Source organism: Fundicoccus sp. Sow4_H7, from assembly GCF_052115865.1.
Lineage (GTDB): Bacteria > Bacillota > Bacilli > Lactobacillales > Aerococcaceae > Fundicoccus_A.
In genome coordinates this window covers 1-57,671 of the sequence record NZ_JBQKME010000009.1, presented here as the reverse complement: position 1 = coordinate 57,671, position 57,671 = coordinate 1, and the positions used below count along the sequence as shown (strand labels likewise).

53 protein-coding genes, 1 pseudogene and 1 other annotated feature (1 of these 55 running past the window's edge) are annotated in these 57,671 nt (G+C 39.5%); of the genes and pseudogenes, 15 read left to right on the top strand and 39 right to left on the bottom strand.

All coding sequences use genetic code 11. The features are described from left to right. From ACTQ54_RS09320 to tsaB, 15 genes are all read right to left on the bottom strand, one after another. Window positions 1–47: the start of an efflux RND transporter periplasmic adaptor subunit gene (locus ACTQ54_RS09320; protein ID WP_441756233.1), read on the bottom strand. 1,348 nt of this gene lie to the left of the window's left edge; only the first 47 of its 1,395 coding nucleotides appear in the window; the start codon lies at window positions 45–47; the stop codon falls past the left edge of the window. A gap of 229 nt (window positions 48–276) precedes the next feature. Continuing rightward, window positions 277–921 (bottom strand): V-type ATP synthase subunit D, encoded by a 645-nt coding sequence (locus ACTQ54_RS09315; RefSeq protein WP_441756231.1) that lies wholly within the window; start codon window positions 919–921, stop codon window positions 277–279. Further along, on the bottom strand, window positions 921–2,303 hold the full coding sequence (locus ACTQ54_RS09310; protein ID WP_441756229.1) for a V-type ATP synthase subunit B: 1,383 nt from the start codon (window positions 2,301–2,303) through the stop codon (window positions 921–923). Before ACTQ54_RS09310 ends, ACTQ54_RS09315 begins: the two co-directional genes overlap by 1 nt. After that, the gene (locus ACTQ54_RS09305; RefSeq protein ID WP_441756227.1) at window positions 2,303–4,084 is read right to left on the bottom strand and encodes a V-type ATP synthase subunit A; all 1,782 of its coding nucleotides are present in this window, start codon (window positions 4,082–4,084) and stop codon (window positions 2,303–2,305) included. The genes ACTQ54_RS09310 and ACTQ54_RS09305 overlap by 1 nt, the downstream gene beginning before the upstream one ends. Before the next feature lie 11 nt (window positions 4,085–4,095). Beyond that, a complete protein-coding gene (locus ACTQ54_RS09300) occupies window positions 4,096–4,407 on the bottom strand; it encodes a V-type ATP synthase subunit F (RefSeq protein ID WP_441756225.1) in 312 nt (103 codons plus the stop codon). Next, entirely contained in the window at window positions 4,397–5,401 is a 1,005-nt protein-coding gene (locus ACTQ54_RS09295; protein ID WP_441756223.1) for a V-type ATPase subunit, read from the bottom strand. Before ACTQ54_RS09295 ends, ACTQ54_RS09300 begins: the two co-directional genes overlap by 11 nt. Window positions 5,402–5,412: 11 nt before the next feature. Next, on the bottom strand, window positions 5,413–5,994 hold the full coding sequence (locus tag ACTQ54_RS09290) for a hypothetical protein (RefSeq protein ID WP_441756222.1): 582 nt from the start codon (window positions 5,992–5,994) through the stop codon (window positions 5,413–5,415). A gap of 44 nt (window positions 5,995–6,038) precedes the next feature. Further along, entirely contained in the window at window positions 6,039–6,515 is a 477-nt protein-coding gene (locus ACTQ54_RS09285; protein WP_441756220.1) for a V-type ATP synthase subunit K, read from the bottom strand. A 32-nt stretch (window positions 6,516–6,547) separates the two neighbouring features. Beyond that, window positions 6,548–8,521 carry a V-type ATP synthase subunit I gene (locus ACTQ54_RS09280; protein WP_441756218.1) on the bottom strand — a complete coding sequence of 658 codons (1,974 nt, stop codon included), beginning with the start codon at window positions 8,519–8,521 and terminating at the stop codon, window positions 6,548–6,550. After that, entirely contained in the window at window positions 8,472–8,834 is a 363-nt protein-coding gene (locus ACTQ54_RS09275) for a hypothetical protein (RefSeq protein ID WP_441756216.1), read from the bottom strand. Before ACTQ54_RS09275 ends, ACTQ54_RS09280 begins: the two co-directional genes overlap by 50 nt. A 160-nt stretch (window positions 8,835–8,994) precedes the next feature. Beyond that, window positions 8,995–9,042: a sequence feature (sodium ion sensor (DUF1646 type); this cis-regulatory element may regulate processes involved in with the transportation of sodium ions), on the bottom strand. A 304-nt stretch (window positions 9,043–9,346) separates the two neighbouring features. Further along, the gene (locus tag ACTQ54_RS09270; RefSeq protein WP_441756214.1) at window positions 9,347–10,417 is read right to left on the bottom strand and encodes an acyltransferase; all 1,071 of its coding nucleotides are present in this window, start codon (window positions 10,415–10,417) and stop codon (window positions 9,347–9,349) included. A 26-nt stretch (window positions 10,418–10,443) separates the two neighbouring features. Then, entirely contained in the window at window positions 10,444–11,454 is a 1,011-nt protein-coding gene (gene tsaD, locus ACTQ54_RS09265; protein ID WP_441756212.1) for a tRNA (adenosine(37)-N6)-threonylcarbamoyltransferase complex transferase subunit TsaD, read from the bottom strand. Beyond that, window positions 11,451–11,942: a ribosomal protein S18-alanine N-acetyltransferase gene (gene rimI, locus ACTQ54_RS09260; protein ID WP_441756210.1), complete on the bottom strand. Its 492-nt coding sequence runs from the start codon at window positions 11,940–11,942 to the stop codon at window positions 11,451–11,453. Before rimI (ACTQ54_RS09260) ends, tsaD begins: the two co-directional genes overlap by 4 nt. After that, window positions 11,935–12,603, bottom strand: coding sequence for a ribosomal protein S18-alanine N-acetyltransferase (rimI, locus tag ACTQ54_RS09255; RefSeq protein WP_441756208.1), 669 nt, complete (start codon window positions 12,601–12,603; stop codon window positions 11,935–11,937). The genes rimI (ACTQ54_RS09260) and rimI (ACTQ54_RS09255) overlap by 8 nt, the downstream gene beginning before the upstream one ends. Then, the gene (gene tsaB / locus ACTQ54_RS09250; RefSeq protein WP_441756207.1) at window positions 12,575–13,351 is read right to left on the bottom strand and encodes a tRNA (adenosine(37)-N6)-threonylcarbamoyltransferase complex dimerization subunit type 1 TsaB; all 777 of its coding nucleotides are present in this window, start codon (window positions 13,349–13,351) and stop codon (window positions 12,575–12,577) included. The genes rimI (ACTQ54_RS09255) and tsaB overlap by 29 nt, the downstream gene beginning before the upstream one ends. 199 nt (window positions 13,352–13,550) lie before the next feature. Here tsaB and ACTQ54_RS09245 point away from each other — a divergent pair, with 199 nt between their 5' ends. Both ACTQ54_RS09245 and ACTQ54_RS09240 read left to right on the top strand, forming a co-directional pair. Continuing rightward, the gene (locus tag ACTQ54_RS09245) at window positions 13,551–14,741 is read left to right on the top strand and encodes a galactokinase (RefSeq protein ID WP_441756205.1); all 1,191 of its coding nucleotides are present in this window, start codon (window positions 13,551–13,553) and stop codon (window positions 14,739–14,741) included. 36 nt (window positions 14,742–14,777) lie between these two features. Beyond that, window positions 14,778–15,752, top strand: a complete 975-nt coding sequence (locus ACTQ54_RS09240) for a YeiH family protein (protein WP_441756203.1) — start codon at window positions 14,778–14,780, stop codon at window positions 15,750–15,752. A gap of 551 nt (window positions 15,753–16,303) precedes the next feature. Here ACTQ54_RS09240 and ACTQ54_RS09235 read toward each other — a convergent pair. Both ACTQ54_RS09235 and proS read right to left on the bottom strand, forming a co-directional pair. After that, a complete protein-coding gene (locus ACTQ54_RS09235) occupies window positions 16,304–16,822 on the bottom strand; it encodes an acyl-CoA thioesterase (RefSeq protein ID WP_441756201.1) in 519 nt (172 codons plus the stop codon). Between the two features lie 26 nt (window positions 16,823–16,848). After that, window positions 16,849–18,288 carry a proline--tRNA ligase gene (gene proS / locus ACTQ54_RS09230; protein ID WP_441756199.1) on the bottom strand — a complete coding sequence of 480 codons (1,440 nt, stop codon included), beginning with the start codon at window positions 18,286–18,288 and terminating at the stop codon, window positions 16,849–16,851. A 412-nt stretch (window positions 18,289–18,700) separates the two neighbouring features. Here proS and ACTQ54_RS09225 point away from each other — a divergent pair, with 412 nt between their 5' ends. Next, on the top strand, window positions 18,701–19,144 hold the full coding sequence (locus ACTQ54_RS09225; protein WP_441756197.1) for a universal stress protein: 444 nt from the start codon (window positions 18,701–18,703) through the stop codon (window positions 19,142–19,144). 64 nt (window positions 19,145–19,208) lie between these two features. Here the strand turns inward: ACTQ54_RS09225 and lepB are convergent, their stop codons facing one another. Continuing rightward, window positions 19,209–19,802: a signal peptidase I gene (gene lepB, locus ACTQ54_RS09220; protein WP_441756195.1), complete on the bottom strand. Its 594-nt coding sequence runs from the start codon at window positions 19,800–19,802 to the stop codon at window positions 19,209–19,211. 91 nt (window positions 19,803–19,893) lie between these two features. Continuing rightward, complete coding sequence (locus ACTQ54_RS09215; RefSeq protein WP_441756193.1) at window positions 19,894–20,385, bottom strand: LURP-one-related/scramblase family protein; 492 nt, start codon at window positions 20,383–20,385, stop codon at window positions 19,894–19,896. 110 nt (window positions 20,386–20,495) lie between these two features. Here ACTQ54_RS09215 and ACTQ54_RS09210 point away from each other — a divergent pair. Next, window positions 20,496–21,053, top strand: a pseudogene (locus ACTQ54_RS09210) (DUF924 family protein). Between the two features lie 822 nt (window positions 21,054–21,875). Here ACTQ54_RS09210 and ACTQ54_RS09205 read toward each other — a convergent pair. From ACTQ54_RS09205 to gloB, 4 genes are all read right to left on the bottom strand, one after another. Beyond that, the gene (locus ACTQ54_RS09205; RefSeq protein WP_441756191.1) at window positions 21,876–22,595 is read right to left on the bottom strand and encodes a PspA/IM30 family protein; all 720 of its coding nucleotides are present in this window, start codon (window positions 22,593–22,595) and stop codon (window positions 21,876–21,878) included. A gap of 42 nt (window positions 22,596–22,637) precedes the next feature. Next, window positions 22,638–23,738 carry a hypothetical protein gene (locus ACTQ54_RS09200; protein WP_441756189.1) on the bottom strand — a complete coding sequence of 367 codons (1,101 nt, stop codon included), beginning with the start codon at window positions 23,736–23,738 and terminating at the stop codon, window positions 22,638–22,640. A 204-nt stretch (window positions 23,739–23,942) separates the two neighbouring features. Next, a complete protein-coding gene (locus tag ACTQ54_RS09195; RefSeq protein ID WP_441756187.1) occupies window positions 23,943–24,809 on the bottom strand; it encodes a DMT family transporter in 867 nt (288 codons plus the stop codon). Window positions 24,810–25,814: 1,005 nt separating this feature from the next. Further along, window positions 25,815–26,516: a hydroxyacylglutathione hydrolase gene (gene gloB / locus ACTQ54_RS09190; RefSeq protein WP_441756186.1), complete on the bottom strand. Its 702-nt coding sequence runs from the start codon at window positions 26,514–26,516 to the stop codon at window positions 25,815–25,817. A gap of 153 nt (window positions 26,517–26,669) precedes the next feature. Here gloB and brnQ point away from each other — a divergent pair, with 153 nt between their 5' ends. The 5 genes from brnQ (at window position 26,670) to ACTQ54_RS09165 (ending at window position 32,637) form a co-directional block, all read left to right on the top strand. Next, a complete protein-coding gene (brnQ, locus tag ACTQ54_RS09185) occupies window positions 26,670–28,001 on the top strand; it encodes a branched-chain amino acid transport system II carrier protein (protein WP_441756184.1) in 1,332 nt (443 codons plus the stop codon). A 64-nt stretch (window positions 28,002–28,065) separates the two neighbouring features. Continuing rightward, window positions 28,066–28,746: a hypothetical protein gene (locus ACTQ54_RS09180; protein ID WP_441756182.1), complete on the top strand. Its 681-nt coding sequence runs from the start codon at window positions 28,066–28,068 to the stop codon at window positions 28,744–28,746. A 250-nt stretch (window positions 28,747–28,996) separates the two neighbouring features. Further along, on the top strand, window positions 28,997–30,922 hold the full coding sequence (locus tag ACTQ54_RS09175) for a DUF438 domain-containing protein (protein ID WP_441756180.1): 1,926 nt from the start codon (window positions 28,997–28,999) through the stop codon (window positions 30,920–30,922). Between the two features lie 342 nt (window positions 30,923–31,264). Next, a complete protein-coding gene (locus tag ACTQ54_RS09170) occupies window positions 31,265–32,179 on the top strand; it encodes a glycerophosphodiester phosphodiesterase (RefSeq protein WP_441756178.1) in 915 nt (304 codons plus the stop codon). Then, window positions 32,176–32,637, top strand: coding sequence for a SixA phosphatase family protein (locus ACTQ54_RS09165; RefSeq protein ID WP_441756177.1), 462 nt, complete (start codon window positions 32,176–32,178; stop codon window positions 32,635–32,637). Before ACTQ54_RS09170 ends, ACTQ54_RS09165 begins: the two co-directional genes overlap by 4 nt. Window positions 32,638–32,695: 58 nt before the next feature. On the opposite strand, the gene ACTQ54_RS09160 is transcribed toward ACTQ54_RS09165, so the two are convergent. Next, window positions 32,696–33,211 carry a hypothetical protein gene (locus ACTQ54_RS09160; RefSeq protein ID WP_441756175.1) on the bottom strand — a complete coding sequence of 172 codons (516 nt, stop codon included), beginning with the start codon at window positions 33,209–33,211 and terminating at the stop codon, window positions 32,696–32,698. A 39-nt stretch (window positions 33,212–33,250) separates the two neighbouring features. Here ACTQ54_RS09160 and ACTQ54_RS09155 point away from each other — a divergent pair, with 39 nt between their 5' ends. From ACTQ54_RS09155 to ftsH, 3 genes are all read left to right on the top strand, one after another. Beyond that, window positions 33,251–33,793, top strand: a complete 543-nt coding sequence (locus ACTQ54_RS09155) for a TetR/AcrR family transcriptional regulator (RefSeq protein WP_441756173.1) — start codon at window positions 33,251–33,253, stop codon at window positions 33,791–33,793. Between the two features lie 131 nt (window positions 33,794–33,924). Next, entirely contained in the window at window positions 33,925–34,293 is a 369-nt protein-coding gene (locus ACTQ54_RS09150) for a hypothetical protein (RefSeq protein ID WP_441756172.1), read from the top strand. 15 nt (window positions 34,294–34,308) lie between these two features. Further along, window positions 34,309–36,144: an ATP-dependent zinc metalloprotease FtsH gene (ftsH, locus tag ACTQ54_RS09145; protein ID WP_441756170.1), complete on the top strand. Its 1,836-nt coding sequence runs from the start codon at window positions 34,309–34,311 to the stop codon at window positions 36,142–36,144. A gap of 468 nt (window positions 36,145–36,612) precedes the next feature. On the opposite strand, the gene ACTQ54_RS09140 is transcribed toward ftsH, so the two are convergent. Next, window positions 36,613–37,575, bottom strand: coding sequence for an aromatic acid exporter family protein (locus tag ACTQ54_RS09140; RefSeq protein WP_441756168.1), 963 nt, complete (start codon window positions 37,573–37,575; stop codon window positions 36,613–36,615). Window positions 37,576–37,713: 138 nt separating this feature from the next. On the opposite strand from ACTQ54_RS09140, the gene ACTQ54_RS09135 reads away from it, so the two are divergent. Further along, a complete protein-coding gene (locus ACTQ54_RS09135; protein WP_441756166.1) occupies window positions 37,714–38,217 on the top strand; it encodes a hypothetical protein in 504 nt (167 codons plus the stop codon). A 211-nt stretch (window positions 38,218–38,428) separates the two neighbouring features. On the opposite strand, the gene ACTQ54_RS09130 is transcribed toward ACTQ54_RS09135, so the two are convergent. The 3 genes from ACTQ54_RS09130 to ACTQ54_RS09120 all read right to left on the bottom strand — a co-directional run bounded on the left by ACTQ54_RS09130 (window position 38,429) and on the right by ACTQ54_RS09120 (window position 41,327). Then, window positions 38,429–39,793, bottom strand: a complete 1,365-nt coding sequence (locus tag ACTQ54_RS09130; protein WP_441756164.1) for a DUF5808 domain-containing protein — start codon at window positions 39,791–39,793, stop codon at window positions 38,429–38,431. After that, window positions 39,790–40,173 carry a GntR family transcriptional regulator gene (locus ACTQ54_RS09125; protein WP_441756162.1) on the bottom strand — a complete coding sequence of 128 codons (384 nt, stop codon included), beginning with the start codon at window positions 40,171–40,173 and terminating at the stop codon, window positions 39,790–39,792. Before ACTQ54_RS09125 ends, ACTQ54_RS09130 begins: the two co-directional genes overlap by 4 nt. A gap of 602 nt (window positions 40,174–40,775) precedes the next feature. After that, window positions 40,776–41,327 (bottom strand): flavodoxin domain-containing protein, encoded by a 552-nt coding sequence (locus tag ACTQ54_RS09120; RefSeq protein ID WP_441756160.1) that lies wholly within the window; start codon window positions 41,325–41,327, stop codon window positions 40,776–40,778. Window positions 41,328–41,479: 152 nt separating this feature from the next. Between ACTQ54_RS09120 and ACTQ54_RS09115 the strand changes: the two genes are divergently transcribed. Both ACTQ54_RS09115 and fabV read left to right on the top strand, forming a co-directional pair. Then, the gene (locus tag ACTQ54_RS09115; protein ID WP_441756158.1) at window positions 41,480–42,130 is read left to right on the top strand and encodes a phosphatase PAP2 family protein; all 651 of its coding nucleotides are present in this window, start codon (window positions 41,480–41,482) and stop codon (window positions 42,128–42,130) included. A gap of 70 nt (window positions 42,131–42,200) precedes the next feature. Beyond that, window positions 42,201–43,394, top strand: coding sequence for an enoyl-ACP reductase FabV (gene fabV, locus ACTQ54_RS09110; RefSeq protein WP_441756156.1), 1,194 nt, complete (start codon window positions 42,201–42,203; stop codon window positions 43,392–43,394). A 193-nt stretch (window positions 43,395–43,587) separates the two neighbouring features. Here the strand turns inward: fabV and ACTQ54_RS09105 are convergent, their stop codons facing one another. From ACTQ54_RS09105 to dptG, 11 genes are all read right to left on the bottom strand, one after another. Next, entirely contained in the window at window positions 43,588–44,343 is a 756-nt protein-coding gene (locus tag ACTQ54_RS09105) for a formate/nitrite transporter family protein (RefSeq protein WP_441756155.1), read from the bottom strand. Window positions 44,344–44,368: 25 nt separating this feature from the next. Beyond that, complete coding sequence (locus tag ACTQ54_RS09100) at window positions 44,369–45,217, bottom strand: bifunctional 5,10-methylenetetrahydrofolate dehydrogenase/5,10-methenyltetrahydrofolate cyclohydrolase (RefSeq protein WP_441756153.1); 849 nt, start codon at window positions 45,215–45,217, stop codon at window positions 44,369–44,371. An 18-nt stretch (window positions 45,218–45,235) separates the two neighbouring features. Continuing rightward, window positions 45,236–45,835, bottom strand: a complete 600-nt coding sequence (locus ACTQ54_RS09095; RefSeq protein WP_441756151.1) for a cyclodeaminase/cyclohydrolase family protein — start codon at window positions 45,833–45,835, stop codon at window positions 45,236–45,238. Between the two features lie 30 nt (window positions 45,836–45,865). Further along, complete coding sequence (locus ACTQ54_RS09090; RefSeq protein WP_441756149.1) at window positions 45,866–46,426, bottom strand: 5-formyltetrahydrofolate cyclo-ligase; 561 nt, start codon at window positions 46,424–46,426, stop codon at window positions 45,866–45,868. Then, window positions 46,426–48,099, bottom strand: coding sequence for a formate--tetrahydrofolate ligase (locus ACTQ54_RS09085; protein WP_441756148.1), 1,674 nt, complete (start codon window positions 48,097–48,099; stop codon window positions 46,426–46,428). Before ACTQ54_RS09085 ends, ACTQ54_RS09090 begins: the two co-directional genes overlap by 1 nt. Before the next feature lie 143 nt (window positions 48,100–48,242). Further along, window positions 48,243–48,386: a hypothetical protein gene (locus tag ACTQ54_RS09080; RefSeq protein WP_441756146.1), complete on the bottom strand. Its 144-nt coding sequence runs from the start codon at window positions 48,384–48,386 to the stop codon at window positions 48,243–48,245. Window positions 48,387–48,504: 118 nt separating this feature from the next. After that, window positions 48,505–48,885: a DUF6933 domain-containing protein gene (locus tag ACTQ54_RS09075; protein ID WP_441756301.1), complete on the bottom strand. Its 381-nt coding sequence runs from the start codon at window positions 48,883–48,885 to the stop codon at window positions 48,505–48,507. Window positions 48,886–49,163: 278 nt separating this feature from the next. Beyond that, window positions 49,164–49,592, bottom strand: a complete 429-nt coding sequence (locus ACTQ54_RS09070; protein ID WP_441756145.1) for a GNAT family N-acetyltransferase — start codon at window positions 49,590–49,592, stop codon at window positions 49,164–49,166. Window positions 49,593–49,879: 287 nt separating this feature from the next. After that, the gene (locus tag ACTQ54_RS09065; RefSeq protein WP_441756144.1) at window positions 49,880–50,389 is read right to left on the bottom strand and encodes a hypothetical protein; all 510 of its coding nucleotides are present in this window, start codon (window positions 50,387–50,389) and stop codon (window positions 49,880–49,882) included. 324 nt (window positions 50,390–50,713) lie between these two features. Next, entirely contained in the window at window positions 50,714–56,056 is a 5,343-nt protein-coding gene (locus ACTQ54_RS09060; RefSeq protein ID WP_441756142.1) for a helicase HerA domain-containing protein, read from the bottom strand. Next, window positions 56,037–57,368, bottom strand: coding sequence for a DNA phosphorothioation-dependent restriction protein DptG (gene dptG / locus ACTQ54_RS09055; RefSeq protein WP_441756140.1), 1,332 nt, complete (start codon window positions 57,366–57,368; stop codon window positions 56,037–56,039). Before dptG ends, ACTQ54_RS09060 begins: the two co-directional genes overlap by 20 nt. Window positions 57,369–57,671: the final 303 nt, after the last annotated feature.

The window sequence follows — 57,671 nt, the reverse complement described above, 5'->3', positions numbered from 1 at the left end:
ACTAATAAACCCACTAAAATTCCAATTAAATAATGTCTTTTCTTCATGCAACACCTAATTTCTCAAAGATTGAACTCAACGCCTTATAGTTATTATTAATAATACTTTATTTATAGCTAATTCACTATCAAAAATCAAAAATTTCAAATAATTTAATACAATTCATTCTTATTGTAAAATAAATATCCCTGCTTTTATACGAACACTTTTTGTTAGTTTAATCGCAGTGATATTTATTATGAAAAAACCTGCAGGATGACCTACAGGCTTTTCAACTTAAATGATATCTTCCGAGTCGAGCTCTTTGATTTTGATTAAACGAGAAGTGGTTGCACGGGCACTTTCCTCGAGTTTCATGCGAATAAAGTAAATGGTGTCTTCCAAATCAGGAATGGTACGATATTCTAGGGCGTTAACGCGACGTCTGGTTCTTTCGATTTCAGCCGCCATTAGCTGACAGGTTTTCTCAAGCTCGGCAAACTCTAAGAGTTTCGGCATAATAGCAACGAGTTCCTCGAAAGCAACATCAAGTTCGGCATTTGAATTTAAATAACTATAACTTAAATCGACTTTTTGATCCGATGCTTGGCTATAGTTGAAATGCATTCTCGGCACGCGAATACTTAAAATATTTCGATAATCGATATCCAAAGACACGCTTTGGGCAGGTATTGCCATGATTTCTTCAATAAATTTTTCATCAATCAACGATTTTGCGATGGAAAAATTTTGCATGGCATGCCCAAGTAAACCAATCACTTCTTTTCTTAGTTCGTTGGTTTGGCGCACCTTAATAATAAATTCCTTCATAAGACCGTCTTGCTTATCTTTTAACAGTTTATGACCTCGAACGGACAGCTTCAATTGCGATTTTAATCGCGCCAGTTCCATCCGGGTAGGCTTAACATTTAATACCGCCATTAAGCATCACTCGTTTCGGGATAATATTTATCCAACATTTCTTTACGAATACGGGTTAATTCCGTTCTTGGTAAGATTTTCAGTAGTTCCCAAGCTAAATCAATCGATTCATCAATGGTCCGGTTGGTCCGAGACCCTTGGTTGACATAGCGCTTTTCAAACTGATTGGTGAACTTTAAATAAAGTTTATCTATTTCCGTTAGAGCAGCATCTCCTAAAACGGCAGATAATTCTTTCGCTTCCTTACCTTGGGCATAAGCATAAAACATTTGGTTCATAGTCGCCGCATGGTCTTCACGCGTTTTCCCATCACCAATTCCGTTATCTTTCAACCGTGATAAGGACGGCATAACATCTATCGGTGGTTGAATCCCTTGGTTAAATAGCTCACGGGATAGTAAAATTTGACCTTCGGTAATATAACCGGTTAAGTCAGGAATTGGGTGAGTAATATCATCTTCCGGCATGGTTAAAATTGGAATTTGTGTAATTGAACCTTCAACGCCACGAATTCGCCCAGCTCTTTCGTAAATGGTTGATAAATTCGTATAAAGATAACCAGGGTAACCACGACGTCCCGGAATCTCACGACGAGCAGCTGAAACTTCCCGCAAAGCATTCGCATAGTTCGTCATATCGGTCATAATAACCAAGACATGCATGCCCTTTTCAAAAGCAAGATATTCCGCAGCAGTCAAAGCAATTTTCGGAGTCGCAATCCGCTCAATCGCCGGATCATTAGCCAAATTAATAAATACCACTGACCGATCAATTGCCCCTGTTTCTGTAAAGTCTTTAATAAAGAACTCCGCATCATCAAAGGTAATCCCAATGGCCGCAAAAACAACCGCAAATTTATCATTGGATTTTAAAACCGTTGCTTGGCGAGCAATTTGAGCCGCTAATTCTTGGTGAGGCAAGCCTGAACCAGAAAACATCGGTAATTTTTGCCCACGCACTAAAGTATTTAAATGGTCAATGGTTGAAATTCCGGTTTGGATAAATTCATCCGGATACTCACGGGCAATCGGGTTAATGGCACGACCATTAATATCTAAAGTCGCTTCAGGGATAATTTCAGGTCCTCCATCACTGATGCGACCCATCCCGTCAAAACGACGTCCAATCATATCTTCCGATACATCCAAAGTTAGCGGATGACCTGTAAAACGAGCCTTGGTATCACGTGTGACAATCCCTGATGAACCTTCAAACAATTGCACGACAGCGACGTCGCCATTCACTTCCAGAACTTGTCCGCGACGGCGTTCGCCAGTTTGCAATTCAATATCGACTAACTCATCAAATTTGACCCCTTCAACACCTGTGACCGTCATCAGTGGATCTACAATATCTTTAACAGTTGTATATTCTTTACGCATTATTGATAGACCTCCTTACCAATGACATATTTAATTTGACTTTCAATTTCAGATAAAATGGATTCAAATTCTTCCGTATTTTCTTCCGAAATATATTTCATCCGGCCAATTCTCTCGCGTAGAGTCGCTGTCTCTTTAACAATATCATCAAAATATGTCCCTAAATCAAGTGCTTCTTTTGCTTTAGCTTCAAAAGTTAAAATAACATTTAACATATCATATTGTTTTTTCAATGATGTATAAGTATCCACATCATCATAAGCATTTTGTTGTAAGTAACTTTCGCGAATCATGCTACTAATAAGTAAAGTTAATCGATCGGTTTCTGGCAAAGACTCAATCCCTACTAAACGCACAATTTCTTGTAGTTCAGCTTCTTCTTGTAATAAATTGCGGGTATGGTTAACCATTGAATGCCAATCGATATCTAACGTTTTTCCAATATAATTATTAATTGTATTCGATTCTAAAGAGTATGATGACAACCAGTTAATGGCTGGGAAGTGACGTCTTTGTGACAAGGCACTATCCAGTCCCCAGAAAACTTTCACAACACTTAAAGTGTTTTGAGTTACAGGTTCAGAGGTATCTCCACCTGGAGGTGAAACTGCTCCAATAGCTGTAACAGACCCTTCTCTTTGGTCAGCACTGCCGGATAAAGTATGAACACGGCCAGCTCTTTCGTAATAATCAGCCAAACGGCTTCCTAAATAAGCTGGGTAACCTTCATCTCCTGGCATTTCTTCCAGTCGACCTGAAATTTCACGCAAGGCTTCCGCCCAACGTGAAGTGGAATCGGCCATAATCGCTACGGAATAACCCATATCACGAAAATATTCTGCAATTGTAATACCTGTATAAATAGAAGCTTCACGTGCCGCTACCGGCATATTCGATGTATTGGCAATTAATATCGTACGTTCCATTAAAGGTTCCCCTGTATTCGGGTCAATTAATTGTGGAAACTCATTAATAACTTCCGTCATTTCGTTTCCACGTTCACCACAACCGACATAAACAACCAAGTCTACATCTGACCATTTAGCAATTTGGTGTTGTACCACTGTTTTCCCTGCACCGAATGGGCCAGGAACCGCAGCGGTCCCACCTTTTGCAACAGGGAATAAGGTATCAATTACACGTTGTCCGGTTAATAATACTTCTTCCGTACTTAGTTTTTGTTTGTAGGGACGACCTTTTCTAACTGGCCAACGTTGAATCATATCAAAATCGCGGTCACCTTGATCTGTTTCCAAAGTATAAATGGTTTCATTGACTTTAAAGACACCATCTACAATGTTTTTCACGGTTCCTTGGACACCTGGTGGAACCATGATTCGATGTTCAATAATCGCTGTTTCTTGAACAACGCCAACAATGTCTCCCGCTTGGACAAAATCACCGATATTTACTTTGGAAGTGAACTCCCAATCTTTATTGCGGTCAAGGGGATCAATCGTTACCCCACGATCAAGGTAGTCGTTTCCGGTTTGCTTTCTAAAGTCTTCTAAAGGACGTTGAATTCCATCAAACATCCGTGAAATCATACCTGGTCCCAGTTCGACCGATAAAGGGGCACCTGTAATGACGACAGGTTCGCCTGGTCCGACCATGGATGTTTCTTCGTACACTTGTAAACTGGCTTTGTCGCCACGAATTTGGATGATTTCGCCGATCAAACCTAAATCGCCAACACGGCAAATATCACGGACAGCCGCATCTTCCATTCCACTCGCAACAACGAGTGGCCCAGCTACACTGATAATTGTTCCATTTTTCAATCATATACCTCCTACACTAACTTAATACCAACCGCTCGCTCAACATCGTTGGCAAAGCGTTCTTCACCAAAATTATTGGTTCCTGTTCGATTCGGAATGAGGATGATGGCTGGTGTAATACGTTCATTATATCTTTCTAAAACTTCTGGCATGTGAATGCCAAGCTGTTCGGTTAAAAATATAATGCCATAATTTTCTTTTGCTAATTCTTCTAATTGCTTACTCGCTTGTGATGCGTCTGAGGCAAAAAAGACTTCGAAACCGAGCATTTTAAAAGCCAATACTGAGTCTTTATCGCCGATTACGGCTATTTTATGAGACATAATTCATTCGCATCCTTTCTCTTGTTTCGTCTACGTCAATATTATTTTCTTTTGCTGATAACACCAAACGTAAATTACGTGCTTCGGTTTCTTTTGCATAAATAAAAGCTAACATTGGAAGTGGCCCAAAGGCTTTTAGCTTTGCCTCCTGCATCTTTGTCATCATGGCATTATCCGTAAAATAATCAAATTTGATGGAAGAAATTCCAATACCAGCTGTAATCAATGACTCTGACAGTAGATTTTTGTATTTGGTTTCAAACAGGGATTGAATGAGCGTTCTTGCATCTTTCGTTCCTATTTGCACCAAGTTTTCGACATCTAGTGATCCAGCATCTGATAAAATAGAACGCAAGAAATTCGTTGTTCGATTTTGATATTTAGCACGGATCAAAGTCGAAATATTTTTAAAATCAATTTGCATATCCACAATATCAATAATATCTGGATCGCCAATTTCCAGAGCTAATTGCTTTAAATGTTCAAAGTAATAGCGATCAATTAACACTTCTACTTGATGAATATTTTTAAATTCACTGTAGTCAGCCTTGGCATTGCGAATAGTTCTCAAATAAGGCTCTGGCAAAACTTCCGATGTTCCTAATGTAACTGCTTGACGCAACTCCGTTACATCATAGCGCCCGATGGGAAAATATAAATCCTCTAAATTCGTAGCGGAAACAAATTCCTTCAATAATACTTTTATATTTTGATAGCTATAGCGCAAAGTCGCCAATTCGACTAGTTCTGCTGACGGCGATATTTGAAATAAGCGATGATACAAACGTTCAAGTGATTCTGTAATCATATCATCGTAATTATGTGTTCTTAACACTTCTTCCACTTCATCCCGATAAACTGTTTCACGCAGAACATTAACTGCTTCGTCGAAATTATTCGCAGCTAACATACGTTCGTAGACAGCTTGCGTTAATAGTTCATTTTCATATACACGAATGGTGACATTTAATGAACCAAATTCGTTATCCAACATGGTTTACCTCCTTACGGGTTAAGTGCTTTAGAGATTTCAATCGTCAACTGCGTTCTAACTTCTTCAACTAAGGTGTCATTTAAGAAGTTATATTGCGCACCTACTTTCTCTAAAATGAACCCACCCTTAGCAGGAAGAAAGTCATCGGATAGTTGAATAGACGTTCCTTCTAGCTCTAATCCATCCAACCAATTTTGATCGATTAATCCTTGCGAAAAATCACCTAATACAAGCGACATTTGTCCTTGCTGGCTAAACTGTTTCAAAATGGATTCAACAAATCCTTTAAAAGTATCCGCATCAAGCTTATTTAATGCAGTTTTAGCTTCATCAAAAAGCGCATTTAGAACAGCCTGTCTGTCGCTTAACAGCTGATCGCGGTAAGCAATATTGCGTGAGTGAATGGCGATTTGATGTTGTTCATTCGCTTTAGCTTCAACTCTTTCTTTTGCTTGCGCTAGTTTTTGGGCACTTTCTTCTTGCTTGGCTACAAGTTCGTTTTTTAAGTCAAAACGCTTGCGCTCAATTTGTTCCTCAAAAAGTTGGCTTTCTTTTTTCACCACTTTATCTACTAAATCATTTATTTTTGCCATTATTGTCCTCCTTTCATTGATCAATTATTTGAAATAGGTAAATGTTATAGAACAATCATTAAAAGCGAACCGACAAAGCCTAAAATCGCATAGGTCTCAACCATGGCTGAAAACACAATACCTTGGGTCGCATTTTCTGGACGTTGAGCTAAAATTTGCATCCCTGCAATTGACGCTCTAGCTTGTGAAGGTGCAGAAGTATAACCAGCAAAAGCAACAGGAATACTTGCCGCTAATAAATACCAGCCTTCAGCCGCCGACATATCAGGTGTAAGTTGTAATAAAATGATTAAGCCAATAACGAAACCATAAAGACCTTGTGTCGCCGGTAATAGTTGTAGTACTAAAGCTTGACCAAATAACTCAGGTTTTTCACGTGTTAAAGCAGCTGCTGCTTCACCGGCTCTACCTACCGCAATTGCTGATCCTGCACCTGCAACAAAAACGGCAATAGCCATACCAATCGCACCTAAAATCCATCCACTTTGTGGTCCAAAAAGATATTCAATACTAAATTCCATTTATTAATCCTCCAATACCAATATTAAATTATTTATTTATCTGATTTAATCCATATATATTTTTCCAATGTTTTTAAAGGGTTAAACAATCTACCATCCGCATCAAAAAACTTCCCAAAAAACTCAACATACTCTAAACGCATTGAGTGTACATAAGCACCTAAATAGGTAATAAAGATATTTAGTGCATGTAAGGCAACAAACAATAAAAGACCGACTGTGAAACGGACAATTGGAGGCAGTAAACTTAAAATCAAGTTAAATGCCATCCCGATATTCGCCCCAGCAACAGCAAGAGCCGTTAAACGGGTATAACTAACTAAGTCCCCAATCATACTTGCAATATCCATAATCCCAAATAGAGCTTGTCCAACACCAACGACTTTATTATTATTTGAAAATATTTTAACGACAAACATCCCTAAAACATTTCCTAAAATAAGTATCAGTCCAGCTGTCATTAACCAATCTGCTTTAAATAACAGCATATTCATGGCAATAACAACCACACCTAACAACATTAAAGTCCACTGCGCCGAATCTAGATAGGCTGACACATAGTCCCTATCTTTGATGGCCAGATAAAACTTAATGAGATAAGCCAGTAACATATGCACAATCCCGATAAAGACCGAAATCCCCATTACAACAATAACATCATTGGTTAAATCCAACAGTTTAAATGGCAGATCGAAGCCAAAAAAGCTCCCAAATATGAATCCAAAAATCATCGTCCCCACGGCCATTTGATTAAACATCTTCATAGCCGAACGCATACTAGCCGACAATTCTAATTGCTTAATAGCAATAAATGTCGCTAACCATAACAAGATGCCGTAGCCTAAATCGGCACTCATCATACCAAAGAAGCCAATATGGAAGGGATAAAACCATGGTGTTGGATCAAATCCACCGTATTTCGGGACTCCAAATTGAGTCGTTAAAGATTCAAATGGTTGGACCCAAGCATGATTTTCTAATTTAGTTGGTACTTCAGCCATCTCATCTTCTTCAACATCAAATTGAAAATGACAAATTGCTTGTTCATTACATTGACTGATAATACGTTGTGTAAAATAATCGATTTTATCAGCCTGTGCCCAGCCACTAATGACAAAAGCAAATTGATTGTTAATCATTAATTCTTTTGCTTTTTCACGTTCACGCAGATTGAAGAAATATTCTTCTGCCAATTGTAGCTGATCACGCGTCTGGCGATGATCTTTCAAGTTTTTCTTCTCTTGAGCTATTTGTTGGATGATATTCCGTTGTAACTCAAGATTAGATGTTAGTTCATCAGCAGGGATATTTTCATAGTTATAATTTAAAACTTGAAAACCATACTGCTGTAAAATCTCCTGTCTTATTGCGACTTCTTCGGAATCATCTGTAGCGGCATAGACTACCAAGAAACCCCAAGTATCACGTGATTGGTAAATATCTTCGACAAAGACATGTTCCAAGGCTGCTAATTCAGCTTCAAAAGCTTGAGCTTTCTCTGCTTCAACCGAACCGACTAATAAATTAAAGTGTCGAAGAAATTTTGTCTGTTCAGGAACAAACGTTAAATTTTGCCATCTTCTGAAAAATACTTCTTCTTTCTTAGCCTCTTCAAGTTGATCTTCTAAGCGATCAATTGCTTGATCCATGTAATCCACTCGTTGGAGCAAGCCATTATAGTTCATTGCTTCAACAGCCGCTTCAAGCTCTAACAATGAATACTCCGGCCGTTTTTCTCTCATCCGCTTTAATAGAGGTTCTTGGGTCACATATTCATTTAGAAAAGATATGGCATATCGAATCTCTTGAATCGTTTGCGTCAAATCCCCCACCGTCTCAGACTTATCTTCAATGTGTAAAACGGACATCAATTCTTCATCTTCTTCAATAGCGCTACTTAAAGGAATGACCTCAATATCCTGCATTTCCTGCATGGCTTTTAAAACCACATCTTTTTCACTCTGTTCCGCTAGAAAAGTTAGTTTCTTCATTCGGGCGATACCCATATTGACTCAGTACCTCCTTCACTATTCGATTGACTAATTGATCTCTTTCTGTTTCAAATTGAACACGCAAAAGTTCTTGCTTTTGTAAGTAAGAATCTTTCAAGGCATCTTCTTCTTGCTGCAACTTCTCTTCCATTTCAAGCGCTTTAATCTCAGTATAAGAATTTAATTCCGCTTGATAATGACGCTGAATGCCTTCTAATGATTTACGGTGACTCGCATCAAGTGACTGCAGCTTTTCTTCTACTTCACGCCGTTTATATTCAATCTGAACTTCGATTTCGCGTAAATAATCAATAACATCTGTTGACATATTTTCCCTCACTTCCCACTTTTTCATTCCTTCATTAAAATAAATATCGCCTGCTTTCACAAAAGACTTTAAATAGCGAATGTAGCCAGCTAAACAAATCCATAAAAAAGACGCACTCGACAAGCAACTGCGTCTTCCGCACTATACGACAATTAAAACATTCTTCTCACCCCTTGAAGAACTGATCCTTGAAGCATAGCGCCCAACCATTATGATACTGCTATTTAACTGTTAGCTGTTATTATAAACTATCCTAAAATTAATCTCAACTTCTAGTAAAAGTTAAATTTTTGTTGAGATGGTGGTGGTTTTGTCTGAAATTAAATCCCTCTATTGTCGGTCGACGGATTCGTTCACTGACATTAAAAACAACTCATACTTATCTTTGCCTAGATAAACACTCTTTTAAAGTTCACTCAATGTTACTTGAGGGGAAAAACAAAAAACAGAAATCACTAATTCAACATTGAAAGAGTGATTTCTGTTTTTTTAAATGAATCCTTTCTTATCCCCTAATCCACCCTATACAATCCAACTGTTTGATTTAACTGTGTTTCAATCCAAGCGGATAATTGGTTGAGATACGGATTGAGGACGCGGGATTTTACCAGATCAATCAAAGTACATCCAACAAAGATGACGATTGAAGCCAACAGACCATAGCCAATCATCATCCAAAAACCTTGAACGCGTGTGTTGTCTACGCGGTACCAAATCACATGTCGCATCAATGGTTGTTCATGGATGAGGTAGACACCAAACATGGCTTGGGCAGTGATATTTATTTGGTGGTTTGAAAAAGGTTTTCGGTTTTTGAACCATAGCCAGAGGCCAACAGAGCTGCCGACGGTTAGGATTTTGTTGGATCCTAGGTAGAAGGTGCCGTAGGCTAGTTTGTCGGGCATGATGAGGCCGAGGGCGTTGTAGTAGAGGATGCTGGCGACTGTGAGTGTCATCGAAACGGCAAACAGGCGTTTGGCAAACTTTTTGCTGGATAACACTTTGTTGGGATATAATTTGATATAAGCGACGAGTAAATACAAATAAATAAACCATGATAAGTCAGAATAGGCAATCCCTGTTAGTTCTAGGCTTGGAACGATGATCCAAATGACGCTTAGGAAAATTAATAGATAGCGCAAGGCCTGCTCGGTGACGTGTTTGACGTAATAATTCAAAACTGGTGCTAATAAAAGTAATAAAATATAGTTGGTTGGGAACCAGTAGTAGTCGGGAAATGGGAAAATCATTTGGTAAATGCGTTCGGCGGTTAAGATGTCGGGCTTTAAAAGGAGTAAGGCTACAAATAGGCCCCAATTGTATACAAGCATATCGATTAAAACACTGACGGGCCGGCGCCATTTAAATGACTTTCCAACCAGAAAATAGCTCCCAATCATCACAAATATATTAACACCGAGTTTACCTCCGATAAATAAAATATCGAGGGCGATTTTCTCATAGGAAAAGACATCCATCGTATCAAAGCTTCCGTGAACGGAAAAGTGATGGACGACGACTAAAAACATACTGATAATCCGAAGTAATTCAAAATTTGAATTACGATCGTCTCTTCTTGTCATAATAAATCTCCTTGAAATAGCTCGATTTACAGCATCAAGCCGGGTTTAGCGTTTGTCATTAGAGAAGCAAAATCTTGCTTTTGGTATAAATACTCAGCAGCTGCTCCAATCATGGCAGCATTATCGCCACATAAATTAAGAGGTGGGATAACTACTTCGACATCTGGGAACTCGGCTTGAATGGTATCAACCAAATTTTTGCGGATACCAGAGTTGGCTGCTACACCTCCAGCTAAAACAAATTGCTTCACATCTGGGTATTGCCCCAGAGCTTTGACTACTTTTGCGGTTACAATATCAATAACGGCTTGTTGGAAGCTAGTGGCCAAGTTCGCCGGATCAATGCTTTCGCCTCGCTGTTTAGCATTATGAAACAGATTCATGACCGCACTCTTCATCCCACTAAAGCTAAAATCCAAATTATCCTCATGCAACATGGCACGTGGGACTGCATAAGTTTCTTCGCCTTTTTGAGCAAGTTCATCTAAATATTTTCCGGCGGGATAAGGTAAACCGAGTAAACGACCGACTTTATCGTAAGCTTCTCCGATCGCATCATCTTGGGTTTCACCGATTACTTCAAAATGGCCCTCTTCTTTTATATAGACTAAGTCCGTATGACTTCCACTGATCACCAAGGCTAATAAAGGATAAGTCATTTCCGACACAAGTTGGTTGGCGTAGATATGGCCTGCAATATGATTAACAGCAATTAAGGGTTTTTGGTAAACCATGGATAATGTTTTAGCAGCCGTCACACCAATTAAGAGGGCTCCGACAAGGCCAGGTCCATAAGTCATCGCAATGGCATCTACTTGGCTAATGGAATCCAAACCGGCTTGTTCCACCGCCATTTGCGTTACTTGCGTGATTTGTTCAACGTGGTGTCTACTCGCGACTTCTGGTACGACCCCTCCAAAACGCATATGACTTTTAACTTGCGACGCCACAATATTTGAATGGATTTTCCGCCCGTCTTCAATCACCGCCACACTGGTTTCATCACATGACGATTCGATGGCTAAAATCATACTCATTTTTTCACCCCTTCTCTTAAATTCATTTGTAAAATACAGGCATCTTCCTGTGGGTTACGGTAGTAATTTTTGCGTTTGGCAATCAATTCAAAGCCTACTTTCTGATACAAAGCTAGAGCCGCTTGATTGCTTTCGCGCACTTCTAAAAATAAATGACTGATATCTCGAGCCGCTAATTGGTCTATAACAAACAAGAGTAACTGTTGCCCCAATCCTTGTTTGCGCCATTTTCCTTCAATATAAACTAAATTAAGCGTCCCTTCATTGAGGACATGCTGCAAACCAACATAGCCAATGACTGCTTTTTCATAAAATAAGACATAATACTCACTTAAAGGATTATCAAAATCACTCAAGCTAGCCACTTTTGACCAGTTGAAAGCTTGATTGGCTTCGATAATAAACTGCCGAACATTGTCAGGTAATTGCAGACCTTTAAATGGCACAATTTGCATGTGTAAGGCAGTGTTATTTATTTCATTATTCAAAATCATTCGTCCTTTGTTCCCGCTTCATATTTAAGGCGGTCTCATTGTTAGAGCGGTAGTAGTTGGCTTTGGATGAAGTGACCACAAAGCCGTGCTTTTTATAGACATGCTGCGCAACCATATTCGACTCACGCACTTCCAATGTAATCGTCGGTATTTTCAAAAATTCCATTCCCTTAATCCAAAGCTCTAATAAATAACTCCCTAACTTGGCGTCTTGAAAGTCAGGGTGGATAATCAAATGGCTGATATGCGCACTGTTACTCCGGGCACGTCCCGTAATCATACCGATTAATTGGCTTGAAAGTGGATCAGTTTGATCTTCAAGTAAAATATAAACGGCACGAGGATTTGTTTCTAAGTCATGGCGAAAATCGGCTTCTGTCCAAGCTTGGTAGCCATCATAGCCCTTTAATTCGAGGTCAAAAATCTTTTTCACGTCATGTTTGTTGGCTAGGCGGACTTGCAATGTGCGCCGTTTAGGCTTTTGGTTAACAGGGCTATCTTCTTCAAGAAAAATAGGCTGAAGGCGATTGATATAAGGTTTTAATTGCTTCATCATAACATGCTCAACATCCTGTCCCTTTATAATAAAATTTAGCCAATTAACCGTCTCGTTTATCCATTCATTTTTACGAATAGTGCTCAATAAAGTCTTCATGATCATCCTCTTTGCCTTGGTTCTCGGATTGTGCTTGCACCCACTCTCTTTCCGCCAAAGTCTGCTGGGTATAGTTTGGCACTAACAGGTTGGCATCAACTACTTCGACTTGTTCGACATGATGCACCTGTAAGGTTTGCGGCACAGCTTGTTGGTCCTGTGCCCATTCAATTGCAAGCTTTGGAAAATGTTCCTTCGTCATCTGGTAAAAGTCTTCGATATAATCTCCAACTAGAATGAACCCTTGAATGTCATCCGTTACAAGCGACTCAAGTTGCTCAAGATAAAGTTTCCATTCAATTTGTTGGTCAGCAATGACCGTTTGGACTTGCCAAGAAGCTGTCGCAGCGTTATTTATTCGATAGGCTGCTGTATAGGCTGTTTGCCGGCGGGCGTCGATAATCGGAATGATTATTTTTTGGCTGTCGACCCCTTGCGCGCCTCCAGCTGCCATTAAACTTAATGACGATACTTGTATGATCGGCACGTTTAACGTCGTTGCCCAAACTTTCGCCATGGTGACCCCAATCCGAATTCCCGTATACGAACCGGGCCCAACGCCTACAATGATTTGTTCAATATCGTCGGGCCGCCAAGCCAAGTGGTTTAGCGTATCATTAATGACTTGTACCAACGCTTCCCCGTGCTGTCTTTTAGACCGCAAAGTCACATTTGCTACGGCCTGCGCCCCTTCAAACAAGCTTAAACTCAAGTATGACGTAGCCGTATCCACTACTAAAGTTTTCATGATGTCAATCCTTCTCTCTTTAAATAAATATCACTGTCAAAAGACATTTATGTTATTCTCAACTTTAAATATGCTAAAATGAAGTTAATAAATACATAGAATTATTTAATTTCTTTAGCATTCTATCGTATAGTATCATAGCATAAAATTGGTTTTTTTCGATATAAATTGTTTAATAATATCCTTAGGAGGAACTTGGGTGCACAAAGCAATGATTAAATCGCTGAATGAGCAATTTGAAAAACACTTTCAACAAAAGAACGGTCATATTATGTTTAATCCTGGTCGGATTAATCTAATGGGACATCAAAGCGATTATGTTCCAGGACAATTACTCGCCACAACCATTCAACGTGGCGCTTATTCTGTTTGCCGCTTGCGAGATGATAAAGAAGTCCACTTCTACTGTCCAAAAAGCAAACATGATCGCGAGATGATTTTTTCCATCGATCAATTCGAAATTCCTGCGAAGGCAGTATCTTGGTCTGACTACTTAAAACATATTATTACATCATTAAATGGATCAGCCAATTTTATTCAACAAGGATTCGATATTATGATTGATTGGAACATGCCCTTTGGCGCGGGGTTAGCAACAGAATCATCTATTATATCACTTTTAGCCATGTCTATCTCATATATTTATGACTTCGATTTGGCTGATGATGCGATTATAAAAATCGCTCATCAAGCCGAAGTCGCTCTGTCTCCAGACGAGATTGCTACAGCAACCTTGGCTGATTATACAACTTATTTAAAAACCGCGAAAGAGCATGTGTTTTACTTTGATGCGAGAGAAAATGCTTACAGAATTTTTCCTGCCTTCAAAGACCAAGACTATTCCATTCTTTTAATCGACACCTTAAGAAACCGCCAGTTCAATCAAATTAAATATCAGCGTCGGATTGTTGAGGCCAATTTGGCTTTGAATAAGCTCAAGTCTGTCTTACCGATTCAAAATCTAGTCGATTTAAGTTTATCTGACTACGAACGCTACCACCATTTGTTAGACAATCCCGTCATTGAAAAACGACTCAAATATATTGTCTATGAAAACGACCGTGTATCACGCGCGGTTGAGGCGATTGAAAAAGACAAATTTAACCATTTTAACCGGCTGATTAATCGGTCCTATGAAAGTTTGCGTGATATTTTTGAATTAACGGGTTATGAACTAGATACGGTTATTGAAGCTGCGAATGCGCAAAAGGGTGTTTTCTCAGCCAGTACCACAGACGGACGTCTTGGTGGAACGGCCTTTGCTATTGTTAAATCGGATGCTCTTGAAGAGGTTAAGGCTAATCTGACTTCTATTTACCAAGATGAAATTGGCCTAACTCCCATGTTTGATGTGGCAAGTTTGGGAGATCGCAATCGTATTTTAATGTAAGTGATATTTATTTAAAATGTTGAAGGGGTTTTGTTATTGAAATCAAATGTTATGGCTTACGGTCTTTTGCTAGTGATTACTTTACTGGCTTATCTTATTGGGAATCAATTTCCGATTATTGGTCATTCGTTCGCGGCGATTGTTCTGGGGATGATTGTGGCGAATACAGCGTTGCGGGGCTTATATGATGCAAAGAATATAAAGAAAGTAAGTTCAATGATGCTGAAGTTTGGCGTGGTTTTGCTCGGTTTTACACTTTCGCTGGATATGCTGTCGAGTGTGACTTTGAATGCTATTCCGATTATTTTATTGGTTATTTTAATTGCTTTTGCAACAGCGTATTTTGTTGGTAAAAAGCTTGGTATTTCAGTGAATGCTCGCTGGTTAATTGGCGCTGGGACAGCAATTTGTGGGGGATCAGCGATTGCGGCTGTTGCTCCGATTGTTGAAGCCGATGAAGATGATCTGACCTATGCTATTTCTACTATTTTTATTTATAATTTACTCGCTTTAGTGTTGTTCCCTCTGTTGGGACAGTTATTTGGTTTGAGTACCATCCAATATGGTGTGTTTGCTGGGACGGCGATTAATGACACATCTTCTGTGGTAGCAGCTGGCTATCAGCATTCCCAATTAGCCGGTGACACGGCTACGCTTGTTAAAATGATGCGAACCTTAATGATTGTGCCGGTTTCTTTGGCCGCTATTTATTCTAATTACCGTCAAACTGACAAGCAAAGTTTTTCGCTTAAAAAAATATTCCCAACGTTTATTTTGTTTTTCATCGTGGCCATTGTGCTTGCGAATGTCTTTAATTTGCCTGCAGCCTTTACAACTGGCATTAAGTCCTTGAGCCGGTTAGCCTTAACCGCTGCCTTAGCAGCTGTTGGGATGAGTGTTTCTTTTGGTGATTTGATGAAAGCCGGTTTCAAGACGATTGTCTTAGGCGGCGTGACTTGGTTGATTGTTATTATTAGTAGTTTGGCTATGACGATGTGGTTATATGCTTAGTGAGTTGGTGTGATTTGATTTGATAATGAGGTTTACAGGATTATGTGGAAAATTTAGAGTATAAAATAAGTGGTCCATTATTCGATTATTACTTGTTGAATAGTGGGCCACTTTTTATTTGCGATAAATACGAAGAAACGAGGCTAAAGGTTTAAACTCGTTGAGAAAACGAGGGACACTTTGGGTACTCGTCGAAAAAACGAGGGACACTTTGGGTACTCGTTGAGAAAACGAGGACCACTTTGGGTACTCGTTGAAAAAACGAGGGACACTTTGGGCACTCGTCGAAAAAACGAGGACCACTTTGGGTACTCGTGAAATTATTTCGTACTACCAAACACACACGTTTGACGATCGCATTATACCTTTTCAATTGACCTATTACGCGTTCGGCATTTGCGTTAAAAGGCGCCAACTCCTAAGACCCATTCGCTCACCCCACGCCTTGAACTCTCACCACACACATCTCCCCACCGCCCCATCCACCTCCAAAAATTGCTCAAGAGCCTGTCATTCGACAGGCTCTTGAGTTACTAGCAGTGATATTTATTTTAGGACCAAGGAAGGTCTAGGCTGATGTTGTCGTTAAAGTCTTTGTTTGCTTCGCGGGCTGCCATCCGAGCTTGCTTGCGTTTGGCGTAGCCGGCGCAGATGTATTTCTCCTCGTCTGTTTCGGGCACGATCTCAGCAAGGGGCTGAGGGGGTGTGCCGTCAACGGCGTCAATAACCACAAAGGTCAAGAAGGCGGTCGCGGCTAAAAAGCGGTCGCCTGTGTCTAGGTTCTCACACAAGATTTTGGCAAAGACTTCGACTGAACGCGTTGAGGCTCCGGTGACCATGGTGTGAAAGCAGACGGAATGTGCCAAGGGCAATGGTTTTAAGAAATTCACCGTATCAACCGAGGCTGTGACACCATTTTGACGGCTGAAGCGGCGGAATGAAATACTGGCACAATTATCCAACCAGTTCAGCAATTGACCGCCATAAAGTGTTTTATGGTAGTTGATATTTGACGGCAAGATATTATGGGTTTGGATAGCATAAGTTGCACGGCAAGTTTTGGACATCATCAATATCCCTCTTTTCTCATAAAATATTAGTAGGCGCGCGCTAACCAAACGGTTGTTGTAGCAGGTTTTCCGCTGACTATACAGGTCGTCTTAGGTTCAACAGTTCCTTCAAATGGAATGTTACGGGTTGTAAAGCCGGTTACTTCTTTGATTTGAGCTTCTGTTTCTTCTGTACCATCCCAGCCAGCTAGCACCCAACCAGGATTTTCTCCTGCTGCTTGCTTACTTTCGATATGCGCTTTTAATTCATCCAATGTTTCGATATGGGTATACAATTGATCTGCATTCATTTGGCGAGCTTTTTCCAATAGACGTGTTTGCATTGCGTCCATTTGCTCTTGAATATAGGTCATAATATCAGTAAATGGCACAGCTACTTTTTCATCTAAGTCACGTGCTTTTACCATCACTTGTTCATTTTTCAAATCACGTGGACCGACTTCAATTCTAAATGGCACGCCGTGCATTTCCCACTCGTTGAATTTGTAGCCTGGCGAATTATCCGAATCATCGATTAACACACGAATACCTAGCGCTTTAAATTCACTATGTAGCTCTTCAATTTTTTCCATGATCGCAGGATTCTTTTGCCAAGGTCCCACAGGAATCATGACTACTTGATGTGGTGCCACACGCGGAGGCAATACCAATCCTTGATCATCGCCGTGTGCCATAATCATAGCACCAATCAAACGCGTAGAAGCACCAAAAGAAGTGGTGTAGGCATAAACGTGTTCATTATCAGTATTTAAATAACGAATATCAAAGGCTTCAGCAAACTTCGTTCCCATAAAGTGTGACGTTCCCGCTTGCACCGCTTTACCATCTTGCATCATGGCTTCAATCGAATAGGTTCTTTCAGCACCTGCAAAACGTTCTGAAGGTGTCTTTTCACCAGAGAAAACCGGCATGGCTAATAAACCTTCTACGACTTCTTTATAAATTTGCAAGCTACGCATGGTACGTTCAATCGCATCTTCAGCCGTTGCATGGGCTGTGTGCCCTTCTTGCCATAAAAATTCGGATGTTCTTAAAAATGGCAATGTCCGTTTTTCCCAACGGAAAACGTTAGCCCATTGGTTAATTTCCATTGGCAAATCGCGGTAAGATTGGATCCAACGACTCATCGCATCTCCAATCATCGTTTCAGATGTCGGACGCAATGCCAAACGTTCTTCTAATTTTTCACCCGCCGCCTCCGTTACCCATGGCAATTCAGGACTAAAACCTTCAATATGGTTCTTTTCTTTGTTAAAGAATGACTCTGGAATCAACATTGGGAAATAGGCATTGCGAATCCCCTCTTCTTTAAAACGACGGTTAAACTCTTCTTGAATATGCTCCCAAATTTCATAACCATCTGGTTTAAAAATAATATTTCCTCGCACAGGAGCATAATCCATCAAATCCGCTTGTTGAATCGTCTGCAAATACCATTTTGAAAAATCTTCTTTACGTGTGACCACAAAAACTCCTCCTTAATTTTACATACAAAAATAACGCCCGTTCTGCCCATAAAAGGACGAAGAACAGCCGTTAACTCTCCGCGGTACCACCTTACTTGCTAAATATATTAGCCCACTCATAGCCGATACAGAGGCCAACCCAATCATTTTAAAGCCCTCAAATAAATATCTCAGGCTCAACCCATAGGTAGGTTCGATCAAATCAGGGGTTAGTTGCTTCCAGCCAGGGCAACATTCTCTAATAACATCATTTGCTCTACTATTCCTATAACTACCCACATTATAACAGATTATTTGAAGTCTTCAATCCTTAAAGTGTGTCAAAATCAGCCAGTTTACTATTGTTTTTTTCTTAGATAAGGTACAATTATTATAGTAAACGTTTGCATAAAAAATAAAAGGAGTGTTAAAGATGCTAGATGAATATAAAAACATCCTAGTCCCTGTCGACGGATCGCCGCAGTCACGTAATTCCTTTAAAAAAGCACTTGCCATTGCCAAACGTAACCGTGCACGTGTGCATATTGTTTTTGTAATTGATAATCGAAGTATTAACTTATCACCCGAACTCACTCGCCTATCCTCATCAGAATTTTCAGCTTCATTTGACACTTCATTCGTTGAACGCCTCGTGAAAGAAGCAGAAGCTGAAGGTCTACAAGCAATTTCTACCGTCGAAAGTGGTAGCCCGGCAGACTTAATTGGTAATATTTATCCAAAAGAATATAATACCGATTTGATTGTCATTGCTGCTACTGGTAAGGGCGCCATGGCGCGCGCATTTGTTGGTTCCGTTTCAAACTTTGTTTCGATTCACGCACCTTGTGATGTGTTAATTGTAAAAAGCAATCCCTAAATGAAAACAGCTCGAGCGACTCTAATAAAGAGGCGTTCGAGCTGTTGTTGCAGTGATATTTATTTTAACGTTCGACGATGGCTGTACCGTCTTCGTTCAGTTCATATTTGGTTAAGAGGCCGAATTCGGAAAGTGGCCAGTGAATAAAATCGGCTTCTCCACGTACATCTTCGATATTAATGAAGCCAAAATTTCGTCCATCGGTGGAATTTCTGCGATTATCCCCCATGACAAAAATTTGTCCTTCCGGCACTTCAGTAGCACCTGTGCGTTCTTCAAGCGTCATATCGTAGGTAAAGTTACCTTCCGTTTGAGCTTGCATTTCAGCTAAATAAGGTTCATCTAGCGGCTTGCCATTGAGTATGAGCTTATCATCTTTGAATTCAATAGTGTCGCCAGGTATACCGATGACGCGTTTAATGTACAATTTTTCGGGAACATTCGGTGGCGGAACGACAACCACATCAAAACGATCAACCTCCGCTAATTTGAGCATGACAAGGCGTTCGCCATCTTGTAAGGTATTATCCATTGAACGCCCTTCAACTTGAAACGGTTCAATCACATAAGCACGCAACAACCATACTAGAGCAAATACAACGATAAATGTGAAAATGGTAGAAACTATTTCTTTCATGACGCTTGAAAAGTTCGACATATTTATTCCTCTAATCTCTTAAAATTAGTTTACTTTTCTATTGTAGCGAAATAATATAGGCTTTTCAAGATGTTCTAAAGGGAATAGCGTTTTAAGATTTACTACTATCTTTGGACACATCAATCGCAATCACAATCGCCATCACCATCACAGGATCTACTGGATAATCTTCATCATCGTAGATATTTATTTCAAAGGCATCCGTAAACGACCAAAACTTGCGGTTGATATCGGCAATCAAATAGCCGTCTGGATCAATAATTTGATAGTCATAACCAAAAAAATTGCCTTCCACACGCCAGCCGAGATGATTAATTTCGTATTGGGGTTTTAAAAGGTTGAACTTTTGTTTAACGCTACCTTCCAATTGACCATGGCGGAAAATTTCCAGTGTTTGTAAGAAAGCAAAGTATTTTTGTTTAATAAAAGCAAGTTCTTCTTGTGTGCTCGCATCGTAAATGCGCATTTGACGGGCGAATGCAAATAAATTTCCTTCAACATGGTAAACTGGATTTCTATTTTCATCAAAAACATTAAAGTCTTCCTTAAAAGAAAATATCTTTTGCTCCATATACAACTTCATCGTATCAGCTCCTCTTCTTTGGTAAGCTAATTATACTCCATCTGAATTTGATTCCAAAACGGGAAGTGTTATACTAAGTTTAGTAATTATTTGTTTTTATAAGGAGGCATATGATGTCTGTTCATCCTGCAGTTGAAGTCTTGCTTTTTTGGTTTGCACCGGAACACAAAGAACTTCGTTTTGCTCGGAATGACGAATTTGATGAAAAAATTCGCACCAATTTTTACGATACTTGGCTAGCTGCTACAAAAGGAGAATTATCGAGCTGGCGGTCCACCATTCAAGGTCGCCTGGCAGAAATTATTATTCTCGATCAATTTTCACGCAACTTAATGCGCAACGATGCCCGTGCCTTCAGCCAAGACGGCATGGCACTAATTTTGAGCCAAGAATTAATCAAACATCCCGACTATCATCTCTTATCCAAAGTCGAACAACAATTTGCCCTCATACCCTTTATGCATTCCGAATCCGCTGCAATCCACGAAACAGCCTTAGAACTCTTTGAAGAACTCGGCATGGATTCCGCCCTTGAATACGAAATTAAACACAAAGCCATTATCGACTAATTCGGCCGCTACCCTCACCGCAACGCCGTCTTAGGCCGCGTGTCCACCCCCGAGGAAATCGACTTTTTGAATGAAGACGACAGCAGCTCAAAATGGTAATCTTTTAAATAAATATCACTGCTGATCAGCAAACACGTCTACTTGTTTGCTGATTTTTTTGGTGTTTCGGCGAAGGCTTAAAGGGGTAGTCGTTGGTTTGACGAGGAACCAATCCAGTACTCGTCGCTGCGACGAGTTCAATACTTTAGCCTAGTTCTTTCATGGTTTTTACATAATTTTGTGGACTTTATCCTATTTCAAACGAGCAAGCGCTAACCGCTCGGATGAATCCACTATTTCAAACGAGCGCGCATCAACCGCTCGGATGAAATCACCTTTTCAAACGAGCGCGCACCAGCCGCTCGGATGAAACCACCTTTTCAAACGAGCGCGCACCAGCCGCTCGGATGAAACCACCTTTTCAAACGAGCGCGCACTAACCGCTCGGATGAAACCACCTTTTCAAACGAGCGCGCAGCAACCGTTCGGATGAAACCACCTTTTCAAACGAGCGCGCAACAACCGCTCGGATGAAACCACCTTTTCAAACGAACGCGCAAAAACCGCTCGGATGAAACTGCCTTTTCAAACGAGCGCGCACCAGCCGCTCGGATAAAACCACCTTTTCATCCGACCGCGAGAGTAAGTCGTAGAAATTGCATCAATAATTGAGTTATCGTAGGCTTGAAGTAGCCAATCATTTCCTCAAGGAATACTAAAAGTGTTTTCGTTGCTACGACGAGTTCAATAATTTAACCTCGTGAGCACAACGAGTTGTATTCTTTAGCCTCATCGCTGTCAATTCCGACAACAAATCCAACAAAAAAAGCCACACAAAAAACCTAGACAGTCAAGCGACCATCTAGGCTAGGACAATTATTATTATTCGTCTTCGTTGTTATCATCTGTATCAGGCGCATCATTAGATAAACCTAATTCAGATTTCATACGAGATAACTCATCTTCAACAGATGCAGAAGATTGGTTAGCGTATTTAGCTTCTAATTCTTTTGCTTTATCAATTGGTTCAGAGTTTAATTCTGTCATGGCATTTGCTTCGTCTAACATACGGTTAGCTTTATCTTCCATACGTTCAAAGCTTGAAATAGCGCCTTTAGAATTACTGATGGATTGTGAAGCCGTATTAACTTTGCTTTGAGCTTCAGCCACAGACATTTTCCCTTTAATCATTGAACGACGTCTTCTTAACGTTTCAATATCATTAGCTAATTTATCATGCATTTGACGCATTTTAACAGCATTTTCATGAGCAGAAGCATAAGTAGTAGCTAAACCAGCACCAATACTTTCCACTTCTTGTTTTTTACTTAAGAAAATACGCGCATCGTCTTCATTGCCACTTTGTAAAGCTTTTTTAGCTAATTCGTTATATTTTTGAATTTCAGCTTCATTTTTATCCACTTCACGTTTAGCACGCGTTTCTTCTGCCATAACACCAGCAGTACTTTCTTTAACTTCAGCTAAATCATCCATCATTTCACGTAAATATTGGTCGATCATTTTTTCAGGATCTTCCATATTATCAATAATTGAATTGATATTTGCACTGATAATATCACCAAAACGACTTAAAATTGACATAATTTTTTCCTCCTAATATTGTTTCAAATTTTATTGCTTTATTTATTGACTGCTATTATCTTCATCATCTTGATATTTTTTCGCTAAATCATCCATCGCATCAGGAGACGAAGTACCAAATGTGTCTATCGGGCGACTTAAAATTTCCTCAGTCCGTTTTGCTTCTGCTTCCTCTTGCTCTTTCTTACGACGCCACCAGAAATATAAGATGACGAGAACAGCGACAACAATCAACCCAATAAATACCGGAATCCATGGCGATGTGGTTACTTCCATCATCCTATCCGCAGCTTCCTTAAAGGATTTACTAAAGAACTGCTCTTCTCCTAAACTCGCATCATAGTAGTTGCGGTCAAGGTAATCTAATAAAATATTGATCGCTTCGTTATCCACAACCTGTTTAGCTTGCGTTCCAACCGTAACATAGGTCGAATAGTCAGATGGCACAGGTTCATAAAACACTAAGAGCAAATGCGCTTCATCCGTAAATAACTCATCGTACATATCATTACCAAACGCTTCTAAAGCTTCTAAGGTTACATTATTAGCATTTAAACCAGGGATATTTTCAGTAATATAAACATGCGGTTGAACACCTGTTTCTTGATAGAAGTAACGTAAACCATCGACCATTTGAGCATTGTTACTAATCCAATTAGCATTATCAGTATAGTAATCCGTCTCGTTAACTGCACCGGATGGTAACGGCTCTCTTTCAACAGTTGAAGTTTGGATGGAATTGTTATTGCTACCACCATTACTTGAATTAGAATAGCCAGAGCCACCTGACATCATTGCAAAAATCCAAAACATTATTCCAATCGCAATCAATGTAATGACAATTGACGAGCAACCGCAGCCTCCACCATTGTAGCCACCACCGCCGCCCCAGCCATAATTACGTCTTCGTCCACCACCTGTAAAAATAGGTCCTGTACGAATAACTGGCCTAGAACCCCAGCCTCCGCCGAAACTGCCTCGGTTTCCACTACCACCCCATGATGAACCGCCACCAAAGGATCTTCCGCCACCGCGACCACGACTACTGCTCCCACCAATACGACCTCCACCGCCTCGGTTTCCACCAAAGGATCCTCCGCCGCCTCGTGAGCCACCGCCACCGCGACCTCCACCACGAGCCATTCCAACACCCCACTTCCATTAAATATCATAAAATTATATCGGATAATTAACTATTGTATCCATTTTCAATATAGCATATGCCTTTTTAAAATTCAATTTTGAGCACTTGCCTTTATAATAAAATAGATAAATTTCTAATTTTTTTGAAATCCAACCAAAGAAAAAAGCCACAAGTAAATACCTGTGACTAAACCCTCTCATTATTCAAATTTCACTTTTTGTTTTAGGCTGCATTTGAACCGTGAGGACGCCTAACAAAATTAAAACTGCCCCGATTAGCATCCTAAGCGTTATCTCCTCGTTTAGAATCACCGCTGAAAATAACATACCAAAAACAGCTTCCATTGATAAAATAATAACTGTTTCAGTTTCAGTTGTATAGCGCTGGGCAATTGTTTGAATCAAAAAAGCAAACATCGTACTTGCAAGCCCTAAATAAATAACAGCCATGATACCCCTCGTATGCATTAAATCCATTGGTTGATTTTGGACTAATGCAATCACAATACCGCAAAGGGAAGCAACCCCCATTTGAACAGTATTTAAAGCAAAGGGGTTTTCATTCGAAACATATTGACTAGTGTAAACAATTTGCAAAGCAAAGAACAAAGCACAAACCAAGGTGAGTATATCACCGATATTTATTTGTCCGAAATTATCTAAAGACATGATCCCTACGCCAACAATGGCGGAAAGGGAGCCAAAAATTGTCATCGGACTTAGCTTTTTCTTTAGGAAAGTTGCACCAATCAGGGGAACTAAAACGACATTAAAGGCTGTTAGGAAAGCATTTTTCGACGGTGTTGTGTAAACCAAGCCGATTGTTTGAAAATAAAATGCTAAATATAAAAAGACGCCTAAAACACTCCCACGAATCAAAGTCGCTTTATTTATCCATTTCAATTGTTGCCTGAAAAAAATCACCATACTGACAAAGGCAATCGTAAAACGCATCGCCAAAATATGGATCGGAGAAAAATAATCGAGTGCAACTGAACTCATAACAAAGCCAGAACCCCAAATAATGGCAACCATTATCAATCCTAACTGACCTTTTCTACGATTTGACATCAACACTTTCCTCCTTAAAAAAAAATCAAATTAACTCATAAAACCGCCTGATTGTCGTAACCTTCATTATAGTAGAATTTATCATTTTTTCCTAGCTACTTTCATAATCTAACAACAAAACTCAAATCCTATTGAAAACGTTTTTTCTATGCTATAGCTAACAAAATCTACGAAAGGTCATGTTGCATGATTCCGAGAAAATACAAAATCCCAGCATTTTTAGCACTCATCGTCCTGTTGCTCATTCTTAGCCGCTTTATCAATCTCTCATACGTCCTTCTTTTAGCTGTTGCCTCCTACTATCTATGGGAACGCGAAAACAGTCGAAGTGAACTCGTCATGCGATATATCGTCTATTTTAATCCTCATCGCTATATTAGCCCATAATGGTTTAATCGTTTAAAAACACCAAAAATCGGGCGCTCACTTTAGGGACTCGTCGAAAAAACGAGGGACACTTTGGGGACTCGCCGGAAAAACGAGGGACACTTTGGGTACTCGTTCAAAAATCGGGCGCTCACTTTGGGGACTCGTCACAGAAACGAGGGACACTTTTGGAACTCGTCACAAAAACGAGGGACACTTTGGGGACTCGTCACAGAAACAAGGGACACTTTGGGTACTCGTCGAAAAAACGAGGGACACTTTGGGTACTCGTCGAAAAAACGAGGGACACTTTGGGTACTCGTCGGAAAAACGAGGGACACTTTGGGTACTCGTCACAGAAACGAGGGACACTTTGGGTACTCGTCGAAAAAACAAGGGACACTTTGGGTACTCGTTCAAAAAGCGAGGGACACTTTGGGGACTCGTCGGAAAAACGAGGGACACTTTGGGTACTCGTTCAAAAAGCGAGGGACACTTTGGGGACTCGTCAACGCAGCATCAGCCAGCGTTTTCGATGCAACCAACTTAAAAACCGCCATAAACGCTGTGAAAACAGGGTTTATGGCGGTTTTGGCTTTAAATGGCTTTTGCCAGAGTTTTAAAGCAGAGATATTTATTTTAGAAGTTGTCTTTTTCGAGGCGGAGTTTTTCGAATCCTTCAACGGATTGTGCTTGTAAAAACAGATTGATTTGGCGTTCGAAACCGATGTTGGTTGGTAGTGTTGGGGTGTCGGTTTCAAGCAGTCGTTTGGCATTGGTTAATGCATCGATGATATCTTCATTGGTTGGCTGAATAGAATAAGCAAACTCTAAATTGCTTAGTGTGTATTCGTGAGCGGGGTATGCGAGTATTTTATCGTCCAGTTCTTTGAATTTTTGTAAGCTTTCAAATTGGGCTTGGTAGGCTTCATTCGCAACACGCCCACATCCTGCTGAAAAGAGCGCGTCACCACAAAAGAGCATGGTGTCTGTTAGGTAGGAAATATGCCCGGCTGTGTGTCCGGGTGTGAAAAGCACGTTGAAATCTGTATCCAAGAGGGTGATTGTGTCGCCTTCTTGGAGAATTTCGGTTGCTAGTTCAGACGTTTCCTCAGGTCCGAAAACCGGTAATTCAGGGTATTCTTGGAGTATATCTTTTACACCAGCAGTATGGTCATCATGAGCATGGGTCAGTAAAATGGCAATGGGAGTCAGTTTGTTGTGTGTTAAATATTCAAGCACTTGTTTAGATTCGCCTGGATCAACGATAATGGCTTGGTCTTCTTCATCAATCAGCCAAATATAGTTATCTTTTAAGGCACTTATAGCCGTTACATTCATATTATTTCACTCCTTATATTTTATATTTATATTATAACAAATTGATAGATAAATTTAATGTAGTTCGCTCATGGGCTATAAATTTTTTCTTGCAAGTTGGATGCGATAGTTATACATTAAGGATAATTAAAATATATAAAGTTGGTTTAAATCATGCATGAAAAATTATCTTTTAAAAATCGCTTAGCTGTTTCGTCATTAATATTTGGTTTGTTGTTTGGTGCTGGTAATCTTATTTTCCCCATTGCTTTAGGTCAATTATCAGGCGAATATTATTTCTCTTCCATATTAGGTTTTAACATTACCGCCGTCGGTTTGCCTTTATTGGGAATTGTTGCGACTGCTTTATCCAAAACCGAATCTGTTATGGATATGGCTATGGCTGTGTCTAAAGTATATGGTTATTTTTTTACCATTGCGCTTTATTTAACGATTGGGCCGTTGTTCGCAACACCACGGACGGCAACTGTATCCTTTGAAGTGGGTTTGGCGAACGCAATTCCAGAAAATTATTTATTTGTTGGTTTGCTCATCTATAGTTCATTGTTTTTCTTAGCTGTCTTATATTTCGCCTTAAGACCTAGTGGCATATTAGATTGGATCGGTAAATATTTAAACCCCTTGTTCTTATTTTTGTTAGCTGTTATCATTGTACGAGCTTTTACATCGGATGTCCCACTTATTACAGCGACGCCTTCTGCTTTCAATTCAGGGACTGAAGCTTTCACGGTTGGTTTCTTGGAGGGCTACAACACAATGGATGTGTTGGCCAGTCTCGCTTTTGGTATTTTGGCAATCCAGGCCATCCGACAGTCAGGGGTTCAAAAGCCAACAAGAGTAGCTAGAGAACTTATATTTAGTGGGGCTATTAGTTTAATCGTGATGGCTTTAATCTATGCTACTTTGGCATTGTTAGGGACACAAAGTTTAAATTTTACGGACGTTGCGCTCAATGGTGGTGTTGCTTTGGTCGTTATTACGCATTATTATTTTGGCTTATTTGGTCAAATTGTTTTGGCTGCTGTTATGATTGTTGCTTGTTTAAAAACAGCGATTGGTTTAGTAGTAGCCTTGGCTGAAACATTTACACAGTTAATGCCAAACTTTTTATCGAAAAAAGCTTGGACTATTACAGCTACTTTATTGTCATTTCTTGTTGCTAACATGGGTCTCAATCGTATTATTTCTTATTCCATTCCCATCTTGATGTTACTCTATCCCCTGGCCATTACTTTAATTATTTTACATTTAATCCGTCCCTTAGCTGGGAAAAAACATATTTTTCAAATTGTTACCGCCTTTACTTTTATAGCTGGGATGTTTGATTTGTTAAAAGCTTTACCTGAAAATTTAAGTCAGTTTTCAATAGTCATCCAAGCAGTCAATTTCGCCGAAAGTTTTCTGCCTTTTTATGACTATGGTTTTGGCTGGCTTGTCCCCGCTTTAGTGGGTTTGATTATAGGCTTAATTCTAGAAAACTTTTAGCTGTAAGTCAGCTGTTCATTATCGGAGATATTTATTATTGAATCCGCTATCTAATAGAGTTCAAATGCAGTATAATAGAGCTGTAGAAAGTATTATGGGAGGTATTTGTATGAAAAAAGCCATCATCTTTGTCGCTAGCTTATTTCTCGTAACCGCCGCACAACCTATCGTCGCCCAAGAAGCCGGACAAATTCAAAGTTTGCAATCGAAAATTAATGATTTACATACGCAATTGGAAGATAAGAAAGCTGAATTGGCAGCCCTATTAGCAGATCAAGAAGGTTACTACACCATCGAAACTTCAAATGCTACTTATGTCTTTAGCAATCCACGCATCGAAAACGATGTGATTGTGATGGACATGGATTACACCAACGATTCAAAAGGCGCCCTAGTTGTCTATGACGACATGTGGACCCTGACCTTTACCCAAGAAGATGACATCAGCATTAATCAATTGTGGGTCTTGTATGATATGGAAAACCTGCCGGAAGTCGAAGGCCGTCGTCCTTTAATGAGTAACCTGCGAATCAAGAGTGGTGCTACGGTCAATTTAGTGATCGCCTTGAGCCCTTCTCCCGACTATCAGTTTGGTATGATGTTTGACAGCCATATGTCCGAGTCCAACTCACACATGATGCCTACGACCGAACCATTTGATAACAAAGCCCCGATTGTCATCACCGTCGATCAATACAGCGCCCCAGACAACCAACCCAGTCGCATTGAAGTCCCTTTTAAATAAATATCACTGCTATATGAGCATCTCCGTTGTTGCGGAGATGCTCTTTTTGGGTTGATGGAACATTAATTGGGAGAGTTGGAAGCATGGAATGACATTAGCGCGTCATCCCTGTTGAATCTAATCCAAGCTCGAATCCCCCAGCAGATCCCCCCTCATCAGCAGTGATATTTATTTAAAGGGGTGGTGTTGTTCTTTGGGGTAAAAAGCTTTACAATTAAGGGACTAATTAGTTAAAGGAGTTTGACGGGACATGTCAGAGGAGCAAGAGAAAAAGGAACGGATTGACATCATTGAAGACATGTTGCTGAAATTGCATCATGGTGCGGCGCCGGAGTCGATTCAGGATGAGTTTAATAAGCATTTCACGGGTGTTTCTGCGATTGAGATTTCGATGATGGAGCATCAGTTGATTAATAATCCGGATAATGACATTACGTTTGAAGATGTTTTGAAGTTGTGTAATGTCCATGCGAATTTATTCAAAAATACGGTGTTGGAAGGTGACACACCGGATATCGAACAAGAGGGGCATCCGGTGCGGGTTTTTAAAGATGAAAATCATGCCTTGCGGGCGGCTTTGTTGCGGATTCACAATTTGCACAAGGTTTATGCTGAATTGCCGCCGGAGGAAATTGAGCCTGGAATGATTCGCGGTTTGCGCCATCAGTATGAGTTGTTGGGTCAGTTTGACCGCCATTATGAAAGAAAGGAAAAAGTTCTTTTCCCGATCATGGAGAAATACGGTCACGACGCGCCGCCTAAGGTAATGTGGGCAAAAGATGATGAAATTCGAGATTTATTCAAGGCTGCCAAGCAGGCGATGTTGCAGTTTCCGAATGTGGATTATCAGGAAATCACCGATAGTTTTGCGGCTTTCGAGTATGAATTCAACGAGATGATTTTCAAGGAAGAAGCCATTTTAATTAATATTTTGCTGGAAGCTTTTGATGTTGAGGACTGGTACCAAATCGCCCAAGAAAGCGACCCTTACGGCTACGCGATTATCACACCGACCGAGAAATGGGAGCCGAAAATCGAAGTGGTAGAGGAAGATGTTGTGGCGGAAAATGTTTATCAGGCGTTGCCAATTCAAACCTCGACTTCACACATTGAAACGCAGCGCATTGCGGTGGATGGCGGAATTATTACGATTTCTTTTGAGGCTAAAGCTAGCGAACGCCTTGTAGATCCGACTACCATAAGTCGCGAGGATGAAATCCAAATGGGTGATGGATTCCTGTCGATAAATCAGATGGCATTATTGTTGGATTACCTACCGATGGAAATTACTGTTGTGAATGCAGACGATATTGTACAGTACAGTAGTTTCAATACTAGTTGGGAAAGCACTTATTACATGCGTGATTTTAACACGCTCGGGCGGTCAATGGAGTCGATTTATGATAAGGAGATATTGTTTCAGGTTCAGGAAATGGTTGAGCGGTTCAAAGGTGTTGCAGCAGCCGAAAGCTTGCGCCATAGTACGTTTGAGCTGACTTTTGTCCCCCTTTACACCCCCTCAAATAAATATCTCGGCTACATCGAATTGAGTCATAATCTCGAACCTTATTTAGAACGTGATGCTGCTGTGAAGCGGGCTCTAACTGATGTGGCGTTTTTCAAAGATAAGCAAATTAAGTTGGCTGATTTGAGTTATGCAACTGACGCGTCTTCAATAAATGTACATAGTTTAGAGACGAAGCAGCTTAATTTTAGTCAAGGGGATCTTATGCTGACTTGGGATAAGACAAGTCGTGATGAGGTTTCAGCGGCAAACTTGGATCGGACAAAGATGATTGGTTTTAGAAATGGGGATTTGAGTCTTGATCAGGTGACGGCTATTTTCAACAATGTGCCCTTCGAGATTTCTTATGTTGATGGCAATGAAATCTTTCAATATTACAATTCGATTGTAGATTATGGGGAGATGATTTTTATTCGGACACCTGCTCAGGTGAAACGAACAATGGAGCTGTGCCACCCGCCCTATTTGTGGCCGATGGTAAAAAGTCTGGTCGACAGTTTCCGTAACAAAGAACGGTATTATCAAATCATGTGGTTCCCTCGTGGAGATGGGAAAATAGTTTATACTATGTACCAAGCAATGTATGATTTGACAGGTGAATTCCACGGTGTGTTGGAAACTGTGTTGGATATTAAACCCTATGTTGAGTAGGATGGATGTTTGAGTTGTTTCAATTAAGGGATTTAAAGACACTGAACAAATTCAGCTGGCAAAAGCTTGGTTTGTTCGGTGTTTTTTGTTGTGATGGTAGGAATTGTGGCGGATTAGGTTTCGAGTTGCTAAGTGAGGTAAGTTGCTAGTGGAATTAGCTCTTATGTGGCCAGGGATACGAACTAGCTGGCCAATTTAGACGTTTTGTAGCTACCACTTGCTTATCTTACTCTACCTCTCCTACTTTCGTAAGGGGTAAAACTACCTATCATTTATTAGCAATGTTAAAATGAGGCTATAGAATGTAGCAGAGATATTTATTTTAAAATGGAGGGTTTTGAAATGAAAAAGCAATTGAAATGGGCGGCACTAATAGCGTCGTTGTGGTATTTGGCGTATAAGTGGCCGGGCAAAAAGGAGAAGATGCCGTTTTTTGAAAATACGTCAGAGCATCCGCAAAGGCCATACAATATTGCCCACCGTGGTGGAGGGGCTTTGGCGCCTGAGGAGACTTTGGAGGCCTTTTTACGGTCGTATTTGGCGGGGGCAGATATGTTTGAGTATGATGTGCATATTACCAAAGATGGGCATTTGATAGCCAGCCATGATCCGACGGTGGATCGAATCACGGATGGTGAGGGTGTGATTAACGATTTGACTTTAGATGAGATTAAATCTTTTGATGCCGGGGCTAAATTTGTCGACGAAGAAGGCAATCATCCATTTGCCAGCCAAAGTGTGAAGCTCGCAACAGTGGAAGAAATTTTCCAAAATTTCCCAAACATGAAGGCAGTCATCGAATTAAAAGACGATAATCGTCGTGAATTATATGAGCCGATGATTCAAGAAATGTGGCGTTTAATTCAACAATACAATATGGAAGATAAGGTTTGTATTGGGAGTTTTGACCACCAAATTAATCGTCGTTTCAAAGAAGTATCACAAGGAAAAGTAGCAATTGGTGCCGGTCAAAGTGAAGCGACTAAGTATTTAGTCGGCATAAAATTACGATTAAATGGTTTGGTAAAAACAGATGCGGACTCACTTCAACTACCGGTTAAACAATTAGGACTGAATTTAGCCACGAAAAATATTATCCAAGGCAGTCGCAAAAGAGGTATGGATGTCTATTATTGGACAATTAATGACGCAAAGACGATGCGGGATTTAATCGCAAAAGAAGTGGATGGGATTATGACCGATAACCCCGCCCTCTTAGAAAACATTTTAAATGAAAGTGAGGAGACAAATACATGAAAATCGTATTCGTACGCCATTCGACGGCACAAGACCCTATCGAAGTCGCTCTTGACTTGGAGCGCCACTTAACGAAAAAAGGGGTTAAGAAATTTACTAAATTGATGCCAAACTTAGAAGAAATCATGCAGGCAGAAACGAACAAGATTCAAATTTGGTCTAGTCCGGCTTATCGGGCGACGGAAACTGCTGAAATCCTGCAAGAAACGCTCAATATCGAAGAAAAAACCATTAAAGATTTTATTTATGGTGGCAGTTTTGAAGCCCTACTCGAAAATCTCATTGAAGTCAGTGACGATACCTTAGTCTTTATCGTTGGCCATGAGCCCATTTTAAGTGATTGGACCCGCATGTTAACACAAGAAGATATCCGCTTTAAAAAAGCCAGCATGGTTTGCGTTGATTTTAACCAGCATGACTTAACTACTTCTACTATTCTTTGGGAAATTCATCCTTAAAAGGTTTAGTTTCACTTTATTTTTGACTTATACAATGGTTATAGCAATGATATTTAGTTTAAAAATCGAATTCGATGTCTTCATAGAGCTCTTTGTAGTGGTGAATCATCATGGGTTTGCGCTTTTTCAAAACCGTCAGGCCACCCAAGAGCTCATCGGAGGAGTCAACCATGGAGACCTCGTCCTTTTGTTGCTCCATCTCAATCAATACGCGGTCGAATGGGGCTTGCTGAATAATATCATTGAGTTCAAGATTGATTTGATGGCGCAGACGCTCGATGCGTTGTGGCTCAAAGGCAATAATCGCTGGCAAATCTGCCATCACTTGACGGAACGGCAGACGGCGGGTCATTTTGCCGTTTTGAATGCGGACATATTCCTTTTGAAATGGCGTAATCCCCACCACTTGGCCATGAATTTGATACCAGCCATCGTACATGGCCCAAACGCCCGGCTGGTATTCGGGTTGAAACGACCGCTTGAGTTTAAAGGTTGGATCTTCGCCAGTAATCTCAGCGACCCAACGTTTTTCGTCCGTTTGACTGGGATTAAGATACAAAAAATTCATTTTCATAAGAAACCTACTTTCATCATATTTAACTAGGAGGAGCACATGGCAACGATATCAACCAAAGACCGGATTGTAACTGAATTTTATAACTTAACATGTGAGAAAAATATTGATAAAATCACCGTCAAAGATGTTGTTGATGCTTGTGGTATTTCACGTCAAACCTTCTATTATCATTTCCGCGACCTCCCTGATTTGATGGAATGGACGGCGAACGAAATGGTCAACCAAACCATCCGCGCGAGTATGGGCAAAGATTCGGTGCTGGAGGCCTTGGAATCCTTTTTAACACAATTATATGACTATCGTCATTTGATTAAAAGTCTGATGACATCTAGCCACCGCGTGGAAGGCGAACGGATTTTGTTTAGTGCCATCGCTAAGCTCATTGAAGCCAAAATGAAAGAAGTCCTAGCCAATGTCATGATGCCCATGCAAGATTTTGAGCTCCTAATTGACTACCACACTTATGGTATTGTAGGTATCCTCCTAAAGTCAATCAATCAGCCCAATTTCTCCCCCCGCAAACTCGCGGTCCAACTCAACCGCATGGTCGAACAAGGGCTAAAACGTCTTCCTGACTAATAAATATCTCTGCCTCAACCAAAGTGTCCTGACACTTTGGTTTTTTTGTCAAGACAAATGGCTAACATTAACAATTCTCACGCTGCTTTTAGCGTGAGATAATAGTATTAACAAGAAGAAAGGAGTTAACCATGGATGAAGAATTAAATGAGCTAACCAGCTACCTAAAAGAAGTGGAACGAACACTAGAAGGATTAAAAACCATAGACCGGCATGATCAAGCTGCCGTTGACTTGATGCAGCGATATTTATTAAAAGAAGGTTTTTCTTATCAACAGCAATTAGAAGAACAAATGCGGCAAAGTCGTTCGCTGCAAGCACGGGAATTTGCCAAAGTTCATTTAGATTACTTCCAAGAAATTGAGTCAGTTTTCAGACAGTCACAACCGGAGGGTCGCGATGAACTGGCTTATTTGTATGGCGAATTTAGCCAAGAATTTATTTATTATATTGTTTATAAAGTAATTTGCTATTATTTAGAATGCACAAAAAATGTATAGAAAAGGAGTTCATATATGTCGAATTTTGAAGAACGCGATAAACAAAATGAAAGAAAACCTCTGATTTATTATTGGGGTATCGCGATGTTAGTCTTGTTTTTATTTAATTTAATTGTGGTGCCATGGGCGGGATCACGTCAAGTACAGGAAGTTGACTACAACACTTTTGTGACCATGTTGGTGGAAGACCAAGTGGATGCGGTAGAATTGAACGATCCAGAAAATGAAATTATTTTTGTGGGTGATAGTGGAATTTACCGGACGGGGATGGTTGAAGACCCGATGTTAACGGAGCGTTTACTGAGTGCTGACGTTGAATTTAAAGGTCAAATTATCGAACAGGCTTCACCGATAATTGCCTTATTAGTCTCTTGGGTATTCCCAATTTTATTCATGTGGCTCTTCTGGCGTTTCATTAGTAAACAGATGACCAAGCGGATGGGCGCTGGCGGAAATAACTCCATGAGTTTCGGGATGGCAAAATCCAATGCCAAGGTTTATGTTCAATCCACAGAAGGGATTCGTTTTGACGATGTTGCTGGCCAAGATGAGGCTAAAGATAGCTTATCAGAAGTCGTAGACTACATGCATAATCCTGAAAAATACCAATCCGTCGGTGCAAAAATGCCGACAGGTGTCTTATTAGTTGGACCTCCAGGAACCGGTAAAACCATGTTAGCCCGTGCGGTTGCCGGTGAAGCCAATGTTCCCTTCTTCTCCATTTCAGGTTCTGAATTCGTGGAAATGTTTGCTGGTGCAGGTGCCGCTCGCGTTCGTGACTTGTTCAAACAAGCCAAAGAAAAAGCCCCATGTATTGTCTTTATCGATGAGATAGACGCCATTGGTAAGAAAAGAAGCAGCCAAGCTTTCGGCAACGACGAACGCGAACAAACCTTAAACCAATTATTAACCGAAATGGATGGTTTTGAAGGCAACACAGGTGTCATGATCTTAGCAGCTACTAACCAACCTGAAGCCTTAGACTCCGCTCTATTACGTCCGGGCCGTTTCGACCGCCAAGTCCGTGTCGAATTACCTGATTTAGTCGGACGTGAAGCTGTTTTGAGAGTCCACGCTGAAAAAATCCAACACGAAAGCAATATTGATTTTAACAAAGTTGCTCGTATGGCCAGTGGTGCATCCGGCGCAGAATTAGCCAACATTGTCAACGAAGCTGCTCTTCGTGCCGTCCGTGAAGGCCGTCAAAAAGCGACTCAAGAAGACTTCCAAGAAAGCATCGAAGTCGTCATTGCCGGCGCGGAAAAGAAAAATGCCATTTTATCCGACAAAGAAAAAAGTATCGTATCCTATCACGAAGTCGGCCACGCCTTGGTTGCTGCCCTCCAGTCCCATTCTGCCCCCGTTGAGAAAATCACGATTATCCCACGGACCTCAGGTGCACTTGGCTACACCATGCAAGTGTCTGAGAGCAACGACAACCTGCTGTCTAAGGAACAATTGTTGGACAAACTCGCCGTCCTAGCCGGTGGACGTGCCGCCGAAGAAGTTGCCTTTGGTTCGATTACAACTGGCGCTTCCAACGATATTAACCAAATGACCCGAATCGCCCGCGCTATGATTACCCAATACGGTATGGACGATACCATCGGTATGGTCGCCTTCGAGCAAAACCAAAACCAATACCTGGATAACGGCACACATTCAAACGCGTCGCCCGAAATGCAAGCCAAGATTGACGCCGCCATCGTTGCCCTCGTCCAGGAACGCTATGAATACGCCCGCAACATGCTCGCTGAAAATCGCGCCCTCCTCGACCGCCTGTCGCAACACCTCTATGAAACGGAAACCATCACCGGCGCCCAATTCATGGAAATCCTCGAAACCGCCTAATCAAATAAATATCACAGGAGTGACCCCTGAGAAAATTGGATTTCTCAGGGGTTTTTGTGTGGAATTGCAGAATTGTGGAAACGAAGATAGATTTGTTTGTTCGTTTTGGAAGCGAAGATAACTTTCTATCTTCGTTTCCTTTTCGAGTGATACTTTTATCACTCGTTCCTAATTCGAGTGATACTTTTATCACTCATTCTCAATTCGAGTGATACTTTTATCACTCGTTCCTAATTCGAGTGATACTTTTATCACTCGTTCCTAATTCGAGTGATACTTTTATCACTCGTTCTCAATTCGAGTGATATTTTTATCACTCGTTCTCAATTCGAGTGATATTTATATAACTCGTTCCTAATTCGAGTGATACTTTTATCACTCGTTCCTAATTCGAGTGATATTTATATCACTCGTTTTCCTCTACACCACAAAACCTCCGCCATTCAGCAGAGCTTGTAGCAGTGATATTTATTTTAGGGTGGTTTGGGTGTAAAAGTCGGATTTGATTTCGAGAAAGCGTTCGAATTCGATTAGGATATGGTATAAAATGGCGCGGCTTTCGAATTCTTGGCGGGTTTGGGGTAAGGCGGTATTGCGATAGTAGGCGTACAATTGGCTCAGGGTGGTCAAAAGGTCGAAGCCGCTGTTGCTTTGGTCAAATTCTTCTGAGGTTAAGCGAAACAATTGGGCTAATTTTTGGTTTTGTTCGGTTTGCAAGTTGATGTTGGGCAAGGAGTCGATAATTCGTTCTAAGATGCTTAATTGGCGGGACCGCATCGTGGCGTATTCGATATAGTAATTGTCTTTGGTTAATAATTGGTTGTCGTATTCGTCTAAAGCGAGCTGGTTCAAGCTGTCGATTGCAGATTCTATGTGCTTTAAATCGCTTTTCAGCCTCCCCGCATCCAAGACATTTTCTAATAAACGATCATGAATGGACGACAAGATGTCACGGAACTGCGCTTCAACTTCGCCCAACATTTCCTGCAGGAGTGGGACTTGACCAGGCATCCATAAGTTTGCGAGCATCGCCGCGCCGGACCCGATTAACATAATGAACAATCCGTTCAGATGCCAAGTCCAGACTAAACTTTCTGCGATGTAAAAATGCGTGACCAAAACGGACACAGGTGCAATCGCAGCCGATAATTTAAAGCGATAAGCCAAGGGGACGAACAATAATAAATAGAGACCAAAGGCCCAGACTTCAAAGCCAAATATCCAGAAGACGATCGTGGCAATTCCAAAAGCTAGTACGGTCGCGGTTAAGTAAACTCTGGAAATTTCCCGCGATGCGCGCCTTGTATCTAATAAAGTCAATATTGTAATAATCCCGGTTGCCAATGCGTTTTCTAAACCGATCAATTGCGCAATATAAATCGCGACCACAACGGCAACCACCATTTTCACTGTTTTCATTCCAACAGACATGACATCACCTCTTAAAAATTTTCTCACTTTTATCATATCATGAATTCTTTCGAATAAATATCTCTGCTTTGTGCCTTATACTAGACTTTTCCAGCCAATCTGTCATACTTAAACTAAGTTATTTTAGGAGGGAAATTTATGACAACGCAATTAACGATTCAGGAAGCGATATTTACTTTATCGAATGTGAATAAGGAAATTGAACGATTGAACCGTCGCCTCTTCTCGAATTTTACCGGTCCGATCCGAGTGGACGGAGTGAAAATTACCCAAGGACATAAAGCGGAGGAAAATGAAGCCGACTTGCAATTGCAACAGGAATTGATTCAAGATGCGAGTCATTTGCGCCAAGCGATTAACCAAGCCAATCAGGACAATCAAGTCGAGGGCCAAACAATTAGCTATCAACTGGAATGGTTACGGCACACCCGCAATTTATTAGAGCATTTACAACAACTTTTGGAGTCACAATCAACCCGAGTTGAAAATGGTGTCGGGGTCGTTGAATATGGTGTTTACAATGAAGCGCTCGTCAACGAAACCATTAAAACCCTCACGCAAAAAGCCAATGCGCTTTCTGCAAAAATTGATTTATTTAATGCCCAAACCACACTTTCGGTTGAACTGATTCATGATAATTAATTTGGTCATTTTGGTAGAGCAAACCTTAAAAGTAGATTCCAACGGAACCGTTTGACGCTTTTTTAATCATCCCGTTTACCGACTAACGCTTAAAAATGGCATGATTGTCTCGTTTGCTCGATGGGTTGCTTGACAACCAAAAACTTTCTCAAGTGGCAGTTTTGCCTTTTCATACTTGAATGCAAAAAGGGACTCTTTTGAGTCCCTTTTGCTATTGCCCTTCTTCCCAGGCCGCCAACAATTCTTCATACAGCGCCTGCGTTTCTTCAACTGTCATTTCATTATAAATTAGCCATTGCGGATCAAACGAATCGTCCAACAAAATATCAATATGCCAGTCATTTTCAGGATAAGTATACAAACGAACCGCGCCATAATCTGCTAAAGTAAAGTAGCCATAACGCTTGTCTTGCCCACCAAAACCATTGGTCCGGACCCCATCCAGCGGCTTTTGACTCAACTCAATCGCCTCAACCGCATCAAACGGTACTTCCACACGATACATCGGCACGTCCACCACCAGGCTATCGGCAGTGATATTTATTTGATAGTTGATCAAAGTCATCGCCAAAACCCAAATAATAAGCCCCACAATAAATATCCCTGTCACCACCGCAATAATTTTTCCCACGGGATGGGCGACATTGATGGTGGTGCCCATACCGGCCATTTGTTTCGGCACGAAGAGGCGGGCGTCGTTGGGGTTACTATAAAAGCCCCAAACATAGTAGGTGTCAGTGGCCGTCATTTGCCAGCCTTGTGCCCCGGCGACTTGGTTGGTCAGCGCTCGGCTACGGTTGGCGGTGGTCGCCATAATACCAATGAGGACGATTAAAAAAACTAGGACGAGTGGAATGGTCCAAACGGACATGGGATTCCACAGCATCATTGCGCTTAGGACAATGAAAAAGATGGCAACACTAAGCGTTAGCCCGATATAGGCTAGCCCATGCAGCCGCTCAAATTGCTGCATATAGTTTTTTGCCACTTGGCTATCGTCGGAAACAAAGGGAGTCCGCGTTCGAATGGCGAGTGGGTAGGAAAGCGGCAGTAGCAATAACAGCAGTGGAATGAGAGCGGTTAATAGAACAACGGGCCACGATTGCTTGCTTAAAATTGCGATGAAAAGCGGTAGCCAAGTCGGCAACCAACTGAGCCATACCCATTGTTTCGCCGGTGCCGCCTTCCCTTTTTCGCGACTCACACTCAAGTCGACCACGGTTTGTTTGCTTGAATAAACCCATTGCTGCTCGCTTTTCAATTGGCTAATTTTATGGTGTAGCCGGTAAATCGGCACAAACACCATGATTAAAAAGCCAAACAGAAATAAAATATTTAAAAAATCTCGCCAGCCGTAAAAAATTGGTGCTTGCGAAACTAGAAATAGGATTGAAAACACAACGGCTAGCGCCACCACTTGCCTTTTAAATTGCTTTTGCAACGCCTTCACCTGACTCGATTCGGCATGGTCTGGCGCCAGCATAACCCCCGCAATTTGAAAATTCTGATATTCAGTCCCCTTAATCACCATAGCCGAAATCACTAGAATAATCCCAATCATCAACACCACCATCATTTCTGCTTCCTCCCTTCCATCAACTTCGCCATCCGTTTCCTAACTAATTCCCGAAATTTACCGTCATCCGTCGTCTTCGCCAAGCCTTCCGCCAAGATCACGTCCAATCGTTCAATATATTCCTCCTCAAGTAAATATCGCTGCTGCTCGCGAATCTTGGTTCCCACACGCCGGTCAACAACGATGACCCCTTCCTGCTTCAAAGTTTGATAAGCTTTATTCACTGTCATCGGATTAATACCCAAATCTTCGGCAAGTTGCCTGGCACTCGGTAATAATTCCCCATAGGCGAGCTCTCCTCGACCCAGTCCCAAAATAATCTGATCGCGAATCTGCTGGTAAATCGGAATCTCCGACGCCAAATTAATCTTCATCTTCATCTTATCACCTCATTTAGTGGATGGTTACTTTAGTTATATTAGTTGTATTATATCATACAATACAGGTGATAGGGAAGTTTAATGAAGAGGGATTGCTATTTTTTACGAGCGGGGACTCACCGCTCGGATGAAATCAACTTTTCATACGACCGCGAACTCACCGCTCGGATGAAATCCACTTTTCATACGAGCGCGAACTCACCGCTCGGATGAAATCCACTTTTCATACGAGCGCAAACCAGCCGCTCGGATGAAACCAACTTTTCATACGACCGAGAACTCACCGCTCGGATGAAATCAACTTTTTATACGAGCGCGGACTCACCGCTCGGATGAAACCAACTTTTCATACTAGCGCAAACTAGCCGCTCGGATGAAACCACTATTTCAAACGACCGCGAACCAGCCGCTCGGATGAAACCAACTTTTCATACTAGCGCGCCTCCCGCACTCCCCAACCCAAACAAATAACACCCCACAGACAACGACTCCTCAGTCATTCATCTACGTGAGTGTTTCAATCAGTCTCTATTCCCAAGCAATTCCCAAATCCCACCAACTCACCATCCCTATCCAACCCCAAACCCCCAAATACCTAACCCCTATATCCCCCTAAACCGCATATCGTAATCCCGATAATAATCCACCACAGCCTTTAACAAATTTCTATCCGCAAAATAGACATCTTCGCCAAAATGCTCTTTGAAATAATAATTGAAAGCCACATTATCATCCCGACGCAAGCGGCCAACAACCTTCACCAAATTCAACATTAGTTTTTCAACCCAACCTAATTTTGAATACACCACATTCCCTCTTAAATTAAAGGATTGAACTTTTCGCTGCAAGCCTTCCGGAACATTTTCCTTAAAAAACTTGTCGTACTCACATTTCTTCTGCAAATCCGTCATGCCAACCATGCATAGCACCAATTTTTTACCGTCCAAATCACCAACTTGCTTCAAAAATTTATTCAATCCAATAACCTTACCTGCATAAATACTAGCAACATATATAATAAATTGACGATCGTTCAAATCCCCGTACGTCAAGTCCTCGCGATTAATCAAGGGACAACCAATTTCTTCTCCAAGCCAAGTCGCGTATTGCAGACTGCTCCCCGTCTTAGTCTGATAAACGACCACAGGATTCATGAAGAACCTCCTTTTTTTATCTGAACATTAAAAATAAATGATAAATTTAATGTTAGTATAAGTGATATTTATTTAAAATTCAATCCAAAGTCTTAGCATAAGTCCCGCCTGCTTTGCTATAATAGATGAATGTCAAATAAAGGAGCCAAGTTATGTCGTCCAATTCCCTAAAAAAAATATCACTGTCACTCGCCGTTTTCGCCATCATTCTACTCTTATATTTATTCGCCCGCGATTGGATCCAATCCATTGATATCGCCATTTCGCAGTGGGTCATCCAATTTCGCAACCCCATCCTCGACCCGCTATTTTTATTGATTACAAAACTTGCCAATGCGCAATTTATCATCTTTTTCATAGTCATAGCTGTGATTGTCATGGCTGCCCTATTCAAAAAACCGCTGCGCGCCGTCATGTATGGTCTTTCCATCGCTTTTGGCAATCTAGTGGTGAACCCAACAATCAAAAATATCATCCTGCGCGAACGGCCTGAGGAAAGTTTGCGGATGGTGTACGAGGCATCCTACTCTTTTCCGAGTGGGCATGCCTTTGCATCCGCCATGATTTACCCGCTCATCGCAAATTTTCTCATTCGCTACACCGCCCTGGGTCGCTATCCAAAGCTGGTCTACGCCACAACGAATATCCTTGTTTTGCTGATTGCCTTTAGCCGCGTCTACCTCGGCATGCACTACTTTTCGGACATCACCGCCGGCCTGGCGCTGGGCTACGTTTTTTATTTATTAACACGCGATCTCACAGATATTTATTTTAATAAATATCTCTTTAGAAAAGCAGTCTGACTACCTTCTTCAGCTAAAATTTGATATGGTATGTAGTATCCAAACACAAAATTGAAATGGAGGGATTGCGGTGAAATTCGAACATAAATTACGTGGTAATGTTTCGTTTGGCGTGAATCCAATTGGATGTAAGCAAGAAGTGTTAAATCAAATTAATTATGTTAAAGAACAAGGTAACTACGAAGGCCCTAAAAAAGTTCTCATTCTGGGTGCTTCGTCCAGTTACGGTTTAGCTACCAGGATTTCATTAGCGTTTGGCGCAAAAGCCGATACAATCGGCGTATCCTTTGAAAAAGGACCTAAGTCGGAGCGAAATCTAGGAACCGCTGGTTGGTATAATAATATTTACTTTAAACAGTTTGCAGAAGCCGAAGGCTTAGTGGCGAAAAACTTTGTTGGCGATGCTTTCAGCCACGAAATGAAACAAGAAGTCATCGATTATATTAAAGAAGAGTTTGGCGGGAAAGTTGACTTGGTGGTTTATAGCCTAGCTTCCGGTGTCCGCGTTGACCCTGACACAGGCGAGCGCTACAACTCCGTCATCAAATCGATAGGCCAAACAGTTGTCGGACCCCACATCGACATTTCCAAAAATGAATTCCAAGAACACACCCTAGATCCGGCCACCGAAGAAGAAATTGCCGACACGGTGAAAGTCATGGGTGGCGAAGATTGGCAAATTTGGATGGAAGCCTTGAAAGAAGCCGATGTCTTGGCGGACAATGTCCTAACCGTTAACTATTCCTACTTAGGGTCCGATTTGAACCGCCCATACTATGGCGACGGTACCCTAGGCCGCGCAAAAGCCGATTGTGAAGTGAAAGCCGACAACATTAACGAATTACTGGCCGATATCAATGGAAAAGCAACCATCGTCGTCGCCACAGCAGTGACAACAAAAGCCAGTTCCGTCATTCCTTTCTTCCCGGTTTACTGCCTCGGCCTCTACCGCATCATGGAAGACAAGGGCACTCACGAAACACCCATCATGCACCAAGACCGCATTTACCGCGACATGTTGTACGGCAATAACCCAGAGTACGATGACAAAGGCCGCCTGCGTCCAGACAACTGGGAACTCGATCCCGAAGTCCAAAAAGCCACTGAGGAACTCATTCTAACCATCAACCAGGACAATTTCGCCTCAGACAAAACCGGCTACGACACCTTTATGAAAGAATTCAATAACCTCAGCGGCTTCGACGTCGACAACTACCAAGCCGAAGAAGTCACCCTAGAAGAACTCATTGCCCTAGAATATTAACCCCCAAATAAATATCACTGCAAAAAACCCCCTCGTCCGACGGACGAGGGGGTTTTTACTTTGCTAGAAGCGCTGGAAGATGAGCGCGCTCGGATGAAACTTGCTTTACAAACGAGGGCGAGCAGACCGCTCGGATGAAATCCACTTTTCATCCGAACGAGCGCGAACCGCGCCCCACTCCACGCTCCCCAAACTAATCCCCTCTATAAGCCTCAGTATACAAACCAGCCACAATCAAAGCTCCACCAATAATATTCCCAATAACAACAAAGAATATATTCCCTAAAGCACTGCTCCAACTAACGAGCCCACCAAATAACCCACTCGCAAACAAATACAAATTCGCCACACTATGTTGAAACCCAAGAAAGACAAAGCCAGCAATGGGAACCCACAACAACACCATTTTCCCTACATTCGTCTTACTACTATTAGAGACCCAAATCCCCAGAGTCACCATAATATTACACAACATACCTGATACAACCATTTGCATCGGCGAGCCACTAACTTTCCCTTCAATCGCATATTGTAACGTTCCCGTCCCCATCAATATGGAATTAAAGCCAAGCACCTCGCCCAACGTATAGGCTAGAAACACCGCTCCCAAAGCATTAGAAATGAAAACAACCATCCAATTCCGAGCCAGCAATCGCAAAGAAGTTTTCTCTCGCAAATAGGCAACACCGACATCTAAAACATTCCCAGTAAATAACTCCCCACCAGCTACCACAATTAACAACAAACCAATAGGAAATAAAAAAGAACCTACCAAACTCGCCCATTCACTCTCACTTTTAGATAAAACAATTAAATACATGGCATAACCAATTGAAATATACAATCCCGCCAAAAAACCTAATATAACACTTTTTTTTACCGACGAAGCCGCTTTATCCGCCCCTTTACGAGCAGTAAATTCTAACAAATCATTGCCCTTCAAATCCATTCATAAATCCTCACCTTCACACTTGTTATTCGTTTTCTTTTAATCCTTTTGATGCAGACAATATCACCCGTTCAGACAAAATTTCACTCGTAATCGATCCAATCCCACCTGGAACAGGATTAATATAACTCACCAAAGGCTCAACCTCATCAAAATGCACATCACCATATACTTTTCCATCTTCTTCATAGCTAGTCCCCACATCAACAACCACAGCCCCTTCTTTAATATGGTCCTTAGTAATCAACCATTTCTTACCGGTAGCTGTAATAACAATATCAGCTTTTTGTGTATAGCTTTTAGTATCCTTGGTATCAATATGACACACAGTAACCGTTGCTCCTTCATCAACTAACAGCATCGATAAAGGACGACCCACAACTAAACTATGCCCAACCACCACCACATCTTTCCCTTTAACATCAATCTCATAATGCTTCAACATCCGCATCACCGAAACAGGCGTAATCGGAATAAAGTCATTAATTTTGGGATCAAAGGCTTTACCAATATTAAAGGGACTCATCCCATCGACATCTTTTTCAAGATCAATCATCTGACTAATTTTTTCATAAGAAAGATGGTCCGGCAAAGGCCGCAAAACCAAAATGCCATGAATATTCGGATCTTTATTTAAATCCTCAAAAGCCTTCAAAAACGCATCTTCAGAAGTATCTTGTGGATAGACAAAAGACTCGCATTCAATCCGATTTCGTTCCGCTTTTCTAATCGCCGAATTTTGATAGCCCACAGAAGCCGGGTCCTCGCCAATGCGCACAAAGGCCATCTTAGGCTGAATCCCTTTTTCAAGCAACACTTCCACCCGCTCCAAATTCCGGACATGAATTTTCTGAGCAATTTCCTTCCCATTCATGATAATACTCACCCATGATCACCCCATCAAATTTATTATGTCAGAATACACTTCCTCCGCCATCTGAATGCCAACTTCAAATAAATATCGCCCTTCATCCTCCAGTTGTTTCCGCAAACCTTCTTCCTTAATGGACTTCGTATTGACCAACACATTCATGTAAGCACCTTTTAAAGAAGACAAAGAAATAATGACCCCAGTCCCGACATCACTAACAATCATTTTATTCGCCAGCGGCTTAGCCAATTGATGCAATTGAATCGCCTCAACATTTAGCCGCATCATCTCCATCGGCACTTCAGCTGCAAATGCCAAGCCCTTTTGAATTTTTTCAGCACGTGTCAAATCCGACTTAGGCAACTTATAAGCCTGAGAGAGAGGAAGAAAAGCATCCGCATCTTTTTGAACCATCGCAAAAAGCGCCTGCCGCAACGATTCCATTTCCGTCACTAAATTTTCAATCACCGAAACATCCTCGCCCTTGGCTGTCTTCAGCGAAACCCGCAAAGCCATTTGCGACAAAGCCACCCCAACAGCACCAACATAAGCCGATCCGCCTCCTCCGCCAGGAGCAGCCGCATCTGAAGCCAGCGCCTCTAAAAATTCTTGCTTATCCATCCAACACACCCTCTTCCTCAAATAAATATCTCATAAATGAACCAGCCCATTTTCAGAGACAATTGCATCCATTTTAATATCATGTGGTTCAACTGGCAAGCTTTCCTGAATTAATAACTGCCGACAAACCGCTAATCGCTTCATATCCGTTCTTAATAAATAGCGGTCATAAAAACCGCCACCATAGCCTAAACGATAACCATCACTTGAAACAACAATATTAGGAATAATTCCTAAATCAATCTCTTGCGGATCCACCAAGCGACTACCTTCTTTAGGTTCTTTGATCCCAAATGAACTTAACTCAAAATCATCCAGCGACTCAATCACAAAGGCTTCCATTTTCCCCTTTGAAATCACCTTCGGCACACAAACAATTTTTCCTTCTGCCATTGCCGCTTCTAAAATTGGAGCAGTATTGACTTCCCCTTCCATACTTACAAAACAAAAGATCACTTTTGCCGCTTTAAACCACTCACTATTAATAACATTTTCTGCAATGCTAGTATCCGAGGCTAAAACATAATCTTTATCTAAGCCTACTCGTAATTCCAACATCTCTTGGCGCAGCTGCTTCTTAATCTCTTTCATTAGAATAACCCCGTAATAACGCCATCATCACTAATGTCGATTCCTTCAGACGATGGGACTTTCGGTAAACCTGGCATAGTCATCATATCACCCGTTAACACCACAATAAAACCAGCACCGGCCGATAGTTTAACATCACGGATATTTATTTCAAAATCAACCGGTCTTCCTAATTTCTTTGGATCGTCGGAGAAGGAATATTGTGTTTTCGCCATGCAGACGGGCAGATGGCCGTAACCATTTTTTTCGATGCGACGAATTTCACGCTCAGCAGCTAGTTGGTAAGTCACATGACTTCCACCGTAAATTTTGGTTACGATAGCAGCAATTTTCTCTTGAACACTCGTCTCATCTTCATAAACAAAAGCACCATTCGAAGGCTGGTCAGCAATCGCGACAACTTTTTCCGCTAAATCAATCGCCCCTGCGCCACCTTGAGCCCAAACATCCGATATCGAAGCTTCAACACCTAAAGCCTGACAAGCTTCGATAACCAAATCAAGTTCGGCCGGCGTATCGGTCGGAAATTTATTAATAGCCACAACCACTGGCAATTGGTATACCTGACGAATATTTTCCAGATGCTTCACCAAATTCGGCATACCTCTTTCCAAAGCAGCCAAATCCTCATCTTTTAAGTCCGTCTTCTTCAAACCGCCATGCATCTTCAACGCACGAACCGTCGCCACCAGCACAACCGCATCCGGTTTACGCCCCAATTCACGACCTTTAATATCAATAAATTTCTCTGCCCCTAAGTCTGCCCCAAAACCCGCTTCAGTCACCGTGTAGTCTCCTAATTTTAAAGCTGTTTCTGTCGCAATCACAGAATTACATCCATGAGCAATATTAGCAAAAGGGCCGCCATGAATAAAGACAGGATTATGCTCAAGTGTCTGTACTAAATTCGGTTTAATCGCATCTTTCAACAAAGCTGCCATGGCACCTTGCGCTTTCAAGTCACCAGCCGTCACGGGTTCAGATTGAACATTATAACCGACAACAATTCGCGCAAGACGATTTTTTAAATCACTAATGTCCTTAGCTAAACATAAAATCGCCATCACTTCCGAAGCCACTGTAATTTCATAACTGTCCTCACGCGGCACACCATTCGTTTTGCCACCTAAACCATCGACGATATTACGCAGCTGACGATCATTCATATCCACAACACGCTTCCAAACAATCCGTCGACTATCAATATTCAATTCATTCCCATGATGAATATGGTTATCAATTAAAGCCGCCAACAAATTATTCGCCGCCCCAATGGCATGAAAATCTCCCGTAAAATGCAAATTAATATCTTCCATCGGAACAACCTGCGAATATCCACCACCCGCAGCGCCACCTTTCATACCAAAAACCGGTCCTAATGAAGGTTCTCGCAAAGCAATCACCGCTTTTTTTCCAATCCGAATCAAACCGTCGCCTAAACCAATCGAGGTTGTCGTCTTCCCTTCACCTGCAGGCGTCGGACTAATGGCCGTCACCAAAATCAGCTTGCCGTCAGCTGGCTTATCTTTTAAACGGTTGATATTTAATTTCGCTTTAAACTTCCCATACAGCTCAAAATCATCTTGTTCTAAACCTAATTGAGCGATAATTTCTCTAATCGGCTTTAATTCAGTTTGTTGAGCAATTTGGGCATCCGTCAAGAATTCCACCATATCCTATCTCCTTTTTTAAATAAATATCCCTATAATGCTTACATTATTTTCATATTTAGTATAGCATAATAGAAGGCTATCTAGATATAAGTTTAATCGAGTAGTAAACTAACCATTAATTGACTAGTCGACCTTAAACCCTCCTAATCAATACCTTCCATGACATGTTCCCAATCATCACCATAGTCATAATTATACTTTAGGGTATGAAACTGTTTGAACACTTCTTCTAAAGAAACAATGTACTCATATTTAACGTCAAAGATACCGTGATCTACAAAATCCAAAAAATCGGGGATCTTCATCCATCACAATATAAAGACCTTTAGACCCTTCTTTTTCTGCAACAAAAACATGCAAATGATAACCTCGCCAAACATCATAACCCGGTAAATCAAGCTTTATCTATAACTGATACATTTCAACATCTAAACTTTCTTTAATAGCACCGGATGAAACCAAACGCTGTTTCATCCGGTCTGCTGGTAAATCAATGTCACGGTTACCATAATCTTGTACATCTCTGTTCGCCAAGAGACTTAAATAAGGTTGATGGACAGTCTCTTTAGCTAAATATTCATCAAAAGCGTAAACCATCTGGACATAATTATTCGTTCTTGCTACTAAAGATCGATTTGCAGTTTTAGCATAATAAATATCCCCTGCCTCATTCACATAATTATTAATGACATCTTTGCTAACGCCTTCTATGCGTAATGCTTCAGTAATCGCTTCAATAATTAATTCATTTAGCTTAGCAAAAACTTTCTTAAGCACACCATAAATAACGACTCCAAAGCTAGGTGCGTATCAGACGGGGCTAATCCACTATCTTTTATACCTAATTTATCACGGAGCGCCTTTGTACATTGGATTAACATAAGCTTTCCTCTCAACAATAAATAAATTTTCTTCAGATCCTTACTAGTAAATCTATTATACCTTAACATCATTGAGTTTCCAGATTTACCTGAATGTATGACATAAGTTTATAGCAAAAAACTACCTAACTAGCATCTTTACTAGTTAGGCAGTTCCCATCTCAAAAACCAGCGATATTTACATTAAGAATTCTTCATCCAAAGCATAAAATATTCTGGCTCGCCGTTAACTTCATCAAAGCCTTTTGTTTGAATCTCAAAACCTTCCCGCTTATAAAATCGCCATGCTCGCCAATTTCTTTGATAAACAGTTAGAGCAAGTGTTTCACGATTTATTTTTACATGATCCAATAATTGCTTCCCAATTCCTTTTGATTGAAAGGCTTCTTTAACAAACAATCCTTCAACAAAATCGTTGCGTATACCAATAAAACCCACAATTTTATCATCTTCTTCATAAACCCAAACGTCTGATTCTAACAGCGCTGGTTCTAATTCTTCCAACTGCTCATACCAATATTCAGCTTCTACAAAGTCATGGGCAGAGATATTTATTTTGAGCCAGATTTGTTTGACTTGAGCAATATCGGATGGTTGTAGTTTTCTGATCATATATAACTCCTTTCAAGTTTATCTTTATCATTATATCGCAACCTTGTAGAGGGAAAAGTTTGCATAATTTTTGCTTTCTTTGCATTGCAACGATTTCTTTTATGGAACCTTTCTTCATCTTCATTATACAGCAAAAAAACGCTATCCCCTAACAGGTCAAATCCAATATATAGCTTATGAGAGTTCTCTGTATTTATAAAATAAATAATTCCTTTTTCTTCTTTGATTTCAGTAAAGAAGCCGTGTGGAATATTGTAATTATTGAGTGCTTCTTCAAGATTATGTATTCAAGATTCTAGCTTATCTTCATCGAATAAAAGCATAATCACTTTCCATACATCTGTTTCAATTTCTATTAAATTATTTTCAATATAGCTAACATCAATTGTTGCTTCATTAAAAGTTATCAAGTCAATAATTTGATCTAAATAATCCTTTTCCGCCCAATAGGCTAGGCCTTTTATTCGATCAATAATAATATCATTGACATTGACAAAGCTAACTGTATATCCATCCATTGTTTGTACCGCCAATGTTTCCTTACTCTGTCCTTCAAATATACTATCGCCTACTTTTTCAATAAGTACTCCTATATCGTCCAAAACCCATGTTCGATTACCAATTTTATTAAAGCCCAATTGCTTAAAAATGATTTGTTTTTCTTCGTTATTATCAATGTTTTCTATGATTAAATCAATATCTTGCGTTGTATAATTGCTTGCCGTATAAAATTGGACAGATAAAACACCTGTTACGATTACTTCGGCAAGTAATTCTAACGCTAAAGCTTGACTCACTATCTCTACGATGCGCATCCCTTTTCAAGTAAGTTCTGCCTCTCTTCCGATGCGTTTTGATGCACATATTGTTTTCTAATCAAGTCAAGTTGGGCCTTGAGCTCTGAAAGCTTACTCATTTTCGAATTCTCTTTTCTATAAAATTATGATTTATAACGTGACTCTCCTCATTCCCATTATGATGTAAAATGAAAAAATAAGTCAATTCAAAAAACAGCTAACCTGCTGAGAATAGCGGGTTAGCTGTTTTTGGGTTGGTTATAGTTTTTAGGGATTACTTCAATCCAACCTTAATCCTCCAGATACGTTGTGAAATAATATCCGTTATAAACGTTCATCGAACGAACTAATGCTAACACCATATCTTTGTGGAGGTGTTAAATTCCCTTGATCATTTAATATTGGACCATTTATAACCGCCTCACCCTTATGTAGATTTTTAAGTTGATTCTCCACATCTTGTGAACTAGAACCAGATGATGACATCATCTTAGTAATGTTTTTAACTTGTGAATCTGGTGGAAGGAAGTGTACTTGTTGTGCGGCATTGTAAATTGCTTCGCTGTCAGATCCTCTCACAGAATCTAAGGATTGGGTTGCGAAAATACCTGAAAGACCGAATTTACGCCCTTCCCTTAGAATCTTAACTGCTGGTGAATTGGCGTTAAAATTCAAGTTTTGAATTTCATCCAATACAATCGGTAAAGGTTTTGATTCATTTCCTGCAATTGTCGCATATTGTACCAAATCCCATAACATAAACTCAATCATAACTTGTTGAATTTGTCTTTGATAACCTTTTAGTTGGAATATATGAACTTCTCCATTATTGTTATAAATGTCACTCCAACTAAAATCATTATTATAAGCAAATGGATCTCTGTCTAAGAGAGTGCTGATTCTACCATATAAATTACGTTTAGCACTATCGTCACTATTTTTTAAATCTTCTCTTAAGTATGAAAATGTATAAAATGATTGATTCTGTTCGTACCCTGCTTTTATCGTCTCCGTTAACAACGTCCGTTGCTGTATTCCCAAATCAAACACATAATCAATTATTTGAACAACTCTTTCAACCATATCCAAAACTGTTTCATCAATTTCAAATCCACCTAAATCAATTTTTTGAATTTTAAATGGATTTAACGGCATTAATTCTTGGTAAATAATTTTATGTTTTAATTTTTCCCCTAAATTCCTTTGCAAAGCATCATCTAATTGAGTTGGTAAAAAACCATCCGTATAATCTACTACTAAAACATTTAAATCATTTTTAGAAAATTCATATAAAAGTGTCTGAATAAAATAAGTTTTTCCTTGTCCGGATTTACCCGTAACTAACATATGTCGATTCGAAAGCTGTTTGTGTCCATACTCCCAGAACACTTCATAATTTGATCCTAAAACTTTTCCAATTAATAATCGTTTATCAGAAAGTTTTACTTTAGGAGTATCAATCGGCCAGTCTGATCTTTTTTTCTCTAGAACATTATCCAACTCTTCTTCATGTCTAACAAAATCAAAATCAGAATCTTCATCAATTACGTTTTTTTCGTCTTGTTGTTCTGCAACAAAAGTAGGTGTATCTCTGTTCTCTGTTGGATAAATTAGCTCATCTTCTATATGCATGTCTAATTTAACTACATTCGCCTTAGATGAAATTGATATTGAATCCTTATTACGATTATCAAACTGATTATCATTAGAACTCTCTTTTTTATTAATTAATAATGTCTCAGGAGCAAAATCAAATTTACCTTGTGATATTCCATTTATAAGCTCACGTGTATTATGTGAAACAACATTATAGGCATCTGATTCTGGTACTTTAATTAAGGATATATCATCCTCAATTAATCGCTGAATTATCCGTGCATTTTGCTCTGTCGTAAATTCAAAAATAAAACCTTTGCCATAATAGGATAGCATTTCATTTGATAACTCAAAATTTCCAATATTTAATTGATCAATAATTTCTTCTAAATTAGGAATCTCATCAACTATGTAAATATCACTAATAATCATCTTTTTCAGATTGCTTATCATTAGCGAAATGAAAAAGTTTAAATAGTATTTTCGCATAAAGGAGTCTTCATTTATCTCACTTAAAAAGCTCTGTAGTATTGAATAAGTATTTTCAACTTGCTTGATGGCTTTTTTTCTAATTGAGGTGTCATTTATTCCAATTTTAACTTCAACAGGTAAAAAATGAAGTTTAATCTTACTGCCACTTACGTCCATTCCCATCATCAGTAAATCATCATTAGTGGCACCAGAATGACCTAAATTAGCTGCACTAAACAAACCTTGTGATTTACTTAAGCCAACCATTCCTGAAACACGTAAAATCTCTTCCATAGAAATAGGTACCCAATAAATATCAGGATGTTTTAAAATACCTAATAATTCTTTGTAAGCTGAGATTATACTAAGCTTTTCACGAAATACATGTCGATTACCACGTTGCTTTTGTTTGTTTGAAATTAATTTCAGCAACCATTGTCCATTAATCGCATTAAAATTCTTTATGATTTCCTCCGTATTAATTTCGTTAACTGCACTATATTCTCCTAAGTGAATATTTAATAAATACTCATATTGAGTTACATCATTAGTAACAGTTACCGACTCATACTGATTAGAGGCATTTTGATCCGAATAATGAATGACAATTAAGTCTAAGTTATCATCATCATAAAAATACGATAAATCAACATCTAAGTTTAAAAGCGTCACCCAACCACTCGAATCAAACATCGGTTTCAATTCTGCTTGATTAATTTTTGGAACATAATTCACTAAAGTAAAATCTTCTTGATAAATATCAGTTACATTATTTGTTTTAGCAATAAAACTATTCCACATAGATGTAAATTGTATCAATTCAGATTCATCACTAACATCAGTTGATCTTCCTAATCCAAATCCGTTGATATATTGGTTATTTTCTAAGTAAAATTGACTGTTATTTAATAGACCATTCAAGCTATAGTTTTTACTTAGGTTATTCATATTATAATCATTTATCTTGTCTTTTTGAGAGAACTGATAAAAAGTAATATGGAAAAATAAGTCTTCTCTTTGTTCAGAGTCTTTTTCAGGCAATTTATAAATACTAATTTTATGTTGTAGCATTTCAATGACTTCATAGTCTTCATAATCTTTATAATGTCGTTTTAAGATAGTATTTTTCAATAAGTTATTTAATTCTTCCATATTGCTGAGATTATATAATTGTCTGAAAAGAGAATTTATTGAATAACCTATCTTATTTACATACAGATTAATTGGATTAATATCCTTAATATCTTTTACATCCTTCAATCTGCCTACCATAAAGTTGATAATCGCATCAAAGAAGTTCTTTTCATCTAGGATATCTATTGCTGCTATATTCAGTACCATTTCAGAGTTAGTAGAGAACATAAATTGATATTGATTTAAATAGTCATCTATCCGTTGAGTAATAATATTTGAAGACAAATCTGATAATTGACGATCAGATATTTTATTATAAAACATCCATCTAGGGTAATTTCTAGTATAGGTTGCTTGGTAATGTTGATTATTTACTTTAACATAGGGCAATAGATTTTCAGCATTTAAAGTTGACAAAATAGCATCTCTAGGTACTTCTTGACTATTTCCTAAAGCTTCATTCAGTTCCAATTGATAAGCAATCTGCAAAGGATTTAACGGATTTACTCTGATAACATCCCCATCCATTACTACTCCAATTCTTGCAATATCTCTAATACTGGTGTCTATGGATTTTTGATTAACTAAAGACTGATCCAACTCATCTCTAATTGATGACAAAACATTTTGCAATAATTCAAGATGTATCTCATTTGGAACGGCTAGAGAGAGCGTGGTTTCTTCTTTCTTATAGTAATCAAATAACTTTTTGTAGGCATCGTTAACACTTTTAGGAAGTCTCAATTCAATAGCTTGATAATTTTGGCCTAGCATTTCCCCAGATAAAGATTGGCTCTCAATAATTATTAGTTCAAGATCTAAATATTCTTGATATAACTTCTCTACTGAAATATTTCTTGATCCTGTATATATTTTATGATCTTGATAGATAAACTGACTGTCCTTTATTCCTAAACGCATCCGTTCAACTGTAATAGCTGGTGAGGGTATTGGTTTATAAATAACGTCCATTAATTCAAATGGGAAAAAGTACTCCCCAATTTTCGCCTCAAAACGCAAATCTTCTATAACCTCTCCTGAAAACGAATCTGATAAGATAATTGTTGAATCCGATATATCTTCATTTTGAAGTTCATTATTATTTGAAATTTGTATTTCTTTTTCTCCATCACCAAATTGATATCTCGAATTTGAATCTGCTACTCCAAAATAATATTTTCGATTCTTTCTACTCCCAAGAATGTTAATTTGAAAGTTTGGTCTTAATTTCTTAATAATATTTAACGAGAAAGGCAGGACCATAAATGAAATAATAAATTTTAGATTTCCTTTACCATAATGAGTATATTGAATTTTTCCACCATATGTTTGAGAGGGCATTAAGTTTTTTAAATGAATAACTAATTTTTTGTTTTGAGTCAATATTTCATAATCATCATGAGTAACTCCAAAAGATCTATTCACATAACTAAGATTTCTATTAATATCACTTTGTCTTAGCCTGTCATCAAACGGAATCTCTAATTTAATCTCATTATTTTTTCCAGTATTAGAGATCACAAAGTGAGCTTTTCTTCTCTGTGCTTTAGTTGTCCCATGTAACCTAAACCATATTTTATCATCTGACTCTTTTATTTTATCGGTGTCAATCTCAATATCTCGAATATTATTCTGATCAAAATCGTTTTTCGCTTTATTTACTCTATTAAACTCTACCAACTTCCAATCGTCTTCTTTTGCTAAATCTCTTATAACTTCATTTCCTTGAAAAGCCTCACTTAATCGGTCTCTTACATCGGAGAATTGATGAATTGTTTCTACATTTTCAAACAATTTTTTGTTTTGTTGAATACGATCTTTTATTGTTCTATCGTCGTCATAGGTATTTATTTGGTTGTCAGGAAAATATCCCATTGTATTAAAATCATCATCAGAAACATGCTTTGCTTCTAGAATATTAAATAAGGTTTCAAAATCTTTTAACACAGTCATAGGCTGATTGGTAACTTCTTTTAAATATGACTCTAATATTAACTTATGACCCCGACTTAATTCAGCTTTACTAATTTCTTTTAATACAGCATCCTCTATCTTTTTCGAATTAAATGGTGCGTCTTTCTGACTCACATCATATGCTCCACCAACAATTGAATCTAATGCGTTATGAACCATAAAAAAGACTGCCGTATTCTTCCATTCACCTTGATTAGCATTAACTCGATTACGGACAGTAACTAAAAAATCTGCTGTCACATTATTAATTGGAGCAACAAATAAAATTTTTACACCATTACTTTGATAACCAACAGTTTCAAAATCAAATTCAGAACTCTTAAAATTAATTTTACCTTCAAAATCATAATTACGTATAGTTTGGTAAAAATTACTAGTATCTTCTGCGTTATCTAATAAAACAAAGTACTTGCTACCACTATTTAAACTATTTTGATTCGATAACCACGTAATAAGAGTATTGGTTAGGAACTCATAGTATTGATTTAACATATTGTGCATCTCCACTATCTGATAATTTTTCTAAAATATTAACTTTTTCAAAATAGGCCACTATTTCTCTCCTAGACATTGAATCGAAGTACAATCCTCTTTTTTCTAATGCAATAAAGAAATCTCTGATTAACATTTTCTCTTGTGCCCCTACAATAACGGATACAAATAATAAAATGAGTTCGGGAGAAGCATTCAAGATATAACCTAATTGTCCTCTTGAGCGAATAAATCCTAATTTCGAAAACTCTTTAAACGATACAGCATATCTGGACTGAATTTCCTTATTTAAACTTTTTTTCAATAATCGCTTTAGTTGTTGAATTTGTTTCTCTAAATCTACAAATGAATCAAATTCTTCTTTTTTTACTTGTGCGAATTGCTGATTAAATTTAAAAATCTTAGGCAGTAAAATATCTGATAATTCCTTCTCATTCATTAAACGATCTAAACTGTAAACTTCTTCATGTCCTATTAGAACATTTAAATAGTCAACCACATTAACATTGACTAAAAAATCTTTAGATTTATCAAGCAATAATCGATAACCTATTCGATAGGCATTACGTCCTTTAGACACACGCTCGTTCTCAAATGTGTACCACATTTCAAATGGTTTATTATTTGACATATCTATTTGAAAAGCCTGTTGAACAATATAATAGAACATATAATATGCAACTAACAAAGCAATATTTGACATAAAAATGCTTTCGTTTTTCATTAAAGTATTCAAATCTTCATTGAATAACTGTGAAATTTCATCTTGATTAAAATATTGAAACTCTTCACGTCTACTTCTATCTTTACTCAATTCAGGTAAATTTTGTGATACAATTTGATCATAAAGTGTGATTGTTTCATGTTTATTTGAAATAAATTGCTTCCAGCCTTGATTCTGATCAATACGGAAAAGTCCATTTAAATATTTTGCTAAAATAATTTTCCCGTTTGTCTCTTTCTCATTTTCAGAATGTTGTATAGGATAGTATTTTAATAATTCAGGCACATTAATTTCAGAAAAATTGAATGAAAAGAGTGTTTCTACTTCTGTTTGTTGAATATCACCATTAGTTGTAATATTTGTGTTAATTCGTTCGATATATTTTTCTTCAATATCCTCTAAATCATTTGAAAAACCTAAAGTCAAACGTACCATTATACCTACAATGTCCATAAATGGATCATTAAATTTAACCCTTTCAGGATTCCTAGTATGAAAGGGAAACAAACGTCCTCTCATGTGCTGAGCTGCATAGTGTTTTCCAGTATCCAATTTAACTAGTTTGATAAGCTTATTAACTGTATCCATCTATTATTCCTTCCAATTCAATTCTACTTGACCGTAGTTATCAATTAATTCATATAAACGATTTGTATCTAAATTAAATAAATAATTGTGATCTAACAACTCTTGCGCGTATAGATATTCCTTTACAAATCGATCAAATTGTACGGCATTTTGATAATCTTCTTCTTTTAAAAAATAACCTTTATCTACTTTTGTGAATGCTAAGCTGTACTAGACAGAAAATGCTAAGTAGGATTGGACACTTACGCTATCAACAAAACACCGCTTATATTACAATATTGATAATAGTATTGTAAAAGGTGG

Bases quoted from the DNA above. Each gene is read 5' to 3' on its own strand.
- ACTQ54_RS09315 (WP_441756231.1), bottom strand. From the start codon at position 921: ATGGCGGTATTAAATGTTAAGCCTACCCGGATGGAACTGGCGCGATTA.
- ACTQ54_RS09310 (WP_441756229.1), bottom strand. From the start codon at position 2,303: ATGCGTAAAGAATATACAACTGTTAAAGATATTGTAGATCCACTGATG.
- ACTQ54_RS09300 (WP_441756225.1), bottom strand. From the start codon at position 4,407: ATGTCTCATAAAATAGCCGTAATCGGCGATAAAGACTCAGTATTGGCT.
- ACTQ54_RS09295 (WP_441756223.1), bottom strand. From the start codon at position 5,401: ATGTTGGATAACGAATTTGGTTCATTAAATGTCACCATTCGTGTATAT.
- ACTQ54_RS09290 (WP_441756222.1), bottom strand. From the start codon at position 5,994: ATGGCAAAAATAAATGATTTAGTAGATAAAGTGGTGAAAAAAGAAAGC.
- ACTQ54_RS09285 (WP_441756220.1), bottom strand. From the start codon at position 6,515: ATGGAATTTAGTATTGAATATCTTTTTGGACCACAAAGTGGATGGATT.
- ACTQ54_RS09280 (WP_441756218.1), bottom strand. From the start codon at position 8,521: ATGGGTATCGCCCGAATGAAGAAACTAACTTTTCTAGCGGAACAGAGT.
- ACTQ54_RS09275 (WP_441756216.1), bottom strand. From the start codon at position 8,834: ATGTCAACAGATGTTATTGATTATTTACGCGAAATCGAAGTTCAGATT.
- ACTQ54_RS09270 (WP_441756214.1), bottom strand. From the start codon at position 10,417: ATGACAAGAAGAGACGATCGTAATTCAAATTTTGAATTACTTCGGATT.
- tsaD (WP_441756212.1), bottom strand. From the start codon at position 11,454: ATGAGTATGATTTTAGCCATCGAATCGTCATGTGATGAAACCAGTGTG.
- rimI (WP_441756208.1), bottom strand. From the start codon at position 12,603: ATGAAGACTTTATTGAGCACTATTCGTAAAAATGAATGGATAAACGAG.
- tsaB (WP_441756207.1), bottom strand. From the start codon at position 13,351: ATGAAAACTTTAGTAGTGGATACGGCTACGTCATACTTGAGTTTAAGC.
- ACTQ54_RS09235 (WP_441756201.1), bottom strand. From the start codon at position 16,822: ATGATGTCCAAAACTTGCCGTGCAACTTATGCTATCCAAACCCATAAT.
- ACTQ54_RS09225 (WP_441756197.1), top strand. From the start codon at position 18,701: ATGCTAGATGAATATAAAAACATCCTAGTCCCTGTCGACGGATCGCCG.
- lepB (WP_441756195.1), bottom strand. From the start codon at position 19,802: ATGTCGAACTTTTCAAGCGTCATGAAAGAAATAGTTTCTACCATTTTC.
- ACTQ54_RS09215 (WP_441756193.1), bottom strand. From the start codon at position 20,385: ATGAAGTTGTATATGGAGCAAAAGATATTTTCTTTTAAGGAAGACTTT.
- ACTQ54_RS09205 (WP_441756191.1), bottom strand. From the start codon at position 22,595: ATGTCAATTTTAAGTCGTTTTGGTGATATTATCAGTGCAAATATCAAT.
- ACTQ54_RS09200 (WP_441756189.1), bottom strand. From the start codon at position 23,738: ATGGCTCGTGGTGGAGGTCGCGGTGGCGGTGGCTCACGAGGCGGCGGA.
- ACTQ54_RS09195 (WP_441756187.1), bottom strand. From the start codon at position 24,809: ATGTCAAATCGTAGAAAAGGTCAGTTAGGATTGATAATGGTTGCCATT.
- gloB (WP_441756186.1), bottom strand. From the start codon at position 26,516: ATGAATGTAACGGCTATAAGTGCCTTAAAAGATAACTATATTTGGCTG.
- brnQ (WP_441756184.1), top strand. From the start codon at position 26,670: ATGCATGAAAAATTATCTTTTAAAAATCGCTTAGCTGTTTCGTCATTA.
- ACTQ54_RS09180 (WP_441756182.1), top strand. From the start codon at position 28,066: ATGCAGTATAATAGAGCTGTAGAAAGTATTATGGGAGGTATTTGTATG.
- ACTQ54_RS09175 (WP_441756180.1), top strand. From the start codon at position 28,997: ATGTCAGAGGAGCAAGAGAAAAAGGAACGGATTGACATCATTGAAGAC.
- ACTQ54_RS09170 (WP_441756178.1), top strand. From the start codon at position 31,265: ATGAAAAAGCAATTGAAATGGGCGGCACTAATAGCGTCGTTGTGGTAT.
- ACTQ54_RS09165 (WP_441756177.1), top strand. From the start codon at position 32,176: ATGAAAATCGTATTCGTACGCCATTCGACGGCACAAGACCCTATCGAA.
- ACTQ54_RS09160 (WP_441756175.1), bottom strand. From the start codon at position 33,211: ATGAAAATGAATTTTTTGTATCTTAATCCCAGTCAAACGGACGAAAAA.
- ACTQ54_RS09155 (WP_441756173.1), top strand. From the start codon at position 33,251: ATGGCAACGATATCAACCAAAGACCGGATTGTAACTGAATTTTATAAC.
- ACTQ54_RS09150 (WP_441756172.1), top strand. From the start codon at position 33,925: ATGGATGAAGAATTAAATGAGCTAACCAGCTACCTAAAAGAAGTGGAA.
- ftsH (WP_441756170.1), top strand. From the start codon at position 34,309: ATGTCGAATTTTGAAGAACGCGATAAACAAAATGAAAGAAAACCTCTG.
- ACTQ54_RS09140 (WP_441756168.1), bottom strand. From the start codon at position 37,575: ATGTCTGTTGGAATGAAAACAGTGAAAATGGTGGTTGCCGTTGTGGTC.
- ACTQ54_RS09135 (WP_441756166.1), top strand. From the start codon at position 37,714: ATGACAACGCAATTAACGATTCAGGAAGCGATATTTACTTTATCGAAT.
- ACTQ54_RS09130 (WP_441756164.1), bottom strand. From the start codon at position 39,793: ATGATGGTGGTGTTGATGATTGGGATTATTCTAGTGATTTCGGCTATG.
- ACTQ54_RS09125 (WP_441756162.1), bottom strand. From the start codon at position 40,173: ATGAAGATGAAGATTAATTTGGCGTCGGAGATTCCGATTTACCAGCAG.
- ACTQ54_RS09120 (WP_441756160.1), bottom strand. From the start codon at position 41,327: ATGAATCCTGTGGTCGTTTATCAGACTAAGACGGGGAGCAGTCTGCAA.
- ACTQ54_RS09115 (WP_441756158.1), top strand. From the start codon at position 41,480: ATGTCGTCCAATTCCCTAAAAAAAATATCACTGTCACTCGCCGTTTTC.
- ACTQ54_RS09105 (WP_441756155.1), bottom strand. From the start codon at position 44,343: ATGGATTTGAAGGGCAATGATTTGTTAGAATTTACTGCTCGTAAAGGG.
- ACTQ54_RS09100 (WP_441756153.1), bottom strand. From the start codon at position 45,217: ATGAATGGGAAGGAAATTGCTCAGAAAATTCATGTCCGGAATTTGGAG.
- ACTQ54_RS09095 (WP_441756151.1), bottom strand. From the start codon at position 45,835: ATGGATAAGCAAGAATTTTTAGAGGCGCTGGCTTCAGATGCGGCTGCT.
- ACTQ54_RS09090 (WP_441756149.1), bottom strand. From the start codon at position 46,426: ATGAAAGAGATTAAGAAGCAGCTGCGCCAAGAGATGTTGGAATTACGA.
- ACTQ54_RS09085 (WP_441756148.1), bottom strand. From the start codon at position 48,099: ATGGTGGAATTCTTGACGGATGCCCAAATTGCTCAACAAACTGAATTA.
- ACTQ54_RS09070 (WP_441756145.1), bottom strand. From the start codon at position 49,592: ATGATCAGAAAACTACAACCATCCGATATTGCTCAAGTCAAACAAATC.
- ACTQ54_RS09060 (WP_441756142.1), bottom strand. From the start codon at position 56,056: ATGTTAAATCAATACTATGAGTTCCTAACCAATACTCTTATTACGTGG.
- dptG (WP_441756140.1), bottom strand. From the start codon at position 57,368: ATGGATACAGTTAATAAGCTTATCAAACTAGTTAAATTGGATACTGGA.